The organism is Micromonospora sp. NPDC051300 (assembly GCF_044455315.1).
In the GTDB taxonomy this organism is placed as follows: Bacteria; Actinomycetota; Actinomycetes; order Mycobacteriales; family Micromonosporaceae; genus Micromonospora; species Micromonospora robiginosa.
In genome coordinates this window covers 76,331-131,962 of record NZ_JBITEP010000017.1, presented here as the reverse complement: position 1 = coordinate 131,962, position 55,632 = coordinate 76,331, and the positions used below count along the sequence as shown (strand labels likewise).

Below are 55,632 nucleotides of genomic sequence, written 5' to 3'. Positions count from 1 at the left end.
GGTCGGGCACGAGGTGCTCAGCCCGCGCGAGGGCGCGTTGCACATGAGCGCGGAGATGCGCGAGCACTTCGGACTGGAGTTCGACCCGGACGTGTTGCCCGACGGCGAGTTCCTCTCCCTGGACCGGCTCACGCTGACCAGTCACACCGGCACCCACGTGGACGCGCCGTCCCACTACGGCAGCCGGGCCGGCTATGGCGACGGGGTGCCCCGGCACGTCGACCAGTTGCCGCTGGAGTGGTTCCACCGGCCGGGGCTGGTGCTGGACGTGGCGCGCGACGAGGCCGGCGTGGTCGGGGCGGCGGACCTGGAGAAGGAGTTCGCCCGCATCGGCCGCCGCCCGGAACCGCAGGACATCGTGCTGCTGCGGACCGGGGCGAGCGCCTGGGCCGGCACCGCCCGCTACTTCACCGACTTCGTCGGCCTCGACGGGCCGGCGGTGCACCTGCTGCTCGACGCCGGCGTCCGGGTGATCGGCACGGACGCGTTCAGCCTCGACGCCCCGTTCCCGACGATCCTGCGGCGCTGGCAGGCCACCGGTGACCCGGCGGTGCTCTGGCCCGCGCACGTCGCCGGTCGGGACCGCGAGTACTGCCAGGTGGAGCGCCTGGCGAACCTGGAGGCGCTGCCCCCGTACGGATTCCGGGTGGTCTGTTTCCCGGTGCGGCTGGTGGGGGCGGGGGCCGGCTGGACCCGGGCCGTCGCGCTGCTGGACGAGTGAGCGCCGTGCCGACCCGGAGAGGACCCGTCATGACCGCGCACTCCGCCCTGGTGGACAGCGTCGTCCGCACCGCCCGTACCCATCCCTGGCTGACCGCGCTGGTCTGGCGGGACCGGACGGTCAGCTACGGCGACCTGGTCGACCTGGCCGCGGCGGCCGCCGACCGGCTGGCGGCGCTCGACCTGGCCGACGACGAGCCGGTCGGCGTGCTGGCCGAGAAGTCGCCGGAGGCCGTCGCCACCATCCTCGGCGTGCTGCGCGCCGGCCGGCCGTTCCTGCTGCCCGCCGCCAGCCTGCCGTCGGCGACCCTGCGCGAGCTGTTCGGCCAGGCCGGCTGCCGGCACGTGCTGTCGCCCCGGGACACCCTGCGGCTGCCCGACGTGCCGGCCGGGCGGGTGCCGCGCGGCACCTCGTTCATGCTGACCACGTCCGGCTCCACCGGCCTGCCGAAGGTCGTCCCGCTCGACGCGGCGGCCGTGGACCGGTTCGTCGCCTGGGCCGGGGAGCGGTTCGGCATCGGCCCCGGGGTCCGGGTGCTCAACTACGCGCCGCTCAACTTCGACCTCTGCCTGCTCGACGTCTGGACCACGCTGAGCCGCGGCGGCACGGTGGTGCTCGTCGACCCCGACCAGGCGTTGCAGCCGGCGGCTCTGGCCGACCTGGTGGCCCGGGAACGGGTGTCGGTGGTGCAGGCGGTGCCGATGCTGTTCGGCCTGCTCGCCGGCCCCGACGTCGATCCCGGCGACGCGCGGGTGTTCCCGCACGTCGAGCACGCCGTCTTCACCGGCGACACGATGCCGGCGCGGCTGCTGCGCCGGCTGCCGACCGCGTTCCCGTCGGCGCGCCTCTACAACCTGTACGGCTGCACCGAGACCAACGACAGCTTCCTGCACGAGGTGGACCGCGCCGGTCCGCTCGACGGGCCGGTGCCACTGGGCGAGCCCCTGCCCGGAGTCGACGCCGCGGTGGTCGGCCCGGACGGCGCGGTCGTCGACGGGCCAGGCGCGGGGGAGCTGTGGGTGCGTACCCCGTTCCAGAGCGGCGGCTACCTGGGCGCCGCGGCGGGCGGCGACCGGTTCGGCGCGGACCCGTCCGGCCGGCCGGGCCCGGCCTGGTACCGCAGCGGCGACCTGGTCCGCCGGGACGCCGACGGGCGGTTGTTCCTCGTCGGCCGCGACGACCACCGGGTGAAGGTACGCGGCGTCGGGGTCGACCTGGCCGAGGTGGAGCAGACCCTGCTCGACCATCCCGACGCGGCCGACGCCGTGGTGCTCGCGGTGCCCGACGCGCTCGTCGGGTCGCGGCTGCACGCGGTGGTGCACCGGCGGCCCGGCACCGGCCTGAACAGTCTCGGCCTGCGCCGGCACTGCGCCGGGGTGCTTCCGCGCGGCGCCATCCCGGAGACGGTACGGGTGGTCGACGCCCCGTTTCCGCGTACCTCCACCGGCAAGGTCGACCGCCTCGCGGTACGGCAGGCACACCTCACCAGCGGCCTCCCGGAAGGAGCCTGAGTTGCAGCACGCACCGGTCATCGCCCAGTTCATCGTCGAGGAGTTCCTGCCCGACGTCCCGCCCGGCGAGCTGGACGTCGACCTCGACCTGATCGACAACGGGGTCATCGACAGCCTCGGCCTGCTCAAGGTGATCGCCTGGTTGGAGGAACGCTTCGGCGTGGCCGCCGACCAGGTCGAGCTCGCGCCGGAGCACTTCCGCTCGATCCGTGCGATCGACGCGTTCCTGGCCCGCGCCGGGACCGAGCCGGCCGAGGCGAAGTAGACGTGCACCCGGCGATCACCGCACTGCTCGCGCCGCGCCAGCCGGTCGACCTGCCGGCCTGGCGCTCCCTCTGGGACGCGCTGCACGCCGGCACGCTGCGGCGCGGCGAGGCGGTGGCGCTGTTGGCGTCGCTCGCCACCAGTCCACCGGACGCGGAGACGGCGGAGGCGCTGCTGGACTCCCTGAACGAGCGGCGTGAGCCGGCGCGGCCGGTGCCCGGCGGGTGCGTCAACGTCGTCGGCACCGGCGGTGGTCCCCGGACGTTCAACGTGTCCACGGCGGCGGCGTTCGTGGCGGCCGCGACCGGCCTGCCGGTGGTGAAGACGGGCGCCCGCGCCTACAGCGGCGGGCGGGGGGCGTTCGACCTGCTGGAGCTGCTGGGTGTCCCGCTCGCCTCCGACTACGACGAGTTGGCGGAGGCGGTGGACCGCCACGGCCTGGCCTTCGCCGGCTACTTCGTCTACCCGGCGGAGGTGGCGTTGCTGGCCCGCGCCGTGGTGCCGCTGCAACTGCGGGAGGTCGGCCGCTTCGTCAACGTGCTGGGCCCGGTCCTCGCGGCGGCGCCGGCGACCGCGCAGCTCACCGGCGTCTCCGACCCCGGCGTGCTGGACCTGCTGCGCCGGCTGGCCGTCCGCCGGGGCGGCGCCCGGGTCTGGTTCTGCACCAACGACGCCGGCGTGGACGAGCTGACCGGTTTCGCCGACGACGTGCTGCATCCTGCCGGCGGCCCGTCCGTGCGGCTGGCCGACCTCGGGCTGCCGGGTCCGCCGGCCAGCCTGGCAGATCTGGGCCCGACGCCGCCCGGCACCGACCCGGTCGCGGACTTCCGCGACGTGCTGGCCGGCCGGCGCGGTCCGGGCGCCACCCACGTGATCTGCCTGAACGCGGCCGCGATGCGGGTGGTGGCGGATCCGGGCACCCGCTGGACGGACGCCCTGGCCACGGCCGGGGAGGCGGTGGCCTCGGGGGCCGCGCTGGACCTGCTCGACCGGATGCGGGCGGGACGGCCCGAACGGCACCGGGCGGTGGCCGCCGGTGGCTGAGTTCTTTTCCGGCCGTCGGGGCGCGGCGCCCGGTCTGGCGGTGTTCCTCACCGCCGGCGATCCGCCCGCCGACCGCCTGACCGGCCTGGTCGAGCTGCTCGACGAGCGGGGCGTCGACTGCCTGGAGCTGGCGGTGCCGTTCCCCGACTCGGTCACCGACGGGCCGGTGCTGCGCCGGGCCGCCCGGCGGGCCCTGGACCGGGGCACCGACGTCGACGAGGTGCTCGCGTTCGTGGCCCGGGTCCGCCCGCGGCTGCGCCGGACGCGGATCGCGTTGCTGGCCGACTGGCGGCACACGGTGCGCCCGGTCGGGGAGCGGACCTTCGTCCGCCAGGTCGCCGACGCCGGCGCGGACGGGCTGCTGGTGCACGCCCTGCCGCCCCGGTTGCGCGCCGCCCACCTGGCGCACGCCGCCGACGTGGGCCTGCCGGTGGTCACCACCTGCTACGCGACCTCGTCGGCGGCGGTGCGCGCCGCCGCCGCCCGCGACGCCGGCGCCTACGTCTACCTCGTCGCCACGCACGGCCGCAGCGGGACCGCGCCGGAGCGCGGGTACGGCGCGCTGCGCGCCGCCGTCGACGGGCTGCGGGCCGCCGGCTCCGCCCCGATCGCGGTCGGCTTCGGCGTACGCGACGCCGCGGACGTGCGGCAGATCGGCGCGGCCGGCGCGGACGCCGCCGTCGTCGGAACCGCCGCGGCGCTTGCCGTCGAGCGGACCGAACGGACCGGTCAGGACCTGCTGGCCGGGTTCGACACCTTCCTGCGATCAATGGCGATCGTCAGCCGACCCGCACAGAAGGGTACAGACCGATGATCATCCGGGAACTGGACGAGGTGACCACGGTGGACTGGGGCAACGGTCTCAGTCGGCGGTTCCTGCTCGAATCGGACGGCATGGGCTACACGATCACGGACACCACCGTGCGGGCCGGCACGATGGCCCGGCTGCAGTACCGCAGGCACCTCGAGGCCTGCTACTGCATCGAGGGCGAGGGCAGCGTCATCGACCTGGCCGGCAACACCCATCCGATCCGACCGGGCGTGATGTACGCGCTGGACAAGCACGACGCGCACTGCCTGGTCGCCGGTCCGGACGCCGACCTGCGCCTGGTGTGCGTGTTCACCCCGGCGTTGCACGGGGGCGAGCAGCACAGCATCGACCCGGAGGGCTTCTCGCAGTACTGACCGGCGTGCGCCGGGCGGCGTACGCGTAGCGACCACCACCACGACGGAGTCGACAAGTGATCTCTTGGACCGCTGACCAGGACGCCCTGCGAAACGGTCTGGGGCCCTGGCTCCACGTGCTCAACGACGAGCACGTGGAGCTGGACGCCCGGGCCGAGTTTCCCCGCGCCAAGTGGGAGGCGGTCCGTCGGGCCGGGCTGCTCGGCCTTCCGATCGGGGAGCGCTGGGGTGGCCTCGGGCAGGACCTGCCCACCACCATGTACGTCCTGGAGGGGCTCGGCGAGGGCTGCCGGGACGCCGGGCTCAACTTCTCCGTCACCACCCACCTGGTCAGCACCGGGATCGCGGTGCAGCGCTTCGGCTCGCCCGCGCTGCGCGACCGCTACCTGCCCGACGTCGCCTCCGGCGCGGTGATCGGCGCACACGCGATCACCGAGCCGGAGAGCGGCTCCGACGCGCTGGCCATGCGGACCCGGGCGGTGCGCGACGGCGACCACTTCGTGCTCACCGGCCAGAAGGCGTTCGTCAGCAACGGCCCGGTCGCCGACGTCGTGGTCGTCTACGCCCGCACCTCCGAGGAGGGTGGGCCGCTCGGTGTCACCGCCTTCCTGGTGGAGCGGGACACGCCGGGACTGGTCGTCGGCCCGCCCACGGCCAAGATGGGGCTGCGGACCTCGCCGTTCGGCGAGCTGTACCTCGACGGCGCGCGGGTGCCGGCGGCCAACGTGGTCGGCGCCGTCGGCGGCGGCTTCCTCGTGCTCGACCACGTGATGAAGTGGGAGATCCTCTGCGGCTTCGCGGTGAACGCCGGCGAGATGCGGGCCCGGGTGGACCGTTGCCGGGAGTACGCCCGCGGTCGGACCCAGTTCGGCCGGCCGATCGGCACGTTCCAGGCGGTCGCGCACCGGATCGTCGACATGGAGATCGGGGTGCGCACCGCGCGGGCGCTGCTCTACGGAGCCGCCGAGCGGATGGCGGCCGGCGCCACCGTCACCACCGACATCGCCGTGGCGAAGGTGGTGGCCAGCGAGGCGAACCTCGCGTCCGCCCTGGCCGCCGTGCAGATCTTCGGCGGCATCGGCTACACCACGGAGTACGGCGTCGAGAAGGAGCTGCGCAACGCGGTCGCCGGCACCATCTACTCCGGCACCTCGGAGACGCAGCGCAACCGCATCGCCGCCATGCTGGGGCTCTGACCGGTGCCGCTGGTGAAGGTCTGCGGGGCGGGCACGGCGGCGGAGGTGGCGCTGCTGCGCTCACTCGGCGTCGACCTGGTCGGTGTCTGGTGCGGGGTGGCCGGTGGCGCGCACGACCTGCCGGCCGGGCGTGCCGCCCGGGTGGTCCGCCGCGGCGTCGCCGGGGGTGGCCCGCGCCCGGTCCTGGTCACCACGCTCGCCGACGGTGGCCGGGTCGGCGAGCTGCTGCGGCGGACCGGCGCGGGCTGGGTGCAACTGCACGGCTGGCAGCCTCCGGCGCTGGTGCGCCGGCTCAAGGCCGAGGCCGAGGCCGAGGCGACGGTGGTCAAGGTGCTGCACGTGCGGGACGGGCGCTGTCCAGAGGCGCCGCTGGTGCCGGCGTACGAGCGGGCGGGTACCGACCTGTTCCTGCTCGACGCGCTCGGCGCGGACGGTCGCGTCGGGAGCACCGGCACCACGATCGGGGCCGCGGACGTGCTGTCGGTGGTCGCGCGGTGCAGCCGCCCGTTCCTGCTGGCCGGTGGCATCACCGCCGCGCACCGCGGGCCGTACGAGGCGGTGGTCGCGCACCCGCTCTTCCGCGGGGTCGACGTGGACAGCGCGGCCCGTGGCGCCCACGGCCGGTTCGACGGCCGGCGGATCGCGGCGCTTGTGGACGCGTGGGGCAGGTGAGCACCGGCCCCGGCCGGACGAGGGGAGCGACGATGGACACCGACTTCCGTACCGTCCTGCGGGACGCGCGACGGCCGATCGTGATGGAGGTGAAGCGGCGCGACGCCGCCGGGGCGGACCTGTTCGGCGGTCGGTCGGTGGCCCAGATCGTCGCCACCTACGAGCGGTCGCAGGCGCCCTGCCTGTCGGTCGTCACCGGCCGCTGGTTCGGCGGCACCCCCGACCTGCTGCGGGAGGTGCGGTCGCTGACCGACCGGCCGCTGCTGCAGAAGGACTTCGTCACCGGCCGGCGGGACCTGGACCGGGCGGTGGCGCTGGGCGCCCAGGCGGTGCTGCTGACCGCCCGCCTGCTGGCCCGCTCCACCCTGGACGCGCTGGTGGACGCCGCCGTCCGGCGGGGACTGACACCGTTCGTGGAGGTGGCCACGCGGGCGGAGGTCCACGCGGTGTCCCGGCCGGACGAGTGTGTGCTCGCGGTCAACAACGCCGACATCGGCGACCGTGAGCGCGGCGGCGGTGACCTGCGGCGCAGCCTCGACCTGGCCGACGAGGTGCGGGCGACCGGCACCCGCTGCCCGGTCAGCGCCAGTGGGATCGACGGTCCGGCCGGCGCGGCCCGGTTGCTGCGCGCCGGCTACCGGGGACTGCTGATCGGCACCGAGCTGCTGCGGGCCGGCGACGACCTGCCGGGGTGGCTGGCGGCGTTCGATCACCACCGCGCGCTGCCCTGACCGGGCGCCCCGTCGGTCGGAGACGGTGGCGGGCGGGTTGCCGGGGCCACCCCGGCCGGCCCGGGCGCGCGGGCCGGCCGGGCGGGGTCAGGCGGAGCGGGCCTGCGCCCAGCGCGCCTCGCGAGCCGGCAGCGGAACGGTGGCGTGGCGTCGGGCGCCGGTGAGCGTGTCGGCGCCGGGCGGGTTGAGGGCGGGGTCGCCGGCGAGGATCGCGCGGTGCAGCTGTTGCAGCTCCCCGCACGGGTCCACGCCGAGTTCGTCGACGAGCGTCTCGCGGGTGCGTTGGTAGACGTCGAGCGCCTCGGACCGTCGGCCAGCCCGGTGCAACGCGAGCATCAGCTTGCTCTGGAACCCCTCGTGGGTGGGCTGCCGGGCGGTCAGCCCGGTCAGTTCGCCGAGCAGCTCGTGGTGCCGGCCCAGGCGCAGGTCCGCCTCGATGCGCAGCTCCAGCGCGCTCTTGCCGATCTCGTCCAGGCGCAACGCCTCCACCTGGAGCAGCGGGCCCGGGTTGACGTCGACGAGCGCCGGGCCGTGCCAGAGCCCGAGCGCCTCGCGCATGGTCCGGGCCGCGGTCTCCACGTCGCCGCGTTCCAGCTCGGCCCGGCCCCGCTGGGCCAGTTGCTCGAAGCGCAGCGAGTCGAGCGTCTCGGGACGCAGGCAGAGCATGTAGCCGCCGGCGTACGTGCGCAGGACCTCCTTCGGCGCGCACCCGCTGGGCGCGGGGCCGGCCGACGACGCGAAGCCGCCCTGGAGGTGCTTGCGCAACTGGTAGACGTATGTCTGAAGGGTGGTGGTCACGCTGGGCGGTGGCTGGTCCTCCCACAGTTCCTCGATGAGCAACTGATTGGGTACCACGCGGTTCGCGTGCACGGCCAACAATGCCAGCACTCTTCTGGTCTTTGGCGCGGTGGGAGTCGCATCGTTCCCCTCTATAGAAACCGAAAGTGGTCCCAACAAATTGATCTGCATGTGCGTGTCCTTATCCTGCGAATTCGGCGTAAGCGGCATTTCGCCTTGTCATTCGTCGGGATCGCTTCGGGTCGTCCAGAGGCATCCTCAAAACCGTGTCGGATCCGATCGGGAATTCCGGACGGCAGCGACCGCCGAGTCGGCATCCGGTGTAACGGAAAAGCCGGCTCGACGGCCGCCGCACCCATGTTTACGGCTGGTCGGCAGATCGGTTTTCGGCGGGTACGAACGAGTGCCGGACGGCTGGCCGGGGTCCCCGCGCCTCATCGGCGCGCCTGGCCTTATCACCCATTTGAGCTGCACCTGTCGCGGCCTGGCCGCGTTGTCGTTCCGTCGCCGGCGTGGCTCGCCGGTCGTGATGGGCCGGCCCTAGGGCGCTATTGCACGGGGTTGAAATGGCATTATGGGAAAGTTGTCGATGGCAATCAAAATAGACCCCCCATTGTCAAGGCCCCGTGGCCCGGAACTGTGCACATCGTATGCACATGTTGACGCGATGCGCAAGCGGTACCTAACCTTGAGTTACCTTCCATTGGCACTCGAGTCGATCTCATGGCGAACTGTAGGGGTTGCTTACCTGGGGTCGTGACGGAAAGTGACGGCGCTGCCGATCAGCGCTGCTGGTCAGGCCGCGCGGAAATGGTCAAGCATTGGCGTGCGCAAATTTTTGAAACTTTCTCGCAAGGTTAAGGCCGCCGTGCCGCGCTCCCTCACACCGGCCCGGGCAGCCCGTCGAGCAGGCGCAACAGGTACTGGCCATACCCGCTGCGCAACAGGGGCTCGGCCAGCCGGCGCAGCCCGTCGTCGTCGATCAGGCCGGCCCGCCAGACGGTCTCCTCCAGGCAGCCGATCTTGAGACCCTGGCGGGCCTCCATCACCCGGACGAACTCGGCCGCCTGCATCATCGACTCGACGTTCCCGGTGTCCAGCCAGGCCGTGCCGCGTGCGAGCACGGTGACCGACAACTCTCCCGACCGCCGGTACGCCTCGTTCACCGCCGTGATCTCCAGTTCCCCGCGATCACTCGGCTTGAGTTCCTGGGCGATGTCCACCACCCGGGAGTCGTAGAAGTACAGACCCGGCACGACATATCGCGAACGGGGCCGGGCCGGCTTCTCCTCGATCGACAGCACCCGCCCGGTCTCGTCGAACTCGACCACCCCGTATTCGTGCGGATCGGCCACCGGATAGGCGAATATCCGGGCCCCGGTCGGACGGTGCCGCATGGCCAGCTGGCGACCCAGGCCGGGGCCGTAGAAGATGTTGTCCCCGAGAACGAGCGCCACCGGCCCGCCGTCGATGAACCGCTCGCCGATGAGGAACGACTGGGCGACCCCGCCCGGATGCTCCTGCACCGCGTACTCCAGGCGCAAACCGAACTGGCTGCCGTCGCCGAGCAGCCGCACGAACTGCTCCCGGTCCTCCGGGGCGGTGATCACGAGGATCTCCCGGATCCCGGCCATCACCAGCGTGCACAGCGGGTAGTAGACCATCGGCTTGTCGAAGATCGGCACCAGTTGCTTCGACACCCCGCGGGTGATCGGCCACAGGCGGCTGCCGGTGCCGCCGGCCAGCAGGATGCCGCGAAGCGGTTTCCCGTTCGGCATGGTCGGGCCTCCTCATCGGTCGGGCCCCGCGCACCGTCGCGGGACCCGGCCACTGTCGACCGCCGGCCTGGTAGCCGGATCGACGGCCGGTCGGGGCCGAACCCAACGACGATCCGCCCTCCAGCGGCGCTCGAGCCCGCCCACCTAACCTCGCCGCCATGGATCACCTGCTGGTCACCGGCGGCGCGGGCTTCATCGGCGCGAACTTCGTGCGGCGGGTGCTCGCCACCCGCCCCGGTAAGCGGATCACCGTCCTCGACGCGCTCACCTACGCCGGCAACCGGGCCAGCCTGGGCGACGTGGCGCACCGGATCCGGTTCGTGGTCGGCGACGTCGTCGACCGGGAACTCGTCGACCGGCTGGTCGGGGAGGCCGACGCGGTCGTGCACTTCGCCGCCGAGTCGCACGTCGACAACTCGCTGCACGACCCGGGCGCGTTCCTGCGGACCAACGTCGAGGGCACCTTCAGCGTGCTGGAGGCGGTGCGGCGACACGACCGGCGGCTGCACCACGTGTCCACCGACGAGGTCTTCGGCAGTCTCCCCGGCGAGGGTGGGCAGCGGTTCACCGAGCTGAGCCGCTTCGACCCGTCCAGTCCCTACTCGGCCACCAAGGCGGCGTCCGACCTGCTGGTGGGCGCCTGGGTCCGGTCGTACGGGGTGCGGGCGACGATCTCGCACTGCGCCAACAACTATGGTCCCTACCAGAACGTGGAGAAGTTCCTGCCGCGGCAGATCACCAACGTGCTGCGCGGCCGCCGCCCGCGCCTCTACGGGACCGGCGCCAACGTGCGGGAGTGGACGCACGTCGACGACCACAACGACGCCGTGCTGCTGATCCTGGCCGGCGGCGTCGTCGGCGAGACGTACCTGGTCGGCTCCGGCGCCGAGTGGAGCAACCGGGACCTGCTGGCGCTGACCCTGCGCATCCTCGGCCGGCCGGCGGACGACTTCGACACCGTGCCGGACCGTCCCGGCCACGACCTGCGCTACGCCTGCGACAGCCGGAAGATCCGACGCGAGCTGGGCTGGCGACCCCGGCATCCGGACCTGCCCGCGGGCCTGGCCGCCACGGTCGACTGGTACCGCCGCAACGAGTGGTGGTGGGGCCCGCAGAAGGCCGCCACCGAGCGGCGTTACGCGGCGGCCGGTCGCTGATCCGGCCCGAGCCGGCCTCGAGCGGTGCTCTCTAGCGTGTCCGCATGACTGACTCCAGCGCATCGACCGACCGTCCGGACCCGCCCCGCGGCGTGGTGGTCACCGGCGGCGGCACCGGCATCGGCCGGGCCACCGCGCACGCCTTCGCCGACCGCGGGGACCGGGTGCTCGTGGTGGGCCGCTCCGAACACACCCTGGCGGAGACCGCCAAGGGGCGCGACGGCATCCACGTCCTCCCCGTCGACCTCGCCGACCTGGCCGCACCGGACGCCGTCGTGGAGACCGCGGTGCGCGAGTTCGGGCGGCTCGACGTGCTGGTGAACAACGCCGCCACCGCCGGCTTCGACTCCCTCGGCGGCCTCGACCCCGCCGTGGTCCGGGCCGAGGTGACCACCAACCTGCTCGCGCCGATCCTGCTCACCCAGCGGGCGGTGGAGCCGCTGGCGGCGGTCGGCGGCACGGTGGTCAACATCAGCTCCGCCGGTTCGCTCGGCCTGCGCGCCATGCCCGGCAGCGGGGTGTACGCGGCGACCAAGGTGGGCCTGGACGCCCTCACCCGCACCTGGGCCGTCGAGTTGGCGCCCCGGGGCATCCGGGTGGTCGCGGTCGCCCCCGGGCTGGTCGACACCGAGGTCGCGGTCCGCGCCGGCATGCCCCGCGAGGCGTACGACGAGTTCCTCGCCTCGATGCTGCCGCGCATCCCGTCCGGCCGTGTCGGCGAGCCCGAGGACATCGCCTGGTGGGTGGTCACCCTCACCGAGGCCGGCGGCCGGTACGCCAACGGCGTGGTGGTCGCCGTCGACGGCGCGCTGTCCGTCACCTGAGCCGGGCGGCGACACCACAACGCCGGAGGGCGTGACCCGTGCCGGTCACGCCCTCCGCGGGTGCCACGCTCTCACGGCCGGACGGCCATCCGCCTGCCCTCGGCGTACTCCTTCGCGGCGTACATGGTCGCGGTGCTGTTGCGCCCCAACGCCTGCCGGACGTAGGTGGCGGCGTCGTCCAGCGTGGCCTGCGCGCCCAGCACTCCGGGCACCGCCTCGGGGATCAGCACCACCCGGTGGGTGGAGGTGACCACCGCGCCGTCCTCGTACGCCTCGACCAGCCACTGCCCGGTGTGCACGGACATCAACGCCGGCGTGCGCAACTGCTTGTAGACGATCCGGTGGTGCGGGAAGCAGACCCGCACCGAGCGAGTCGTGTGGGTGGCGCCGTCGGCGGTGCGGGTGTCCATCTCGAGCAGTTGCACCCCCGGCGTCTCCTCGGTCAGCGCGACGCGCGCCACGTGCGGCAGCCGGCGATCCCACTGACCGGCCTCGTCGAGGAAGTCGTAGACGTCGCGGGGGTCCCCGTTGACGTGCACCACGTCGTCGAAGTCCAGGAACCGGCCGTCACCGTCCGCCGGCGACTCGGCGGCGGTGCGCAGCGCCGCCAGCTCGGACCGGCTGTTGCGGTCCACCGCCTGGTGGATCCAGGCGGTGGCCGCCGCGTCGTCGCCGACGGCCCGGAAGTCGTGGGTGAGGCGGACCAGGCACCGGTCGGCGCCGGCCGGCTCGATGATCCACTCTCCGCCCATCTCGGCCACCGGCGGCGCGGAGACCTCCTGGCGGAAGCGCACCCGGCGGGCCGTCGGGTCGAGGTCACGGCGGGAGGTCCAGCCCTTCACCGCCTCGTTGGCGGTGGCCCAGATCCGGATGACCTCCGTGCCGGGGCCCTGCTCGACGTGTTCCACGTGCACGGTGGGCGGGAAGACGAGTGGCCAGCGGGCCACGTCGGCGACGAGGTCGTAGACGGTCCGGGCGGGGGCGTCGACCAGCTCGCGGTGTTCGGTGTGTTCCGGGGGCGGCTTGCTCACGCGGTCTCCTTCGGTCGGCGGGGCGGGATCAGTAGTTGCCGAGACCGCCGCAGACGTTGATCGCCTGCGCGGTGATCGGAGCGGCGGTCTCGGTGACCAGGTAGCCGACCAGGCCGGCCACCTCCTCCGGGGTGGAGTAGCGGCCGAGCGGTATCTTCGCCTCGAACCGCTGGAGCACGTCGTCGGTGGTGGTGTCCCAGAAGGCGGCGTAGCCGTCGCGTACCCGCTGCGCCATCGGGGTCTCCACGTAGCCGGGGCAGACCGCGTTGACGGTGACGCCCGACTTGGCCAGTTCCAGGCCGAGGGCCTTGGTGAAGCCGACCACGCCGTGCTTCGACGCCGAGTAGGGGGCGCCGTAGACGACTCCCTGCTTGCCGCCGGTCGAGGCGATGTTCACCACCCGACCCCAGCCGGCCGCGAGCATCCCGCCGCTTGTCAACACCTCCCGGGTGAGCCGGAAGACGCTGTTCAGGTTCGTCTCGACCACGTCGTCCCACAGCTCGTCGGCGATCGAGGCGGTGGCCCCGCCGCCGCTGCGCCCGGCGTTGTTCACCAGGATCCCGACCGGCCCCCAGGCGTCGACCACGGCGTGCACCATCGCCGGCACCGCCGCGCGGTCGCGGACGTCGCAGCCGGCGCCGCGTACCTCCAGGCCCTTGTCCCGCAGCTCGCCCGCGGTGCGCTCGACCGCCGCCGCGTCCCGGGCGCAGATCCAGACCCGGTGTCCCTGCTCGGCGAGCGCCCTGGTCACCGCGAGTCCGATCCCGCTCGTCGCGCCGGTGACGAGCGCGACCGCACCGTTCTGCCCTGGCATTCCGTGTCTCCTCACGTCGACGTGCACGGTGCGGCCGAGCGTGTCAGCGACCGCTCGAGGGTCTCTCGACGTCGGCGCCGGCACGCCTACTTCCAGCCAGGTTCAAGGCAGATGCGATCCCGGCCGGGGACGGTCGACACCACGAGCACGGCAGCCGCGGATCGCGGTACGAGGACGTGGGGAGTGAGTGGGACATGCGGGCAGGCGGATCGGACCCGGCGGACCGGGACGGGGTTGTCTTCGTCAACCGGTTCTTGGTGCACGCGCCAGCGGAGGACTTCGAACGGACCTTCTCCGAGACGTCGGAGTTCATGGCGGGCTGGCCCGGCTTCGTCGCGCACACCCTGGTCCGGCACGTCGGGCAGCCCGGCGCGTACGTGAACGTCGCGCACTGGCGGGACGAGGAGTCGTTCCGGCGGGCGCTGGCCGACCCGGGCTTCGCGCCGCACGCGGCGGCGCTGCGGGCGCTGGCCACCAGCGAGCCGAACCTGTACCGGCCGGTGCTGCGCCGGGAGGCGGCGGGGGCGGTCGTGGGGGACACCCGATGACCCGACGCGCGGTCATCACCGGCATCGGCGTGCTGGCCCCCGGCGCCACCGGGACGAAGTCGTTCTGGGACCTGCTGGCCAACGGCCGCACCGCCACCCGGCGGATCTCCTTCTTCGATCCGACGCCGTTCCGCTCGCAGGTGGCGGCCGAGTGCGACTTCGACCCGGTCCGGGACGGGCTGTCCCACCAGCAGGCGCGGCGGATGGACCGGGCCGCGCAGTTCGCGGTGGTCGGCACCCGCAAGGCGCTCGCGGACAGCGAGCTGGACCTGGCCGTCGCCGACCCGTCGCGGCTGGGCGTCGTGATCGGCAGCGCGGTCGGCGCCACGATGAGCCTGGAGCGGGAGTACGTCGTGGTCAGCGACGGCGGCGCCAAGTGGCTGGTGGACGAGGACCACGCCGTGCCGCACCTGTTCGACTACCTGGTGCCCAGCTCCATCGCCCGGGAGGTGGCCTGGGAGGTCGGCGCCGAGGGCCCGGTGTCGCTGGTCTCCACCGGTTGCACCTCCGGCCTGGACGCGGTCGGGCGGGCCGCCGAGCTGGTCACCGAGGGCGCCGCCGACGTGATGATCTGCGGGGCGACCGACGCGCCCATCTCACCCATCACGATGGCCTGCTTCGACGCCATCAAGGCCACCACCCCGCGCAACAGCGACCCGGCGACCGCGTCCCGCCCGTTCGACCGCACCCGCAACGGGTTCGTGCTGGGGGAGGGGTGCGCGGTCTTCGTCCTGGAGGAGGTGGGGCACGCGCGCCGGCGGGGCGTCACCGGGTACGCCGAGGTCGCCGGCTTCGCCTCCCGGGCCAACGCCTACCACATGACCGGCCTGCGCCCGGACGGCGTGGAGATGGCCGAGGCGATCCGGGCCGCGCTGGCGCAGGCGCGTACCCGGCCGACCGAGGTGGACTACGTCAACGCCCACGGCTCCGGGACCAAGCAGAACGACAGGCACGAGACCGCGGCGGTCAAGCGCAGCCTGGGCGAGCACGCGTACGCGACGCCGGTCAGCTCGATCAAGTCGATGATCGGCCACTCGCTCGGCGCGATCGGCTCGTTGGAGATCGCGGCGTGCGCGCTGGCCATGGAGCACAGCCTGGTGCCGCCGACGGCCAACCTGCACGAGCCGGATCCGGAGTGCGACCTGGACTACACCCCGTTGCGGGCCCGCGAGCGGCGGGTCGACACGGTGCTCAGCGTCGGCAGCGGCTTCGGCGGTTTCCAGAGCGCGATGGTGCTGCGCCGGCCCGATCGGGTCGGCACGTGACCGCCGCGGTGATCACCGGCCTGGGCGTGGTGAGCCCGGCCGGGCTGGACGCCGAGGCGCACTGGGCGGGCCTGCTCGCCGGGCGGTGCGCGATCGGGCCGCTGACCCGCTTCGACGCCACCGGCTACCGCAGCCGTCTCGCCGGTCAGGTGCCGGCGTTCGACCCCGCCGACCACCTGCCGGGGCGGCTCCTGCCGCAGACCGACCACATGACCCGACTGGCGCTGCTGGCCGCCGACGCCGCGCTGCTGGACAGCGGGGTCGAGGTGGCCGCGTCGGGCGGGTTCGGCGTGGGCGTGGTGACCGCCAGCAGCGCCGGTGGGTTCGAGTTCGGCCACCGGGAGCTGGAGAAGCTGTGGAGCCGGGGGCCGGAGCACGTCAGCGCATACCAGTCGTTCGCCTGGTTCTACGCGGTGAACACAGGTCAGGTCTCGATCCGGCACGGCCTGCGCGGGCCGAGCGGGGTGCTGGTCACCGAGCAGGCGGGCGGGCTCGACGCGCTCGGGCAGGCCCGCCGGCACGTGCGGGCCGACCTGCCGGCCGTGGTCAGCGGCGGGGTGGACGGCTGGCTGTGCCCCTGGGGCTGGGTGGCGCACCAGGCCAGCGGTCTGCTCAGCCGGCACACCGACCCGGCCCGCGCGTACCTGCCGTTCTCCCCGGACGCCGCGGGCTACGTGCCGGGCGAGGGTGGCGCGCTGTTCGTCGTGGAGTCCGCGGCGCACGCCTCGGCGCGGGGCGTCCGCCACCGGTACGGCGTCGTCGCCGGCTACGCGGCGACCTTCGACCCGCCGCCGCGCTCCGGCCGGGAGCCGACGTTGCGGCGGGCGATCGAGGCCGCGTTGGACGACGCCGGCGTGGCCCCGGCCGACGTGGACGTGGTGTTCGCCGACGCGGTGGGCCTGCCGGAACCGGACGCGGTGGAGGCGGCGGCGCTGGCCGGCGTGTTCGGTCCGGCAGCGGTGCCGGTCACCGCGCCGAAGACGGCCACCGGTCGGCTCGGCGCGGGCGGCGCCGCGCTGGACGTGGCCACCGCGCTGCTGTGCATCCGGGACGGGGTGATCCCGCCGACCGTGAACGTGGCGGCGCCGGCGCCCGCGTACCGGCTGGACCTGGTGCGGACGCCGCGCGTCGCGCGGGTGCGCACCGCCCTGGTGGTCGCCCGTGGGCAGGGCGGCTTCAACTCCGCGCTCGTGCTCACCGCCTGACCGGACCCCGGAACGACCCTGCGAGGAGGACAGATGACCATCCTGGACCTGCCGACCCTCACCGACATCCTGCGCGAGTGCGCCGGTGAGGACGAGGACGTCGAGCTGAGCGGCGACATCCTCGACGTGCCCTTCGCCGACCTCGGCTACGACTCGCTGGCCCTGCTGGAGACCGCCGGGGCGATCCAGCGCCGGTTCGGCGCCCCGCTGCAGGACGACGCGGTCACCCAGGCGCAGACGCCGCGGGAACTGCTCGAACTCGCCAACCGGGCGCTGGCGACCCCGGCCTGACCACCCGTTCACGACAAGCCGAGGAGGCAGCGGATGAGCAGCAACATCGACGCGGTACGCCGGATGGTGTCGGCGTACAACACCGGACAGACCGACGACGTGGCCGAGTACATCCACCCCGACTACCTGAACCCGGCGTCGCTGGAGCACATGGACCTGCGCGGGCCGGAGGCGTTCGCGATGGCGGTCAAGTGGCTCCGGATGACCTTCTCCGAGGAGGTCCGCCTGGAGGAGGTCCGGTACGAGGAGCGGGGCGACTGGGTGCGCGCGTACCTGGTCCTCTACGGCCGGCACGTGGGGAACCTGGTCGGCATGGAACCGACCGGACGCCGCTTCTCCGGCGAGCAGATCCACCTCATCAAGCTCGTCGACGGCAAGATCCGCGACCACCGCGACTGGCCCGACTACCTGGGCACCTACCGCCAGCTCGACGAGCCCTGGCCGACCGCCGAGGGCTGGCGGCACTGACCCGAACGTCGTCGCCGCCGGGGGCCGGCAGGTCCCCGGCGGCTTCCGTCCCGAGCGAAGGAGGAACCGATGATCCTTGTCACCGGCGCGACCGGCAAGGTGGGTGGGCACGTGCTGACCCGCCTGCGGGAGGCGGGCCACCCGGTCCGCGCCCTCAGCCGCGATCCCGCGCGGGCCGGCCTGCCGGCCGACGTCGAGACCGTGCCCGGCAGCCCGGCCGACGTCGAGGCCGCCACCGCGGCGCTGACCGGCGTGGACGCGGCGTTCGTCTGCCTGGTGGGCGACGTGGAGCCGCAGGCCCGGGCGTTCGCCGAGGCGATCCGCCGGGTCGGCGGCGTTCGCCGTCTGGTGCTGCTCTCCTCGTCGGCGGTGCTGCACCCGCTGCGGCACCGGATCGGCGACGAGCACCGGGCCGCCGAGGAGGCGATCGGCGGCGCCGCGCCGGACGCGACGCTGCTGCGGCCGGGCCCGTTCCACACCAACGCGTTGTGGTGGGCGAAGACGATCCGCGAGCAGGGGATGGTGCGCTGCCTGGTGGGCAACACCCCCGGCGCCCCGGTGGACCCGGACGACCTGGCCGCGCTGGCGGTCGCCGCGCTGACCGGGGACGGGCACGCCCGTCGCCGGTACGAGGTGACCGGCCCGGAGGTGCTCACCTCCGCGGAGCAGGCGCGGGTGCTGTCCGACGAGTTGGGCCGCGAGCTGGCCTTCGAGGTGGCGAGCCCGGAAGACGTCGTCGCCATGTTCGCCGGCATCACCGGCGACCGGCCCGCCGCCGAGTCCAATGTGGCCGCGCTGCACAGTCCGGCCGTTCCGTGGGGACGCACCACCGACACCCTCGAGCGGGTGCTCGGCCGTAAGCCCCGCACGTTCCGCGAGTGGGCCGCCGCGAACGCCCACCTGTTCCGATGACCACCTCCGGAAGGGAACCGTCGATGCCAGACGACCGCACCATCCTCGTCACCGGTGCCACCGGCACCCAGGGCGGCGCCACCGTCCGGGCCCTGCTCGCCCGGGGTCGGCCGGTGCGCGCGTTGGTCCGCGACCCGGACGGCGAGGCCGCCCGTGCCCTCGCCGCCGACGGGAACGTCTCGCTGGTGCGCGGCGACCTGTCGGATCCGGCGTCGCTGCGCGCCGCCATGGCCGGCGTGCACGGGGTGTTCAGCGTGCAGACCTTCATGGCCCCCGGTGGGGTGGGGGCCGAGGTCCGCCAGGGGCGTGCCGTCGCGGAGGCGGCGGCCGCCACCGGGGTACGCCATGTGGTCTACAGCTCGGTCGGCGGCGCGGACCGGGCCAGCGGGGTGCCGCACTTCGAGAGCAAGTGGGCGATCGAGCGGCACCTGCGCCGGCTGGGGGTGCCCACCACCGTGGTGCGCCCGACCTTCTTCATGGACAACTTCCTCGGCTTCGGCCCGGAGGTGGTCGACGGCGCGCTCGTGGTCCGGCTGGCGCTCACGCCGTCGACGCGGGTGCAGCTCGTCGCCGCGGAGGACATCGGCCGGTTGGCGGCGACCGCGTTCGACGAGCCGGAGGAGTTCGTGGGGCGCGCGATCGAGCTGGCCGGCGACGAGCTGACCGGCCCGGAGATGGCGCGGTGCTTCGGCGCCGTGGCCGGGATGCCGGCCCGGTTCGAGCCGCTGGACCTGGCCGAGGTGGCGGCGAACCCGTGGATCCCGTACAGCCACGAGATCGCGGTGATGTTCGAGTGGTTCCAGACCGACGGCTATGCCGCCGACATCGCCGCGCTGCGGGCCCGGCACCCGGCCCTGTACACGTTCGCCGACTGGCTCCGCGCCGTCCAGTGGCGACCGCCGGTGCCGTCGGTGGCGTGACCGGAGGGGCGGACGCGCCCGCGCGTATCTTGTATCGTACGCCATACGGGATCGACGGACGGAGGGGTGGATGCGGCCGGACGAGCGGGGTCGGGGCACGGCCGACCCGGCCCGGAGTCTCGCGCTGCTGTGGAGCCGGCGCGGCCCGGACGCGCGCAGCAGATCCAACCTCGGGTTGGAGCGGATCGCCCGGGTGGCGATCGAGACGTGCGACGCCGAGGGGTTGGGTGAGCTGTCCATGCGTCGGCTCGCCCAGGCGCTCGGGGTGGGCGTGATGTCGCTCTACACCTACGTGCCCGGCAAGGCCGAGTTGATCGACCTGATGGTCGACACGGTCTACGGCGAGGTGGTCGGGCCGGCGGCACCGTCGGACGGGTGGCGGGCGGGTCTGGAGCGGGTGGCGCGGGACAACTGGTCCCTGCGGCGCCGGCACCCCTGGCTGTTGCGCATCCCGGTGGGCCGGCCCCCGCTCGGCCCGCACGCGATGGCCAAGTACGAGTACGAGCTGCGGGCGGTCGAGGGGACCGGGCTGACCGAGGTGGAGATGGACTCGGTGGTGCACCTGGTCACCGACTACGCCGAGGGGGTGGCGCGGCGGGCCGTCGACGCGTCGGTCCTGGAGCGGGAGAGCGGCATGACCGACGAGCAGTGGTGGCGGGTCTGTGGTCCGCTGCTCGGCGCGTTCGTGGACGGCTCGGTCTTTCCGACCGCCACCCGGGTCGGGTCCGCGGCGGGCGCGGCGCACGGCGGCTCCTACTCGCCGGAGCACGCGTTCGAGTTCGGGCTCGGGCGGCTGCTCGACGGCATCGAGGTCTTCATCGCGGCCCGGACCGCGGCCGGCGGTCGGTCCCCCCGCTGACCCGCCGCCCGTCCGGGTGGATCGCGCCCGGGTCGTCGTCAGGACGGCCCGGGCGCGACGGCTGTCCGGGGGCGGGCGACACGGCGTCCGCAGCTCCACCGTATTGCTTACCGTATGATGTACGCTATGGCCGACGACAGGGCCGGAACTGCCAAGGGAGGACGCGACGTGACAGCGGGCAATCACGCGATCATCGCGGAGGGGCTGCGCAAGCGGTACGGGGACAAGTACGCCCTGGACGGGTTCGACCTGCGGGTCCCGCAGGGCACGGTGTGTGGACTGCTCGGCCCGAACGGCGCCGGCAAGACCACCTCGGTGCGGATCCTGTCCACCCTCCTGCGGTTCGACGAGGGGCGGGCCGAGGTGGCCGGCTTCGACATCGCGCGCCAGGCCGACCAGGTGCGCTACCGCATCGGCCTGGTCGGGCAGAACGCCGCGGTGGACGAGGTGCTCAGCGGCTACGAGAACCTGGTCATCTTCGGTCGGCTCTTCCACCTCGGCACGAAGCGGGCCCAGCAGCGCGCCACCGAGCTGCTGGAGCGGTTCGGCCTGGCCGACACCGGCGGCAAGCCGGTGAAGACCTACTCGGGCGGCATGCGCCGCCGGCTCGACCTCGCCGCCGGCATGATCCTCACCCCGTCGGTGCTCTTCCTCGACGAGCCGACCACCGGCCTGGACCCGCGCAGCCGCAACGAGGTCTGGGAGTCGGTCCGCGAGCTGGTGCGCTCCGGCACCACGGTGCTGCTCACCACGCAATACCTGGACGAGGCCGACCAGCTCGCCGACCAGATCTCGGTGATCGACACCGGTCGGGTCATCGCCGAGGGCACCCCCGACGAGCTGAAGTCGCGCCTCGGCGGCGACCGGATCGACCTCGTGGTGCACGACGCGGGCGACCTGGCCGCGGCCGCCGCGCAGCTTCGCCTGGTCGCCGGTGCGGAGCCGGAGGTGGACAGCGACCGTCGCTTCGTCAGCGCCCAGGTCGGCAACCGGGCCACCGCGCTCACCGAGGTGCTGCGGGCGCTCGACGCCGGCGGCGTCGCGGTGGAGGACGTGGCGCTGCGTCGTCCGACGCTCGACGAGGTGTTCCTGCACCTGACCGGCCGCCGCCCGCAGACCGCCGAGGAGACCGCGGCCGAGGAGAAGGCGAAGAAGTCCAAGAAGGGCAAGGGGCGCAAGGGACGCGGCGACGAGCCGCCGTCGGGCGCGCCGCGCTCGGAGAACGTCGAGGAGGTGCCCGCGTGACAAGCGCGACCCTGCCCACCGCGGTCAGCCCGGACGTCGTTCCCGGGCGACCGTCCCTGCTCGCCGACAGCGTCACCCTGACCCGGCGCAGCCTGGCGCACTGGCGCCGCAACCCGGGGCCGCTGATCGCGTCGCTGGGCTTCAACATCGTCATGGTGCTGATGTTCGCCTACCTGTTCGGCGGCGCCCTCCAGGTGCCGGGCGGCGGCAGCTACCGCGAGTTCCTGATGCCCGGCATGTTCGCCATGACCATGGTGTTCGGCATCAGCCTCACCACGCTTGCCGTCTCCGCCGACATGGACCGCGGCGTCACCGACCGGTTCCGGTCGATGCCGGTGTCGCCGCTGGCCCCGCTGATCGGCCGCGCCGTGGCCGACATGCTGTTCGCGGTCGTCACCCTGGCGGTGATGGTGCTCGCCGGGCTCGCCGTCGGGTGGCGGGCACACGGCGGCGTCGGTGACACGCTCGCCGCGTTCGGGCTGATCCTGCTGCTGCGTTTCGCCCTGGTCTGGGTCGGCATCTTCCTGGGCCTGGTGATGAAGGGGCAGGAGGCGGTCGCCGGCGTGCAGACGCTGGAGTTCCCGCTCGGCTTCCTGTCCAACGCGTTCGTGGCGCCGTCCACCATGCCCGCGTGGCTCGGGGCGGTGGCCGAGTGGAACCCGTTGTCGGCCACCGTCGGCGCCATCCGGGAACTCTTCGACAACCCCGGCTGGGGTGGCGACTCCTGGGTGGTCTCCCACTATCCGGTGATGGCGGTCGTGTGGCCGCTGGTGCTGGTCGCCATCTTCCTGCCGCTGTCGCTCAGCAAGTACCGCTCCTTGAGCAACTGACGAGTGGTCCGCCAGTGGCACGCCGCACCATGGGCGCAGCTGCCCCCGACCGACGGGAGTCGGCGGGGGCAGCTCGTTGTTCGGACGGGGGAGCCCCGAGGAGGAAGACCTTGCGCACCAGAGCCCTGCCCGCCGTCACCGCCGCCGTGGTGGCGGCGACGGCCCTGAGCCCGCTCGCCACGCCCGCACGGGCGGCCGGTCCGACCCACACCGCCGTCCCGGCGTCGGCCGCGACCGATCCGGGGCCGGCGACCGTCCGCCCGGCCGGCCTGCTGCCGTTCCGGTGCCGGCTGCTCACCTTCCCGGTGGCGCTCACCGCGGGCGGCCCGGTCGACCAGCGGATCAGCGCCACGCTCTGCCTGCCGCCGCGCGGCCGGGCCCGGACGCTTCAGCTGCTCATCCCCGGCGGCACGTACGGCCAGGCCTACTGGTTCCTGCGCGGCGACCCGCGCCGCCCGTCGTACGTCGAGACGATGACCGCCGCCGGGCACGCCGTCCTGGTGGTCGACCGGCTCGGCGCCGGCGCCAGCTCGGCGCCACCCTTCGACAGGTACGCCCCGGACACCCAGAGCGCGGTGATGACGCAGCTCGTCCGGGCCGTCCGGCGGGGCGACGTGATCGGTCGCCGGTTCGACAAACTGGTGCTCGTCGGCCACTCCTTCGGGTCCACGCTCGCGCGCACCATGGCCATCCGGCACCCGGAGTGGGTCGACGGGCTGGTGCTGACCGCGGAGGCCAGCGCGCGGGTGGAGATCCCCTGGGACGAGGTGATCCACCCGGCCGCGGAGGACCCGGGTCTCGCCGGTCGCGGCCTCGACCCGGCCTACTACACCACCCGGCCGGGCGCCCGCGGCACCTGGTTCTACGAGCGGGCCGGCGCGGACCCGTGGGTGGTGCGGCTGGACGAGCTGACCAAGCAGGCCGACGTCTACACCGAGGAGCACCCGACGCCGGAGCAGAACGCGGCGATCCGGGTGCCGGTGCTCATCGTGGTCGGCCAGCGCGACAAGCTGGTCTGCGGTGCGGCGGGCAGTGACTGCGCCACCTCGGCGGCGCTGTACCGCCAGGAGCGCCGGTGGTACCCGAACGCGCGGCTGCGGGTCGAGGTGGTCGGCCGGACCGGACACGCGCTGAACCTGCACCGCACCGCGCCGGGCTGGATCGCCCGCGCCCGCACCTGGCTCGACCACAGCATCGGCGCCGGGCGGCGCTGAGCCGCGTGCGACGGGGGCCGGTGGGACGTCCCACCGGCCCCGCGCCGTCTCCGGCGTACCGCTCACCGGCGACCGGCCGGCCGACGCCTGATGAAGAGCGCGACGAGCAGCGTGGCGCCGGCGAACACCGCGCCGGCGACGAAGGCGGCGGACATGCCGTGCAGGAACGCGTACCCGGGGACCGCCTCGGCCGGCAGGCCGGCCGGCGGGGCGCCGGCCGCCCGGGTGCTCGCCGCCGTCATCACGGTGACCAGGACCGCCAGCGCGAGCGACGCGCCAAGCGTGGTCGTCGCGGCGATCACGCTCGACGCCGAGCCGGTCTCGTCGTCGTTCACCCCGGAGGTGCCCAGCACGGTCGCCGGGATGGTGCCCAGCGCGATGCCCGCGCCCAGCAGCAGCAGCGCCGGCAGCACGTCGGTCGCGTAGCGGGCCTCCAGGTCCAGCCGGGACAGCAGCAGGTTCGAGCCGATGAGCATCACCGCGCCGAGGACCACGAGCGGTCGGGCGCCGATCCTCGGTTGCAGCTTGACCACCGCGCCGGAGAGGGCCAGCAGCGTCGCCGTCACCGGCAGGAACGCCAGCGCGGCCCGCATCGGCGAGTAGCCGAGGCCCTGCTGGAGGAACTGGGTGAGGAAGAAGAGCTGGCCGATCTGGCTGCCCTGCACCAGCAGCACCGCCAGATAGGCGCACACCCGGTCCCGGTCGGCGAACAACCGCGGCACCACGATCGGCTGCCGGGCGCGCCGTTCGACGAACACGAAGACGGCGATCAGGGCGAGCCCGGCCGCGACCAGGAGCTGCACGGTCGCGTCGCGCCAGCCCTCGCTGCCCACCGCGGACAGCGCCCAGACCAGCGCCGCGACGCCGAGCGCCGAGCTGAGCGCGCCGGCCACGTCGAAGCGGCCCGGGTGCGGCGGCGTCTCCCGGACCACGAACGGCGCGGCCAGCAGCACCAGCAGGCCGACCGGCACGTTGAGCATGAGCACCCACCGCCAGGAGCTGGCCGAGGTGACGGTGCCGGCGAGCAGCAGCCCCAGCGCCGCGCCGAGCCCGCCCACCGCCGTGTAGACGGCGATCGCGCGGCGGCGCAGCGGCCCCTCGGCGAACATGCTCACGATCAGCGCCAGCACGCAGGGCGCGGTGAGCGCCGCGCCCACCCCCTGCACCGCCCGCGCGGTGATCAGCATCCATGGTTCGGTGGCCAGCCCGCGTGCCAGGCAGGCCAGCGAGAACAGGGCCACGCCGGTGAGGAACACCTTGCGCCGGCCGAGGATGTCCCCGGCCCGGCCGCCGAGCAGCAGCAGGCCGCCGTAGGTGAGCAGGTAGGCGTTGATCACCCAGGACAGCGCCACCGGGCCGAGGGACAGGTCGGCGCTCATCCCGGGCAGCGCGATGTTCACGATCATCTCGTCGACCAGGATCATCGTCTGGCCGGCCACGACGACCGCCAGCGCCAGGCCGTACCGGTGCGGGGTGCGAACCGCCGACGGCGCGGCGGTCAGGGACGTGGACATCTCGGTGCTCCTGACTCGTGGTGGGCCATCAGATCGCCCGCCGGTGCGCGGCGCGGGAGACGGAACCGGAGGGCCGGCTGCCGGCCGGCGTGACCGGCCGGGCCGGCGCGTCCGGGTCGGCGGGTTCGGCATCCACGCCGGCCGGTCCGGCCGGCCCGGCGGCGGGGCGGGCCACCAGCACGCCGACCGCCGCGACGACCATGCCGACCACCTGGAGCGCGGTGAGCGGGGCGTCCTCCAGCCAGACGCTGCCCAGCAGCAGCACCACCGGGACCAGGTAGAGCACCGTCGACGACAGGACCGGGCCGTCGTCGCGGACCATCCGGACGAAGAACGTGAAGACCACCGCGGTGTTGAGGATGCCGAGCACGGCCAGCGCGATCAGCACCTCCGACGACCAGGTGGGCGCCGGTCCCCAGTCCTGCCAGGTCAGCGTCAGCGCCGCCCAGGCCACGCCGAACAGCGCCTGGGTGGCCGAGAGCACCACCGGGCGCATGTTCTCCTCGCGCATGACGCGCACCATGTAGAACAGCGCGTACCCGTACGCCACCGCGGCCACGAAGTTGATCAGCGAGCTCCAGGTGAACCAGCGGGAGACCTGCTCCCACGGCGGGAACATCAGCAGCACGCCGGCGAACCCGATCAGCACGCCGGCCACCGTCCGCCCGCCGACGGCGCGCTCGCGCAGCAGCGGCGCGAGCAGCAGCGCCCACAGCGGCACGCTGGCGTTGAACACCGACACCACGCCGACGTCCTCGCCGGTGGCGTCCGGCACGATCTGCACCAGCAGCACCGGCAACGCGTTGACCAGGAAGGCGACCAGCAGCAGGCGGAGCCAGACGCCGGGGCGCCGGGGCAGCGCCGCGCCGGTCAGCACGACGATCGCCAGCATGGCCACCGCGCCGATCGCGACCCGGACGAGGCTGAACTGGGTGGGATTCATCCCGCCGAGCGCCATCTTGATCCAGAAGTACGTCGAGCCCCACATCAGGGCCACCGCGCCGAAGCGCATCAATCCACCACGACTCATCGTCGATCCCTCTCGCGAAGCGTCGGCCGGTCCGGCCGGCTGGGCTGCGTCACAGGCTTCTGGCCACGGATCGAGCGCCGCCGGAGAACCACTGGACGCGGCGCGGGGCCGTGTCCCGTCCACGCCGCCAGCGGTCCTCCAGCGGAACCGGGAAGCATCGCGGTCACCGACACCGCCGAGCAGACGCGGAGAGAGGGCGGCACCGATGACCGTGCAGACCGAGAACGTCCCGGACCGGGCGGCCTTCGCCCGGGTGTACGCCGAGGTCCAGCAGTTCTACGCATGGCACATGCACCTGCTGGACAGCGGCGCGGCCCGGGAGTGGGCCGACACGTTCACCCCGGACGGCGTGTTCGCGCCACCGTCGGCCCCCCGGCCGATCGTCGGGCGGGAGGCGCTGGCGGCCGGGGCGGAACAGGCCCACGCCGAGCTGCGCCGCAAGGGCGAGCAGCACCGGCACCTGCTGCTGTCGGTGAACGTCCGGCCGCAGGACGACGGGTCGTTGACGGTCCGCAGCTACGCGCAGATCATCGCCACGCCCCGCGACGGCGAGCCGCGCCTGCACCTCATGTGCGTCACGCACGACGTGCTGGTGCGGGGCGCCGACGGGCAGCTCCTGGTCCGGCACCGCCGGGTCACCCGGGACGACCGGACCTGACCCACCGGCTCCGTGACCCGGCGGTGCGTAGGGAAGCCGCGCCGCCGGGTCACGGTCGTGCTCAGACCGTCGGCAGCAGGCCAGCCCGCCGCGCCTCGCGCAGCGTCGGCGCGGCGAGATCGCGCTCGGAGACGATCGGCTCTGATCCGGCCGGCCACGGCAGGCCCAGGTCGGCGTCGAAGGGGTGCACGGTCAGCTCCCGGTCCGGCACGTACTCGACGTCGCACAGGTAGAGCATCACCGCGCCCTCGGTGAGGGACACGAAGGAGTGCCCGAAACCGCGCGGCACGTGTACGGCGTGCGGCGCGTCCTGGTCGAGCCGGGTGGCCGTCCACCGGCCGAACGTCGGCGAGTCGACCCGCAGGTCGACCACGCAGTCGAGCACCGCGCCGTGCACGCAGGACACCACCTTGGTCTGTCCCGGGCCGTCCGGGAAGTAGTGCACGCCCCGGATCACCCCCCGGCGCGACACCGAGAGGCTGGCCTGCGCCACCCGGAGGTCCACGCCGGCCGCCGCGGCGAGGGTGCTGGCCCGGAACACCTCGACGAAGTGGCCGCGGACGTCGGGCCGGGGGGTCAGCGGCGCGCTCCAGATCTCCGGCAGGCGGGTGCCGGAGGTGACGGGTGGACGGGTCATGACGGCTCCGATCAGTCGAGGGGCCCGCCAACGGTTGCCGCCCCGGCTCGAGGGACGGTCCAGATCGGACCACCGGCAGGCGGCGTCCAGCCGGGCTGGCGCGGTTCTCGAGCGACCACCGGCAGGGTGGGGCACCGACCGCCCGCGACGTCGCGCGGCGGGACCGGACACGAGGAGGGTGCGGGGTGCGGCAGGCACGACGGCGACGCGAACCCGAGGCGGACCGGCGGCTCCTGCGCCGGCTCCAGCTCACCGAAGGACTGCTCTGGCTGCACGCCGCCCGGGGCGACCCGTACGCCCGGTTGCTGTGCGGGCTGCCCGGCGGCGAGCCGGAGCGGCTGCGGGAACGGGGACCGCTGTGGCGGGCCGCGACCGGAGACTGGCTGGTCACCGACCACGCGGGCGCGGCCCGCGCGACGGCCGGTCCGCACGTCGTGGCCACCACGCCGTTCGACCTGCCCGCCGACCCGCCCGGGGTACCGACCCCGCCCGCGCCCGCGCTCGGGGCGCTGCCCGAGCGCGGTGACCTGGCCGACGTCGTCCGGCGCGACGTGGTCCGGGTGCTGGCCGGCGGGGACGCCGGCACGGCGGCGCTGCTGGCCGACGCGGAGCCGGCGGTGGACGCGACGGTACGCGCGCCGGCCCCGGCGCCGGCCGTCCGGCTGGCGGAGGCCGGCGCGGCGCTGCCCGAGCACACCGACCGGCCGCTGCTCGCGGCCACCGGCGTACGGCTGGCCACCACCCTGGTGCTCAACGCCGTCGCGGCGCTGCTCGACGCCGGCGGCTGGTCCCGGCTGGCGGCCGAGCCGGGCTTCGCGGCCCGGGTGGTGACAGAGACGTGGCGGTACGCGCCTCCGCTGCGGCTGTGGCCGGCCCGGGTCGAGGCCGCCCCGGGTTGGGGTCGCGGGCTGCTGACCCCCGGCGACCGGCTGGTGGTGGTGCTGGCCGCCGCCAACCGGGACGGCACGGTGTTCGCCGACCCGGACCGGTTCGACCCGGACCGTTCGGCCGGCCCGGTGCTGGTCCCGGGCGGCCCGTGGGCCGGCCCGGTCGGCTTCGCCAGGTGGTACGCCGAGGCGCTGCTGCCCCGGCTGGCCGCCGACGCGCCCCGGCTGCGACCCGACGGGCCGCCGGTGCGGCCCGGCCGCGCGCCGGTGACCGGCGCGGCGGCGCGGTTCCCGGTGCGGGTGATCTGAGACCGAGGAGAGGAGAACCGGATGCGGGTCCTGTTCGTCTGCATGCCGCACCCCACCCACTGGTTTCCGCTGGTGCCGCTGGCCTGGGCGCTGCGGACCGCCGGGCACGAGGTCCGGGTGGCCGGCCAGCCCGATCTGACCGACGCGGTCACCGGCAGCGGGCTGACCGCCGTCCCGGTAGGCGACGCCGAGTGGTACGCCAGCGACCCGTGGGCGCCGGAGCTGCTCGGCGAGCTGCTGGCCGCGGGCGGCTCCGAGCACGTGCAGCACTTCGACTTCGCGCGGTCCGACCCGGCCGGCTGGGACTGGGCCGGCCTGCTCGGCCTGGAGAAGGTGATGATCGGCGCGTTGTTCGCCTCGTTCAACACCGACTCGATGATCGACGAGCTGGTGGCGTTCGCCCGCTCGTGGGGGCCCGACCTGGTGATCTGGGAGCCGTTCACGCTTGCCGGCGCGGTCGTCGCGACGGTGCTCGGGGTGCCGCACGCCCGGCTCGTCTACGGCCCCGACATCACGCTGCGGGCGCGGCGGGAGTTCCTGCGGCTGGCCGCCGAGCGGGACCCCGCCGACCGGGAGGACCCGACCGCGGAGTGGCTGTCGGCGGTGCTGGCCCGCCACGGCGCCCGCTACGACGAGACGGTGCGCACCGGCCACTTCACCATCGACACCACGCCGCCGGGCACCCGGCTGCCGCTGGACCGGGCGACGGTCGGGATGCGGCACGTGCCGTACAACGGGCCGGCCGTGGTGCCGGACTGGCTGCGGGTCCCGCCGTCGAGGCCGCGGGTCTGCCTCACGCTCGGCGTCTCCGGCGAGATGGACCGGTCCGCCGCGTCCGTCGGTGAGCTGCTCGCCGGCATGGCGGACCTCGACGTGGAGATCGTCGCCACGCTCGACGCGGCGCACCGGGAGCAGGTGGGCCGGGTGCCGGCCAACACCCGGGTGGTGGACTTCGTGCCGCTGCACGACCTGCTGCCGACGTGCGCCGCGATCGTGCACCACGGCGGCGTCGGCACCCGGGCCGCCGCCGAGACGCACGGCGTGCCGCAGCTCATGATCGCGTACGGCTGGGACACGCTGACCAAGGCGCGCCGCACCGAGGAGTTGGGCGCCGGCCTGTGCCTGCCGGCGGCGGAGGCCACCGTGGACGCGGTCCGGGCCGCCGTGCTGCGGCTGCTCACCGACCCGACGCTGCGGGCCGGGGCGCGCGCGCTGCGGGACGAGGCGACGGCCCAGCCCACCCCGGCCGACGTGGTGCCGGTGCTGGAGAAGATGGTCCTGGAGCACCGGGTCGCGGCCGGCGGGGAGCGGCGCTGATGGCGGCGTCGCGGCGTCGCCTGCGGCTGGTCGCCCGTCCGGCGCCGGGCGGGCAGGCGACGGACCGGGCCGCCTCGGCCGACCGGATCGCCCGCTCGGCCGCCCACCCCGGTGACGGGGTGGCCGCCGTCCTCGGCTGGCTCGCCGACCTCGCCGAGCGGAGCTGGACCACCGCCGAGCGGGTGCCGTTGGAGGACCTGGTGGGCTGGTCGGCCGTCCCCGGCCGGGGGGACCTGGTGCACCGCACCGGCCGGTTCTACCGGATCCACGGCCTCGACGTGACCGCGCCGGACGGCCCGGTGCCGCACTGGCGGCAGCCGGTCATCGACCAGCCCGAGGTGGGCGTGCTCGGCCTGCTGGCTCGGGAGTTCGACGGCGTGCTGCACTTCCTGGTGCAGGCGAAGGCGGAACCCGGCAACGTGAACGGGCTCCAGATCTCGCCCACCGTGCAGGCGACCCGGAGCAACTACACCGGCGCGCACGGCGGCCGGCCGGTGCCCTACCTGGAGTACTTCCGCGACCGGGAACGGCACCGGGTGATCGCCGACGTGCGCCAGTCCGAGCAGGGGGCCTGGTTCCACCGCAAGCGCAACCGCAACATGGTCGTCGAGGTGCGCGAGGACCTGCCGGTACGGCCGGGCTTCCGCTGGCTGACGCTCGGTCAGTTGCACCGGTTGCTGGCCGTGGACGACGTGGTCAACATGGACACCCGGACGGTGCTGGCCTGCCTGCCGCTGACCGGGGTGACACCCGACGAGCCGCCCGACCCGCTGCCCACCGACGACAGGTTCCGGGCGGCGCTGCGCCGCTCGGCCCGCGCGGCCTCGGCCGCGCTCTCGGCGGAGCTGCTGAGCTGGGTCACCGACCGGCGCAGCCTGACCGCCATGCAGGCCCGGCGGGTGCCGCTGGCGGAGACCCACGGATGGCGGTGGCGCGACGGGCGGATCGCCCACCACCGGGGGCGCTTCTTCGAGGTGGTGGGCGTGGCGGTACGCGCCCGGGGCCGGGAGGTCGACGGCTGGACCCAGCCGATGATCGAGGCGGTCGGCACCGGTGTCGTCGCGTTCCTGGTCCGCCGCGTCGGCGGGGTGCTGCACGTGCTCGTGCACGCGCGGGCCGAGCCCGGTTCCGTCGACGTGGTGGAGCTGGCCCCGACCGTGCAGTGCCAGCCGGACAACTACCTCGACCTGCCGGCCGGGGCCCGGCCGCCGTACCTCGACGAGGTGTTGGGCGCGCCGCCGGCGCGGGTGCGGTTCGCGGCCACGCTCTCCGAGGAGGGCGGGCGGTTCTTCCACACCCGCAACCGCTACCTGGTGGTGGAGGTCGGCCCGCGCGGGGTGCCGACGCACCCGGACTACCGCTGGGTGACGGTCCGCCAGCTCGACGCGTTGCTGCGCCACAGCCACTACCTCAACGTCCAGGCCCGCAGCCTGGTCGCCTGCCTGCACAGCCTCCGGCACCCGAACAGAGGAGAGTCATGACCGCTGCCCCCGCCGACACCGTGCCGGCGCCCGTCCCGGCCGAGGGCGACGTGCCCACCGGCTGCGAACCGGCCGGTCCGGAGGCCGCGCTGATCCGGGACATGGTGCGCATCCGTTGCGTCGAGGAGGAACTCTGCGACAGGTACCGCGACGACCAGGAGATGCGGACCCCCACCCACTTCTCGATCGGCCAGGAGGCGACGGCGGTGGGCGTCGCCGCCGCGACCGGGCCTGACGACCTGGTCTACACCGGTCACCGGTCGCACGCCCCGTACCTGGCCATGGGTGGTGACCTGCGGGCCATGGTGGCCGAGCTGTACGGGCGGGAGTCCGGCTGCGCGCGCGGTCGCGGCGGTTCGATCCACCTGGTCGACCGGGCGGCCGGGTTCGCCGGCTCGGCGGCCATCCTCGGCGAGATGATCTCGGTAGCGGTGGGCGCGGGGTGGTCCGCGGCGCTGCGGGGGAAGCCCCAGGTCGCGTTGACCTTCTTCGGCGACGGCGCCACCGAGGAGGGGGTGTTCCACGAGGCGGTCAGCTTCGCCCAGGTGCACCGGGTGCCTGTGGTGTTCCTCTGCGAGAACAACCTCTACTCGATCTCGTCGCCGCTGGGCCAGCGGCAGCCGGCCGGGTCGACGATCACCGACCGGGTCGCCGCGTACGGGCTGTGGGCCCGCTCGGTCGACGGCAACGACGTGTACGCGGTGCGGGCCGCCGCCCGCGCCGCCGTGCAGCGGTGCCGGACCGGCGCCGGTCCGGCCTTCCTGGAGCTGCACACCTACCGGTGGCGCGAGCACGTCGGCCCGGGGTGGGACCACGACCACGGGTACCGCTCCCGGGAGGAGATCGACGCGTGGATGGCGCGGTGCCCGATCCGCCGGGCGGTCGAGGTGGCCCGGCCGACGCAGCCGGGCCTGGACGACTGGGTGCGGGAGTGGGAGCGGCGGTACCGCGCCGAGGTGCGCGACGCGGTCCGGACGGCGCGGGCCGCCGCCTGGCCGTCGGTGTCCACGCTCCTCGACGGCGCGTACGGCGCCGGTCGTTGAGCCGGGGAAGGGGAGCGTGATGCGGGAACTGACGTACTGGCAGGCGATCAGCGAGGCCACCGTGCAGTGCATGGCGGAGGACCCGACGGTGCTGGTGCTGGGGGAGGGGGTGGACGACCACAAGGGCACGTTCGGCACCACCAAGACCGCCTTCGAGCGGTACGGCGCGGCGCGGGTGGTCGACGTGCCGAACTCGGAGAACGCCTGCGCCGGCATCGCGATCGGCGCGGCGGCGAACGGGATGCGCCCGCTTGTGGTGCACACCCGGGCGGACTTCATGTTCCTGGCCATGGACGCGCTGGTGAACCTGGCCGCGAAGTGGCGCTACATGTACGGCGACCAGGGCGGCGCGCCGGTGGTGACCCGGGGCGTGGTGGGCCGGGGCTGGGGGCAGGGCGCCACCCACTCGCAGAGCCCGCACGCGACGTTCGGCCACTACGCCGGCCTGTACGTGGCCACGCCGGCGTCGCCGGCGGACGCCAAGGGCCTGCTGGTGCAGGCGCTACGTGGGGACACCCCGGTGGTGTTGATCGAGAACCGCAACCTCTATCCGCTCACCGGCCCGGTGCCGGAGGAGCCGGTGCCGGTGCCGTTCGGGGTGGGCCGGATCGCCCGGGCCGGCGACGACGTGACGGTGGTCGCCGCCTCGCTGATGGTGGCCGAGGCGGAGCGGGCCGCCGAGCAGTTGGCGACCCGGGGGATCGGGGTGGAGGTGGTGGACGTGCGCAGCATCCGTCCGCTTGACGAGCGGATCATCTGCGAGTCGGTCGCGCGGACCGGCCGGCTGGTGGTGGCCGACACCAGTTGGGCCCGCTACGGCTTCGCCGCCGAGGTGGCCGCCGTGGTGGCGGAGGCGGTGCCGGAGGCGCTGCGCGCGCCGGTGCGCCGGGTGACGCTGCCGGACTGTCCGGCGCCGGTGTCGTGGCCGTTGGAGGAGGCGTTCCATCCCGGTGCCGACGAGATCGTGGAGGCGTGCCTGGCCCTGGTCGGTGACCGGCGCGGCGAGCTGCCGCGGCTGACCAGCGCGGCGGCCGGTTTCCACGGCCCGTACTGACCCTTGGCGCGAGCGCGTCCGTCCCGGCCGGACGGCTCCGTCGGGTAGTCTACGGTACGTTGTACGCTAGACGGGCGGGTGGCTGCCGCCCGCGTCGCCGATCGGGAGGTATCAGGGTGCTACTCGGGCGGTTCGCGGTCGTCTTCGAGCCGGGCGATCCGCCCCGGGCCGGCGTGGTCAGCTTCTACGACCCGACCGGCGACGCGGTGCCTGACGAGTTCGACGAGCTCGGCGAGGTCCGCGAGCTGGAGCTGGCCCTGCCCCTCGACGGGCCGGTCGCCGCGTGGCAGGTGCAGGTCTGCGCCATGCCGGTCGCCGACGCGGTGCGGCATCTCGTCGCGCTGCGCGACGAGACGGACGTGACGCCCGCCGCGGCGTTCTGGTCGGCCGTCGCGGTCACCGGCCTGCACCTGGTCGCGCGCGGCCGGCTGCTGCCCGGCGTCACCCCGGACGGGCACGACGCCTGGCGGGTCGGCCCGTTCGACGTCGCCGACGTGCAGCGCATCCGCGCGCTCGCCGCGGCGATGCCGGCCGAGGCCCGCGCCGTGCCCGTCGACCCGTTCGCCGAGACCCTCGTGCTGCCGGACGCCGAGGGCCTGGTCCGGGCGTTCCTGGACGCGGTGGCCGACACGCTGCCGCGCATCCCGGCGGCGCCGTGGCTGACCGGCGACGACAGGTTCACCGGCCTGGACCCGGAGCCGGTGGAGGACCTGCGCGAGTGGGCGCAGGAGGTCTCCGCCGGCGTGGACACCGGGTTGCGGGTGGCGTTGCGGCTGGAGGGGCGGGGCGACTTCGAGACCACCGGTCTCACCGCCGTGGTCCGGATGCGCAGCCTCGCCGACCCGACCCTGGTCAGCGACGCGGCCGCGCTGTGGGAGGGCGACGAGCACGGGCTCGGCGAGCAGGCCACGTTCGAGGCGATGCTCGCGGTGCGTCGGGCCGCGACCGTGTGGCAGCCGCTGGGGCGGCTGCTCGACGAGGCCGCCCCGATCGAGCTGGAGTTGCTCGACGAGGACCTGATCGACCTGCTGGGCGGCGCCGAGCGGCGGCTCGCCGCGGCCGGCATCGACATCGAGTGGCCACCGCAGTTGTCCCGCGAGCTCAACGCCCGCGTCCTGATCAGCTCGCCGCCGGAACAGCCGGCCGATCCGGCCGCCTTCTTCCGCTCGGCGGCCATGATGGCGCAGAGCTGGCAGCTCACCTTCGCCGGCGAGGCGCTCACCGACGCGGAGATGGACCTGGTCGCCAAGTCCCGGCCGATCGTCGCGCTGCGCGAGCAGTGGGTGGCGGTCGAGCCGGAGCTGGCGCGCAAGGCCCGGGAGCGGCAGCTCCGCCCGCTCAAGGCGTACGACGCGCTGGCCGCGACGCTGATCGCCAGCACCGAGGTGGACGACGAGCGCGTCGAGGTGGTGGCCGACGGCTGGCTCGGCGCGCTGCGCGAGCGGATCGCCGAGCCGGACGGCGGCCCCGAGCCGCTGGCCCCGCCGACCGGGCTGGACGGCACGCTCCGCGAGTACCAGTTGCGCGGGCTGCGCTGGCTGGACCGGATGACCTCGCTCGGCTTCGGCGGCTGCCTCGCCGACGACATGGGTCTGGGCAAGACGATCACGGTCATCTCGCTGCACCTGCGCCGCCGTGCCGACCCGGCACTCGCCGGGCCGACGCTCGTGGTCTGCCCCGCCTCGGTGCTGGGCAACTGGGAACGCGAGATCCGGCGGTTCGCCCCGGACGTGCCGGTCCGCCGGTTCCACGGCGCCGCCCGCTCGCTCGACGACCTCACCGACGGATTCGTGCTGACCAGCTACGGCACCATGCGGCTGGACGCCGCGGTGTTGGGCGGGCAGCGGTGGGGGATGGTGGTGGCGGACGAGGCGCAGTACGTCAAGAACCGGCTCAGCGGCACCGCGAAGGCGTTGCGCGAGATCCCCGCCGGCGCCCGACTGGCGCTCACCGGCACGCCCGTGGAGAACAACCTCTCCGAGCTGTGGACCATCCTCGACTGGACCACGCCCGGCCTGCTCGACAAGGTCGGCACGTTCCGGGCCCGGTGGGCCCGGCCGATCGAGGTGGACCGGGACGCGTCCGGCGTGGACCGGCTCGCCCGCCTGGTCCGCCCGTTCCTGCTGCGGCGTCGCAAGTCCGACCCCGGCATCGCGCCGGAGCTGCCGCCGAAGACGGTCACCGACCACCTGATCTCGCTCACCGACGAGCAGGCGACGCTCTACCGGCGGGTCGTCGACGAGGTGATGGGCGAGATCCGCACCAGCCCGACCACCATCGCCCGGCGCGGTCTGGTGCTGAAGCTGCTGGTCGGCCTGAAGCAGGTGTGCAACCACCCGGCGCACTACCTCAAGGAGCCGCACGGCAGGCTCTCCGGCCGGTCGGAGAAGTTGCAGCTCCTCGACGACCTGCTGGAGACCATCCTGGCCGAGGACGGCGGCGCGCTTGTCTTCACCCAGTACGTGCAGATGGCCCGGCTGCTGGAGCGGCACCTGGCCGAGCGGGGCGTGCCGGCGCAACTGCTGCACGGCGGCACGCCGGTGCCGCAGCGCGAGGAGATGGTGCGCCGGTTCCAGGCCGGCGCGGTGCCGGTGTTCCTGCTGTCGCTCAAGGCGGCCGGCACCGGCCTCAACCTGACCCGCGCCGACCACGTCATTCACTACGACAGGTGGTGGAACCCGGCGGTCGAGGAGCAGGCCACCGACCGGGCGTACCGGATCGGCCAGACCAAGCCGGTGCAGGTGCACCGGCTGATCGCCCAGGGCACCCTGGAGGACCGGATCGCCGCGCTGCTGGAGTCCAAGCGGGAGCTGGCCGACGCCGTGCTCACCGGCGGCGAGACCGCCCTGACCGAACTGTCCGACGCCGAGCTGCTCCGGCTCGTGCAGCTGCGCCAGGAGGGATGAGCGACGTGGACTTCGACTTCGAGTTCGACGACGAGCCGGACGACGAGGCGACCGAGCCGACCGAGGACGACGGGCGGGCTCGCAGCTTCCCGGCGTTCGGGCCGGGCCGGCGGATCGGCAAGAAGTTCGCCGACACCTGGTGGGGCAACGCCTGGATCGAGTCGATGGAGCACACCGCGCTCGACCCGGAGCAGCTCAAGAAGGGCCGGCGGTACGCGTTCGCCGGCCAGGTCGGCTCGATCACGGTGAGCCCCGGGCGGATCTCCGCGCCGGTGCACGACGGCGACCAGTACACCCCGCACGACACAGTGGTCCGGATCGGGACGCTCTCCGACGCGGAGTGGGACCGCCTGCTGGACAAGGTGGCCGCCAAGGCCGGGCACATCGCCGCGCTGCTCGACCGGGACATGCCGCACGACCTGGTGCACACCGCCGACGACGCCGGGGTGCGGCTGCTGCCCGGATACGGCGACCTGGAGCCGGCCTGCGACTGCCCCTCCTGGGACCATCCCTGCCGGCACGCCGCCGCCCTGTCCTACCAGGCGTCCTGGCTGCTCGATCGGGACCCGTTCGTGCTGCTGCTGATGCGCGGCCGGGCCGAGCCGGAGCTGATCGAGGAGCTGCGCGCGCGCAACACCGGCCGGGCGGCCGCCGCCGAGGAGGAGGATGTCGTCGGCGACCGGGCCGAGGAGGCGTACGCGGGCGACCCGGCCGAGCTGCCCGGCCCGCCGCCGCCGGTGCGCGGCGAGCCGATGGCGCTCACCCCGGTGCTGGCCGCGCACGACGCGCCCGGCCTCGACGCCGAGGCGTTGGGGGTGCTCGCCGCGGACGCCGCGTCCCGGGCCCGGCACCTGCTCACCGCCACCGCCGACGAGGTGCTCGCCCCCGAGCACGACGCCTGGCAGGACGCGGTGCGGCTGGCGTCGCGGATGCCGCGCTCGCGGGCCGCGCGCCGGCTCGGCGAGGCCAGCGGCCGGGCCGACGACCTGCCCCGGGCGATCAAGGCGTGGGAGTACGGCGGCGCCGCCGGCCTGGACGTGGTCGACGCGGTGTTCGGGCCGCCGAAGGAGTTGGTGTCCCGGGCCACCGACGCGTTGCGCGAGGCCGGCGGCATCGGCGGCGCCACGCCTGAGGTGAAGAACTGGCGTAACCGCTGGACCGTGGGCCGGGACGTGCAGGTGCGCTACGGCCGCGACGGTCGCTGGTATCCGTTCCGCAGGCGCTCGGGCGAGTGGTGGCCGGCCGGCCCGCCCGGCCCGGACCCGGCGGACGCCCTGCTGGACCTGGCGAAGGACTGATCCGGGGACCGGTGCCCGGCCCGGGGTCCCGCCCCGGGCGGGCCACCGCCGGCGGGTCGGCGCTCAGCGGTCCGGTCCGCCCCGGTGGCCGGCGGCGCGGATCGCGTCCAGCAGGGCGAGCCCGGCGAGGGTACGCGCGCCGTGCGCGGCCGGTTCCGCGTCGCCGCGTACGGCGGCCAGGAAGGCGTCCAGGGCGCCCCGGAAGTGGTCCTCCGCGGGCAGCGTGCGCAGCTCCACCCGGTCCTGCCGGTGCAGCCGGAGCACCGGCTGCCAGCCGGCCGCCGGGGTGAACGCCCGTTCCAGCACCAGCCGGCCCCGTTCGCCCCACAACTCGTACCGGGCGCGGTAGGCGTGCGTGAAACCGTAGGTGAGGTGCGCGTCGACGCCGGCGGCGTCCCGCAGCAGCGCCGCGCCGCCCACCTCCACGTCGTGGCGCGGATCGGTGCGCCGGGTGGCGCCGACCACCTCCAGCGGCGCGGTCAGGTGCAGCAGCGCGGCGTGCGCCGGGTAGTAGCCCACGTCGAGCAGCGCGCCGCCGCCGAGGTCGGACCGGTGCCGGATGTCGCCGGCGGGCAGCGGCGGCACCGCCATCGCGGCGCCGAGGACCCGCAGGTCGCCGATCGCGCCGTCGGCGAGCAGCTCGGCCGCGACCCGGTGCTGTCCGTGGTGGACGAACATCCGGTTCTCCATCACCACCCGGCCCGCGCGCCGGGCCGCCGCCAGCACCGCCGCGCCCTCGGCCGCATCCACGGCGAGCGGCTTCTCCACCAGGACGTGCCGGCCGGCGGCCAGCGCGGCGGTCGTCTCGGCCGCGTGCCGCCCGGTCGGCACCGAGACGTAGACCGCGTCCACGTCGTCGCGGGCCACCAGCTCGCGGTAGCCGGTGGTCGCCGCCGCGCCGAACCGGGCGGCGAACGCCGCCGCGCGGGCCGGATCGCGCGCGGCGACCGCGGTGAGCCGGGCCGTCGAGCCGGCCAGCGCCGGCACGAACCGGCGGGCCGCGATGGACGAGCAGCCGATCAGTCCGATGCGGATCGTGTCCGCCACGGCGTCCCCTCTCCTCGACGCGACGGCGGCCCGCCCGCCGCCGTCGCCCCGCCGCCCGGCCGGCCGGCGGGGAGCGCGCGGGCTCCGCGCGCTCCCACCGTGGCCGTCACGGCAGCAGGACCAGCTTGCCGACCACGCCGCCGTCGATGAGTTCCCGCACCGCGCGGCCGGCCTCCTCCAGCGGGTACCGGCGGGCCACCGTGGGCCGCAGCACGCCGTCGCGGACCAGCGTGAACAGGCTGGCCAGGTCGTCGCGGAAGCGTGGTCCGGGCTTGACGTAGTAGGTGCGCGCCCGCCGGCCACGGGTCGCGCCGGCCAGCCCGGCCAGGTTCCAGCCGATCACCCGGCGCAGCGCCGGCAGGTGCGGCCGGAACCACTGCCCCGGCGGGTAGCCGGCCACCGACGAGTCGTACGAGACGAGCGTCCCGCCGCGCGCGAGCAGTGACCAGCCGACGTCGAGGCCGGCGCCGCCGATGTGGTCGAAGACGGCGTCCACGCCCCGGGGGGCCAGCCGCCGCACCTCGGCGGCCACGTCCCCGCGGTAGTCGAGCGGTTCCGCGCCGAGCGCCCGCACCGCGTCGTGCTTGGCGGGCGAGGCGGTGCCGATCACGCGGACACCGTGCCGCCCGGCGAGCTGGGTGAGCAGCGTGCCCACCCCGCCGCCGGCGCCGTGCACCAGCACCGTCGCGCCGGGGCGGACCCGGGCGGAGCGGTGCAGCATCTGCCAGGCGGTGACGCCGTTGCAGACCAGGGCCACCGCCTCGCCGGCGTCCAGTGCCGCCGGTACGCGCGCCATCGAGGCGGCGCCCACCTCCGCGTACTCCTGCCAGGCCCCGGTGCGGGGCATCGACACCACCCGGTCGCCGACGTGCCAGCCGGTGACGCCGGTCCCGACCTCGACGATGTGCCCGACCAGGTCGTAGCCGGGCACGCACGGCGGTTTCGGGGGGAACGGGTGCAGCCCGCGCAGCGTCTGCACCTCGGCGAAGGAGATGCCGGCGGCCTCCACCCGGACGACCACCCGGCCGCGTCGGGCGGCCGGCCGCCCGGTGGTCTCCAGCCGGAGCTGCTCCGGCTCGCCCACCGCGGTCATCACGATGCGGCGGTTCGCCGTTGCCGGCGGGGCCTGGCGGCCCGTGTCCACGTCCATGCTCAGACGTCCGCCGGGACCTTGCCGAGCTCCTTGAGCATCGGCAGGTAGTTCATCACGTCCCAGTGCTCCACCACCTTGCCGTCGACGAACCGCAGCTCCTCCACGATGTGCCAGGTGACGTGCTTGTTGGTCGGCGGCAGGTCGCCGAACTGGCCCTTCTGCGTGGCGGTGATGGTGATCCGCAGCGCGACCCGGTCACCCTCGGCGAGGATGCTCTTCACGTCCAGGTGCAGGTCGGGGAACGCCTGGAGGCCGCCCTCCATGCGGCGGATCATCTCGTCGGTGTCGACCACCGCGTCCTCGGAGTAGTGGACGACGTCCGGCGCCCAGTGCTCGATGATGCCGTCGAGCTCCCACCGGTTCCAGGCCGCCACCATCTGGAGGCAGCGTTCCTTGTTCTCGGCCAGCGTCCGCTCGCCGGTGACGGTCGGGGCGGCGTTCTCGGTCAGGGACATGTGGCACTCCTCGGGGCCGGGCGGCTTGACGTGTCCACCCTCGCGACCTGCCCTCAAGGACCCCTCAAGGGCAGGTCGTGATGCTCCGTGGCATCGCGGGCGCGGCCCGCCGACGGAAGGGACGGGTGGTGGCGATGACGATCCTGGTGACCGGGGCGACCGGCCATGTGGGCCGGCACGTGCTCACGGAGCTGCTGGCGCAGGGGCACGCGGTGCGGGCGATGACCCGCGAGCCGGAGCGCGCGGTGTTCCCGGACGGGGTGGAGGTGGTCCGCGGCGACCTGGCCGAGCCGGCCGGGCTCACCGACGTGTTGCGCGGGGTCCGGCGGATGTACCTGTTCCCGGTGCCCGACACCGCGGCGGAGGTGGCCCGCCGGGCGGCCGAGGCCGGCGTACGGCACGTGGTGGTGCTCTCGTCGACGTCCGCGGCCGACGCCGGCAACTTCAGCGGCGTCTACCACCGCACGGTGGAGCGGGCGGTGGAGGAGAGCGGGATGGACTGGACGTTCGTGCGGCCGGACGAGTTCGCCACCAACCTGCTGTGGAAGTGGGGGCACTCGGTCCGGACCGAGGGCGTGGTCCGTGGTCCGTACCCGCAGGCCCGGCGCGCGTTGATCCACGAGGTGGACATCGCGGCGGTGGTGGCGCTCGCGCTGGCCACCGACGGCCACGCCGGGCAGGTGTACGACCTGACCGGGCCGGAGGCGTTGGACCAGCGCACCCAGGTCGCGCAGCTCGCGGAGGCGACCGGGCGGCCGATCCGGTTCGAGGAGGTGAGCCCGGCGGCGGCGCGCGCGGAGCTGACCGCGTTCATGCCGGAGGTGGTGGTCGACATGGTGCTGGGCTACCTCGCCGACTCGGTGGACGGGCCGCCCGTGGTGTCGCCCACGGTGGAGAAGCTGACCGGGCGGCCGGGGACGCCGTTCGCCCGCTGGGCGAGCGACCACGCCGACGCGTTCCGGCCGGCGTGACCGGCGCGTACGGGCCGGCCGGGGCTCGTCGCCCGCCGGCCCGTACGCGATACGGTATGCGCCCGCTAGGATGGGGTCACTATGACGAAGGAGCGCAGGGGCAAGGCCGACCCCGCACGCAGCCTGGCCATCCTCTGGCGCACCCGGGAGCCCACCAGCCGGGGGACGGGCCCGGGGCTCAGCGTCGAGCGGATCGTGCGGGCGGCCGTCGAGATCGCCGACGCGGAGGGCATCGACGCGCTCACCATGCGCCGGGTCAGCGAGGCCCTGGGTGCCGGCACCATGTCGGTCTACACCTACGTGCCCGGCAAGTCGGAGCTGCTCGACGTCATGGTCGACACGGTCTACGGCGACATGCCCCGACCGGCCGACGTGCCGGGCGGCTGGCGCGGCCGGCTGGACCGGATCGCCCGGGACAACCTGGCGCTCTACCGCGCCCACCCGTGGCTGCTGCGCGCCGAGACCAGCCGGCCGGTGCTCGGCCCCCACATGCTCGCCAAGTACGACTACGAGCTGAGCGCGGTGGCCGGCGTCGGGCTCGACGACGTGGAGATGGACGCCGTGCTCACCCTGGTCCTGGGGCACGTCAAGAGCATCGCCCGCGCGGGTTACGACGGCGCGGAGCTGGAGCGCGAGACCGGGATGACCGACGGGCAGTGGTGGCAGACCCACGGCCCGTGGCTGGAGAAGTTCATGAACTCCGGCAGCTACCCGACCGCGGCCCGGGTCGGCTCGGCGGCCGGGGCGGCGCACGGCGCGGCCTACGGCCCGGAGTACGCGTTCGAGTTCGGGCTGCGGCGGGTGCTGGACGGCATCGCGGTGGTGGTCGCCGAGCGGACGGGTGGGCCGGGCCCGGTCGGCTCGGGCCCGACCGCCGAGGGATAGCCCGCGGCACGTTCAGCGCGTCGCCTCGGCCGGCGGGGCGACCCGCGCCAGCACCACCGCGTCACCGCGCAGCGCGGCGGAGTAGGGGCAGGTCTCGTGCGCCCGGCGGACCAGCGCCTCGGCCTGCTCCGGCGGCAGTCCGGGCAGCTCCGCGCGCAGCTCCACGGCCAGGCGCAGCGTGTCGCCGATGCTGCCGAGGGCGACCCGGGCGGTGACCGCCGACCCGGTCACGTCGACGCCGTCCTGCCGGGCGATCCACCGCAGCGCGCTGTGGAAGCAGGCCGCGTATCCGGCGGCGAAGAGCTGCTCCGGGTTGGTGCCGGTCCCGCCGGTCCCGCCCAGCGCCGGCGGCGCCGAGAGCGTCGCGGTCAGCACCCCGTCGTCGGTGCGGACGCTGCCCTCCCGTCCGTCGCCGGTGGCGGTCGCCTCGGTCACGTACAGCAGATCCATGCCTCGCTCCTCTGCGTGCTGGTCCGGCCGTCGGCGCGCCGGCCCCGGACGCGGCCGGCGTCGTCCGGGGGCCGGTGACGTGCCGGCGGCGGGCGGCCCGGTCCGGGCGCCGCCCGCCGCCGGCGGGGGTGCGGTCAGAGACAGTCGGCGGCGGCGTTGATGGCGTCCACCACCGCGTCCTCGAAGACGCCGGAGAAGTCGTCGGGGTCGATGTCCAGCGTGATCGACGTCTCCAGCCGCTGCCGGCCGTCGAGCGTGGCGCCGATGAACGTGGCGTAGCCGGGGATGCCGCCGCCGTGGCCCCAGAGGCTGAGGCCGCGCTCGGTGACCAGCGGCATGAAGCCGAGTCCGTAGCCGTTGGACATGGGCAGCGTCACCCACTCCGGCGGCACGGTGGTCTTCATCTGCTCGAGCTGCTCCGGCTTGAGCAGCTTGCCGGTGACCAGCGCGACAAGGAACGTGTCCAGGTCCTTGGTGGTCGAGATCATCTCGCCGGCCGAGCACGCCTCGGACGGGTTCATCTCGGTGACGTCGACCGACCTGCCCTTGATCTTCATGTAGCCCCGGGCGTGGCTGCCCGGGATGTGCGGGTCGTCGCCGGGCAGCACGGTGTCGCGCAGCCCGAGCGGCTCGACGATCCGGGTCCGGATCTCCTCGGCGTAGCTGCGGCCGGTGACCGCCTTGATCAGCAGGCCGAGGATGATGTAGTTGGTGTTCGAGTACTCGAACGTGCTGCCGGGGGTGAAGTTCAGCGGCTTGTCCGCGGCGATCTTCACCAGGTCCTCGGGGTCGAAGTGCTTGTAGCGGTCCCGCTCGAAGCGGTCACCGGGACGCTGGAACGCGTCGGCGTGGTTGTACAGCCCGCTGGTGTGCTGGAGCAGGTTGCGGACCGCCACCTCACGCCCCTGCGGCAGCAGCCCCGGCAGATACTCCTCGATCGGCTTGTCGAGGTCGATCCGGCCCTCGCCGACGAGCTGGAGCAGCACCGTGGCGACGAAGACCTTGGTGATGCAGGCGATCCGGAACTTGCCGTCCGTGGGTACCGGGTCGTCGTTGCCGAACTCGCGGACGCCGGCGCGCACGGTGAACGTCTCGTCGCCGCTGGTGACCCGGAACTGGGCGCCGGCGGCGCCGACGGTGACCAGCTTGTCGACCGCCTCCTGGAGTCGGATGCGCTTCGGGTCCTTCGTCTCGGGCTTGACCATGGTGTCGGTCATCGTGGACACAGTCCTTTCCTCGGCACGTTCACTGAACGGACAGGGCGTGGCTGAAGACGGTGAGCGGATCCCACCGCTTCTTGATCTGTTGCAGGCGCGGGTGGTTCTCCTTGAAGTAGAGGTACTGCCAGGGCGCCCCGGAGGCGTTCCACCGCGGGTCGGCCATGTCGACGTCGGGGAAGTTGATGTAGCAGCCGTCGTTGCGGTCGTCGGGCAGCGGGACGCCGCCGGTGGTCGCGTACACGTCCCGGTACAGCCGGCGGGTCCAGTCGAGGTTCGCCTCGTCCGTCGACGGGTCCGCCCAGGACGTCAGGTAGAGCGCGCGCAGGACCGAGTCGCGCTGGGCGGTCGCGGTGGCGTCCGGCGCGATCGCGTTCGCCGCGCAGCCGTACGACTGGAGCGAGATCGTCGCGCTGGAGAAGGCGTGACCGTCGCCCCACAGGTGGTCGTGGATGGTGTCGATCTGGGCGTCGGTGTAGCCGCGCCGCAGGTACGCCGACTTGATCTTGTGCCGGCCGGACTCGCCGTCCTGCGCCCGCGCCAGCTTCACCATCGTGGACAGCCACGGCGCCCGCTCCACAGGCATGTCGTAGCGGGGCGCGTCGACGCCCCCGGTCATCTCCCGCACCGCGCGGGCCAGCAGCTCCTCGGCGTCCGCGCCGGTGCCGTCGAGGTGGTTGAACAGGATCGCCCCGATGCCCGGGTCGTCCTGCGGCGCCACCGCGAACAGCACCAGCCCGCTGAACAGCCCGGCGTACGGCGAGTCGGGAGCGCTGTTGCGCTCGTGCCAGCGGCCGTGGCCGCCGACCAGCGCCCGCAGCGCCTCCCGGGTCAACCCCTCGCGCGGGAACACGGTGCTCGACGCCAGCACCGACGCCGGCGGCCGGGGCAGCAGGTCGCCCGGCCCGCCCTCGGCGCCCGGACTGCGCAGCCAGTAACGGGTCACCACGCCGAAGTTGCCGCCGCCCGCGCCGGTGTGCGCCCACCACAGGTCGTGGTTCGGGTCCGCCGGGTCGCGGGTGGCCACCACCGCCCGGGCCCGGCCGTCCGCGTCGACCACCACGACCTCGACCGCGTACAGGTGGTCGGAGCAGGCGCCGAAGCGTCGGGACAGCGGGCCGTACCCGCCGCCGAGCAGGTGCCCGCCGATCCCGACCAGCTCGCTCGCCCCGCCGGGCACGGTGACGCCCCAGCCGAGGTAGAGCGCCCGGTAGAGGTCCATCAGCCGGACGCCCGGCTCGACCGCGAATGCCTGCCGCTCCGCGTCGAACCCGACCCGGTCCATGGCGGCGAGGTCGAGCACCACCCGGACCGTCGGGTCGGACACGAAGTCCTCGTAGCAGTGACCGCCGCTGCGGACCGCGATGCGCTGCCCGGCCCGGACCGCGTCCTGCACCGTGCGGGCCACGTCCTCGGTCGAGCGGGCCAGGACGAACGCGTCCGGTCGAGGGGGGAAGCGGGCGTTGTCACCCCGGACCACGAAGTCCTCGTACCGTGGGTCGCCCGCCGCGATGCGTGCCGGTCCCGACATGCTGCACCCCTTCTCTCGCCGTCGTCAGCGGATCGATCGTGGGCGGTCCCGCTCGAGGCCGCGCACAGCTCCGCTGGAGCCGCCGGGCGACTCCCGCCGCTCCGGTGGGCCTCCAACCCGGCTCCACCGGGCCGGGGCACGGTCGGTCCTCGGGCGGACGCCAGCCGCCCGGCCACCCACGACCCGGGAGTTGACGTGGATACCGCGACGTACAAGACGGCCGTGACGCAGGCGTTCAACCAGGCCGCCGCCAGCTACGACCGGATGGGCGTGGAGTTCTTCACGCCGATGGGCCGCCGGCTGGTGGAACGGGTGGCGCCACGGCCCGGGGAACGCGTCCTCGACGTCGGGTGCGGACGGGGCGCCTGCCTCTTCCCGGCCGCCGAACGGGTCGGGCCGAGCGGCCGGGTGCTGGGCGTCGACATCGCCGAGGCGATGGTCGCCGAGGCCCGCGAGGCGGCGCGCGGGGCGGGCCTGACCACTGTCGAGGCCCGGGTGATGGACGGCGAGCACCCGGACCTGCCGGCCCGCTCGTACGACGTGGTCACCGGCAGCTACAGCGTCATCTTCTTCCCCGACGCGCCCGCCGCGCTGGCCCGCTACGCCGGGCTGCTCGCCGACGGCGGCCGGCTCGGGTTCACCAGCCCGGTCTTCACCGCCGACACGTTCCCGTTCCTGCCCCCGGTCTTCACCGAGCTGATCCCGCGGGACCTGCTGCGCAACCTGCCGCCGGAGTGGCAGCCGGCGGAGCTGTCCCGCCGGTTCAACAGTTGGCTGGCCGACCCCGCCGACCTGGTGCGGACGCTGCGCGGGGCCGGCTTCACCGACGTCGACGTGGCGGACGAGGAGGTGGCCATGACCGCCGCCTCCGGCACCGCCTGGGTGGACTGGTCACACACGCAGGGCATGCGGCTGCTCTGGCAGCACCTGCCGGCCCGGGAGAGCGCGGAGCTGCGCGACCGCCTGGTCACGGCGCTTGACGCGATGCGCCCGGGGGACGGGCCGCTGACCATCCCGGTCCCGGTCCGCTACGTCACCGCCACGGTGGCCCGGTGAGCCCCGACCGGCCGGACCCGGCCGCGTCCGTGCCCGAGGTGCCGGCCGGCGCCGTCGCGCCGACCGAGGCGGACCTCGCCGCCACCTGGTTCCTGGACCACGACTCGGCCGAGGTGGCCGACTTCGTGACCCGGCACGCCCCGCCCGGCCCGGACGTCACCGCGCGGGCCGTCTCGCTCTACTACGCCATCCGCGACTCGGTCCGCTACGAGGTCTACGCCGCCGACATGACCCGGGACGGGTTGCGGGCCAGCGCCGTCGCCCGCGCCGGCACCGGCCTGTGCATCCACAAGTCCGTGCTGTACGCCGCCGCGCTGCGCGCCATCGGCGTGCCGAGCCGGCTGGTCCTCGCGGACGTGCGCAACCACCTCACCTCCGACCGCCTGCGCGCGTTGATGGGCGGCGACGTCTTCCGCCACCACTGCTACACGCTCGTGCACCTGGACGGGCGCTGGATCAAGGCCACCCCGGTGTTCAGCCGCCGGCTGTGCCGGTTGTACCGGATCGGGGAACTCGACTTCGACGGGCGCACCGACAGCCTGTACCACCCGTACGACATGGACGGCCGCCGGCACATGGAGTTCCTGCGGGTGCACGGCGAGTTCAGCGACCTGCCGTACGACCGGATCGTCACCGACCTGCGCCAGGCGCACCCGAACCTGTTCGCGCGGACCATGCGCTTCGTCAACGGGTCCCTGGAGCGGGACGCGCTCGGCGCGGGGAACCGGTGACCACGCCCGCGCTCTGCCTGCGCGCGGCAGTGGCCGAGGTGCGGCGCGCCGAGCCGGGCCGCTACCACGAGCGCCGTCCGCTGCCGCTCGACGCGGTGGCCGCCGACTACGCCCGCCGGTACGCCGGGGTGCCGGCCACGCCCCGCGCCGTCGAGGAGGACGTGGTCCGCTACCGGTCAGCAGGCCCGGACGCGCTGCCGGTGCTGCTCGGCCTCTACGGCGACGCGGACCGGGTCCGCCGCTGGCTGCCCGGCTACCCGGCCCGGGTGACCCGCCGGGCGGTACGCCGGCTGCTCGGCGCCACCCGGGCGCCGGTGACCGGGATCCGGTCGGCGGACCACCGGCCGGTCGACCTCACCTCGCTGCCGGCGCTGCGGGCGACGCCCCGGGACGCCGGCGCCTACCTGACCACCGGCGCGGTGCTGGCCCGCCACGGCGGCGAGACCGCGTTCTCCGTACACCGGATGTTGGTGCTCGACCGCGAGCGGCTGACGCTGTGGACGGTGCCCGGCCGCACCCTCGGCCGCCTCTACGAGCGGGCGCGCCGCGACGGCCGCCGGCTGCCGGTGTCGATCAACATCGGCATCGCTCCGGCGGCGATGGTCGCCTCGGCGGTCAACGCCCGGTTCCTGCCGCCCGGCGTCGACAAGCTCGCGCTGGCCGGCGCGCTGGCCGGCGCGCCGGTGGGCCTCGCGGACGCGGTGACCCAGCCGGTGCCGGTGCTCGCCGGCGCGGAGATCGTGCTGGAGGGTCACCTCGACGGCGCCACCGCCGACGAGACGCTCGACGACCGGGTGGCCGGTTCGCTGCCGGAGTTCCTCGGCTACCACGGCCGCGCGCAGTCCGGCCTGCCGGTGGTCACGGTGACCGGGATGAGCGTGCGGCCCGGCGCGGTGTTCCAGGCGGTCGTCGGGCCGGGCCGGGAACAGTCGGTGATCCTCGGCCTGGCCGGCGCGCTGTCGGCGCAGCTCGCCGGCCGGGGACGCGACTGGGACCTGGTCCGGGACCTGCACTTCGGCCCGGCCGGGGGCGGCATGCTCACGCTCGTGGCCGGCCTGCGCAAGCGCTCGGCCGGGGACGACGCCGCGCCCGGCCGGCTGGCCCGGGAGGTGTTCGACGCCCACCCGTTCGCCAAGCTCGTCGTGTTCACCGACGACGACGTGGACGTGCGCTGCGCCGAGGACGTGTTGTGGGCGCTGTCCACCCGGTCCAACCTGGGCACCGACTGCGGCACGTTCGCCGACTTCCCGCCGCTGCCGATGGACCCGTCGCAGAGCGACGCCTGGCGGGCGGAGCGGGGACCCGCCGGTCGGTCCTGGGTGGACGCGACGGTGCCGTACCGCCTGCGACCGGAGGCCGAGCGGGCCTTCGTGCCGGGTCCGGTCCCGGTCGCCCGGCGGCGCGGGCGGTGACCGCCGCGCCGCCGGTCAGGTGGTCAGCGGGGTGAGGAAGACCGTGGCGGTGCAGCCGATCGCGCCGACGTTCGTCACGGTCAGGACGAGCTGGCGTTGGGCGGTGCCGTCGGGGTTGATCCGTTGGACGTACCAGCTACGGGTGATCTCCATCTGGCACGGGTCGGTGAGCTGCGCGCCCCAGGGGGACAGGCCGAGCAGGTGCGTGGCGGTGAGCGGGTTGGCGTTGTTCCACGTCCAGGTGGAGGAGGCGGCCGGGGCGAGGGTGCCGACGTACCAGGTGGTCGGCACGGACAACTGCGCCAGGCGGACCTGCGCGCCGCAGGTGACCGAGCCGATGTTGCGGATCACGAAGGCGAACTTGCGGACCGCGCCGGCCTCCTGGAGGTACCAGGTGCGGGTGATCTCGAGCTGGCACGCGGCCGATCCGCTCGCGCCGGTCGGGCTCAACCCGAGCAGGTAGGAGACGGTCGGCGACACCTGCTCGACCCAACGGTAGTTGCCGCTGGCGCCGGGCGCGAGCGGGGCGACCGTCCAGTCGTACGTGGCGGGCTGCGCGGAGAGCAGGACCGTGGCCGCGCAGGTGACCGCGCCGTTGTTGCGGATCTGGAAGTGGAAGCGTCGTTCCCCGCCCGGCTGTTGCGAGTACCAGCGGCGGGTCACCTCGAACTGGCAGGGCTGGGCGGCGTTCGCCCCGGTGGGGGAGAAGCCCACCTGGTAGGCGACGGTGAGCGGGTTGGCGTTGTTCCACACCCAGCCCTGGGTGTCGCCCGGCGCGACCTGCCCGGTCGACCAGGAGGCCGCCAGGGCGGCGACGCCCGGCCCGCCGGTGGATCGTGCGGTCGCCGAGGCCGGCACGACCCGCTCGGAGCGGGTCGCGGAGCCGCGCGGGCCGTCGGGCGGCGCCGCGGCGGCGGGGGCGCCCCAGCCGGCGAGCAGGAGGAGTGCCACCGTCGCGCCGAGGCGCTTCCGACCTGTTGATCCTCGCACCTGGCGCCCCCCGGTGATCCTCGTCGTCGTCGACGCCCACGATCGCACGCGGGACGGATCACCGGATCGACCGCGACGGATAGGTGACACCGTCGCGTCAGGGGGCGTACGGCGCGTCGGCGTGGCTCACCTCGGTGACCGTGTTGCCGGTCAGCTTGTAGACGGTGGTCCGCCGGACGTTCAGCTCGGCCATGCTCGCGTCGGCGGAGCGGGTCAGCCAGACCACCGTCGCCTTCTGCCCGGCGATGGCGACCGAGGTGACCGGGGTGCGGTCGCCCAGGTCCACCACGGCGCGGTACGTCGGCTTGCCGCCCGTGTCGCGCCAGAAGACGACGCTCCAGAACTGGCCGGTGCCGCCGGTGCGGACCAGCACCGCGCGGGCGGCGTCGGCGGCCTTGTCGCCGTCGAGGTCGCCGACGGCGCACGGCTTGCGCAGCTCGACGCCGGTGCCGTCCTCGCCGTTCCAGACGCCGTCGGTGAGCGGGATGTGGTCGGTGTGGTCATAGAACGGGGCCGTCGGGCTGCCCAGGTCGGCGCCGGAGAGCTGGGCGCAGGTCAGGGCGGGGACCTTCGGGGCCCTGGGCGCCGGCGGGGCCGCCGGTCGCGCCGCCGCGGTGGTCGACGGCGCCGCCGGGTCCGCCGGTGACTCGTCGCCGGTCGCGGGCGACGCCGGAGCGTCCGGGATCTGGGTGCCGGCGGACGCGTCGACGCCCGCCGCCCCGGTCGACGGGGCGTCGGCGCTCGTGGCGGTCGGCCCGTTTCCGCATCCGGCGGAGAGGCAGAGGAGGGTGAGGGCGGTGGCGATCGGCAGGGTCCGGCGCATCGGGTGGCGGGTGTCCTTTCAGGAGGGTGCCCGCACCGTACTGGAGCGCCACAACTCCGCGAGGACTCAGAGCACTCCGGTGAGTCGGCCCTTCCAGCCGGCCAGGACCGCGCCCGGGTCGGTGTCCAGGACGTCGGTGAGCAGCGTCGCGTAGACGTCGCGGAAGTCGGTGTGGAACTTCAGGTCGCCGTCGTCGAGGTCGGTGAGGCTGGGCGGCTCGCCGTACAGGCCGCCGCGCACCGGCGCGCCGAGCAGCAGCATGTTCGAGGCGGTGCCGTGGTCGGTGCCGTCCGAGCCGTTGGCGGCGACCCGCCGGCCGAACTCCGAGTAGACCGCGGTGACCACCTTGCGGCCGGCCTCGGAGCCCGCCATCCGGGTGTGGAACCGGCTCAGTGCCGCGTCCAGCATCCCGAGCAGCACCTGCTGGAGCTGCTTCTCGTCGGCGTGCGTGTCGAACCCGCCGAGGGAGACGGAGAAGACCCGGGTCGACACCCCGGCCTCCACGCACTGCGCGACCAGGTCGAGCTGCGCGTCGAGCGAGGCTCGGGCGCCGCCGGTGGCGGTGGCCGGGGCGGCCTCGCCGTCGTCGTCCGAGCCGTCGCCGTCCGGCGCCTCGCGGACCGCGCGGATCATCTCGTCGACGGAGCGCAGGTCCGTGAAGCAGGCCGCCGCGCGGGCCCGGGCCGGGGATTCCCCCGGCGCGGCGGCGCCGAGCGCGGCGAGCGTGGACGCGGGCAGCCCGGCGGCCGTCCGCTGCTCGCCCACCGGCACCGACGCGCCCGCGCCGCGCTCGCCGGCGAGCAGCGGGGGCAACGCCGACTCGAACGAGACGGCCAGCCGGGGGTCGGCGCCGGCGCGGTCGAGCCAACGGCCCAGCCAGCCGGTGGTGCCGGGGCGGTCCGGCTGCGCGGTGTGCCAGATGTCCATCGACCGGAAGTGACTGCGGTCCGGCTTCGGGTAGCCCACGCCGCGGACCACCGCGAGCCGGCCGTCGCCGTACGCCCGGTGCAGGCCGGCCAGCGCCGGGTTGAGGCCGAACTGGTCGTCCAGCGTCAACACGTCCTGCGCCGCGTGGGCCAGCTCGGGCCGCGCGTCCCGGTAGGCCGGATCGGCGTACGGGATGACGGTGTTCAGGCCGTCGTTGCCGCCGTAGAGCGTGACCAGGACCAGGGTGCGGGCGTCCGGGTCCCGGTCGCCGGCGGTGGCGAACAGGTCGGTGAGGCTGAGGGCGGCGGCGCCGCCGGCCAGGGCGGTCGCGCCGACCACCCCGCTGGCCACCAGGAACCGTCGTCGGGTCAGGACGTCCACGGGATCGCTCCTCTCAACTGACCGCGTACTCGGGGCTGACCAGGGCGGCCGTCAGCAGCTTCCGCGGTTGTCCGGCGAGCGGGGTGAGGGCCGCCCGGGTGCGGTCGCTCCACGCGTCGACCACGAGCAGCCGGGCCAGCGCGTCGGCGCGACCGGCGACCGGCGCGGCGTCCAGCCGGGCCAGCACGGCCGGCGCGGCCGACTGGGCCAGCAGGTCCGCCACCCGCATCTTGGCCTGCAACGACGAGGTGGTGAGCCAGGCGGCGCCGGCCGGCCAGCCGCCGACGCTCGGCGGGCGCAGCGGCACCTGGTCCAGCGCGTTCAGCCCGGCCAGGATCCGCCGCCGGCCCTGCTCGGGCAGCGCGGACGGCCGTACGCCGAGCTGTCGGGCCGCGCCGACGAGCCACTCGACGGGCTGCTTGACAAGCGTGTCGCGGGTCTGCGCGAAGGCCGGGGCGGTGAAGATCCGCCGCAGCGTGCCGACCGTGTCCGGGGCGGCGAGGTCGGCCGGCGGCGGAGTGTGCGTCCCGGCGTAGCGGAACCAGAGCCGGCCCGCGACGAACCGCGCGGCTTCGGGGCGGCCGGCGAGCAGCGCCGCGTACGAGCCGGTGTCGAAGGCGGCCTGCCGGCCGAGGATGGTCTTGGGGCCGGGGTCGTGCCGGCGGGGCTCGAAGCGGGCGGCGCCGGTGGACCGGTCCACCGTCCAGCCGGTCAGCGCCCGGGCCCCCTCCTTGACGTCGGCCTCGGTGTAGCCGTTGCCGACGCCGAGGGTGAACAGCTCCATGGACTCCCGCGCCAGGTTCTCGTTCGGCGCCCGGCGGGTGTTCTTCTGGCCGTCGAGCCACAGGATCAGCGCCGGGTCCCGCAGCATCGCGTCGACCAGCGGGCCGAGCGGACCCGGGCCGTAGCGGCGCAGGGTGTCCAGGTGGCGCAGCATCAGCGGGGCGGAACGGACCTTCTGCGCGCTCGTCGCCCAGTGCCCGTGCCAGAAGAAGACCAGTTTCTCCGCGGCCTGGTGGTCGGCGGCGATCATCCGCTCCAGCCACCAGCCGGTGAGCGCGGTGACCTGCTCGCGGCGCTTCCGGTTGGCCTGTTGGCGCTGCTCCCGGCCGGCGCCCTTGCCGACCTGCCCGGCCGGATCGGCGCCCAGTGCGGGTGGGGGCGTCGCGGTCGCGCCCCGGTCCGCGCCCTCGGGCGCGAGCAACCGGTCGAGCGTCGCGGCGAACCCGGCCCGCTCGGCGGCGTCCACCTCCTGTGCGGTCGGCCCGAAGGTCGCCCGGCGCAGCAGGTGCGCCACCGCTTCCCGTTCCGTCATGTGGGTGACGCTAGCCGCCGACTGTACGGGGAAGGTAAGCGCCGGATGCGGACCGCGTCCGGGTGACGACTGTGGATTCCTTGCCCGACGGCGGACGCGGCCGTATCTTTCATTGATGATCCTCAGTGGGCAGCCGCGCGCGGGCGACGGTGACCCGCCGCCGGAGGACCTGGGCGGGATCGCCTGCCTGCGGGGCCTGTCGAGACGGGGTTTCCTCACCAGCGCCGCGCTGGCGGCCTCCGGGGTGTCGGCCGCCTTCGCGCTGCTGCCCGACACCGCCCGCGCCGCCGGCGGCTACCAGCGGCCGTGCGGGAACGTCCGGATCTCCAGCTCGTGGCAGGACCACCGGAACCGGACGCCGCCGTCGGGCGAGCCGGGAACCGACTACGCGGTGGGCACCGGAACGCCCGTCGTGGCCGCGGCGAACGGCACCATCCGCCTCGTGAAGACCGACACCTCCACCGCGACGGGGCGGGTGGTGGGGATGGCCCACGACGACGGCAACTACACCCGGCACCTGCACCTGTCGCGGATCGCCGTCTCCACCGGCCAACGCGTGTCGCGGGGCCAGACGATCGCGTACTCCGGCTCCTCGGCGAACGGCAGCGACTCCGGCGTGGGACCGCACGTGCACACCAGCCTCTGGCTGGGCACCGGCAGTCCGACCACCTTCGGCGCGACTGTCGACTTCGAGAACCACGTCGGGGACGTCACCGACCCGAACCCCCCGGACCAGGAGGTAGACGACGTGTTCATCGCGAACGTCAGAGGCAACTGGTATCTCGTCGTCCCCCAGGGCACCGCCAAGCCGAGGGCGGTGGTGCTCGGTGGCGACAGCAATGCCGCCGCCTCGGGCATCCCCGTGCTGAACTTCACCTGGGACCCGTCGATCAACGCGCTGCGCGCGGCGGTCGACGGCATCGGTTGACGCGGTGACGCCCGTGCGGGCCGTCCGCCGGTCGGGGCCCGTCACCGGGTGGTGACGGGCCCCGACCGATGGGGTCAGTTGAAGGTCGCGTCCAGCGCCGCGGCCAGCTTGTCGTGACCCGACTCGTTGGGGTGCGGGGATCCGCCGAAGGCGGTCTTCTGGAGGTCGGCGACCCCGAGCGCCGGCGCCGGGGCGAACCGCACCTTCGGGTTGTCCGCCGGCAGTCCGGTGCGGATCACCAGGTTGAGCTGGTTCGTCCACTGCGCGACTGTCGCCTTCCACCCCGGGTCGTCGATCAGGTCCCGTTCCTGGGAGGGGATCTGACCCGGCAGGTAGCCGTGCAGCTCCTGGGCGAGGTTCACCCGGTACTGCTCGGCGAGCCGGCCGACGTCGAAGCGCGCCGGGCTGATGTCGTAGTAGCCCATCCACACGACCTTGTCGGCGCCGGCGCCGAGCACCTCGTCGACGATCTCCTCGACGTCGGACTTGATCTGCGGGTAGAGGGCCGGGCCGTCCCAGGTGGGCACCTCGACCCGGTGGTGGATGTACTTGATGCCGGTGACGTCACCGACGACCTTGCCGTGGCACGCGCCGCCCTGGATGACCCGGGACTTGGCGGTGTAGTTGCCGGCCAGGTCGAACCAGTCCATCTGCGCCTGCAGCGGCAGCTTGTGCTCGGTGAAGTAGGTCTGCATCAGCTCGCGGTAGTGGTCCATCAGCCCGCAACTGGCGAGGGCCTTGAGCAGACCCGTCCACGTGGTGTTGTTCACCCCGCCGGTGCTGACGAAGTAGGCGGCCTTCCGGTCGGTCTTGGCCTGCTGGATGGCCCGGGTGGCCAGCTCGACCGGGGGCCAGTCGCGGGCCCAGGGGTTCCGGCAGGCGTCCTGGTAGCCGGCCGGAGCGCCGAGGATCTGCTGGGTGCCGTAGCCGGTGCGGGCGAAGTTGTAGTACTCCACCACCCGTCTGTCGCGGTTGACGGCGTACTTGCCGGCGTAGCTGAACAGCATGTCGTTGCCGGGCAGACCGCGCAGGTCGGCTCTCGTGTTGCCCACGCAGGCGCCCATCGGGAACGCGTTCTGGAACTGCAGGTGGGCGGAGGTGATCGAGTCTCCGGTCGCCACCAGCACCACCGGCTGCAACGGGGTGCGGTTCGGCGGGCAGTAGCGGTCCTTGCGCGCCTCGCCCAGCTTCTCCTCGCCGGCGTTGCCCGGGCACGGCGGGCCGGGCGTCGGGCTGGGCGGCGGGTCCACCGGGCCGGTGGGCGGGTCGGTGGGCGGGTCGGTGGGGGGTGGGGTGTCCGTCGGCGACTCGCTGGGGCTGGCCGACGGGGAGCCGCTGGGGCTTGTCGATCCGCTGGGGCTGGCCGACGGCGAGCCGCTGGGGCTTGTCGATCCGCTGGGGCTGGCCGACGGCGACCCGCTCGGGCTTGTCGATCCGCTGGGGCTGGCCGACGGCGAGCCGCTGGGGCTGGTCGACCCGCTCGGGCTGGCCGACGGGGAGCCGCTGGGGCTTGTCGACCCGCTGGGGCTGGCCGACGCCGATCCGCTCGGGCTGCCGCTCGGTCCGGGTGACGAGCTGGCGCACGGCGAAGGGCTGCCGCTCGGGCTCGCGCTGGTGCTCGCCGTCGCGCTCGGGCTGCCGGCGGGACCGCTCGGGCTGCCGGCGGGACCGCTCGGGCTGCCGGCGGGACCGCTCGGGCTGCCGGCGGGACCGCTCGGGCTGCCGGCGGGACCGCTCGGGCTG

55 protein-coding genes (1 of these 55 running past the window's edge) are annotated in these 55,632 nt (G+C 74.5%); 37 read left to right on the top strand and 18 right to left on the bottom strand.

The window, feature by feature from the left end; translation table 11 throughout:
- The 9 genes in view from ACIA5A_RS19950 to ACIA5A_RS19910 are tightly spaced (at most 56 nt apart) and all read left to right on the top strand, a layout consistent with a single transcriptional unit that may run on beyond the window.
- A protein-coding gene (locus ACIA5A_RS19950) for a cyclase family protein (RefSeq protein ID WP_396764186.1) crosses the window boundary here: on the top strand, positions 1-721 show its 3' portion. 56 nt of this gene lie to the left of the window's left edge; the window shows 721 of its 777 coding nt (coding positions 57-777); its start codon lies beyond the left edge, outside the window; the stop codon is at positions 719-721.
- Positions 722-750: 29 nt separating this feature from the next.
- A complete protein-coding gene (locus ACIA5A_RS19945) occupies positions 751-2,232 on the top strand; it encodes an AMP-binding protein (protein ID WP_396764183.1) in 1,482 nt (493 codons plus the stop codon).
- Between the two features lies 1 nt (position 2,233).
- The gene (locus ACIA5A_RS19940; RefSeq protein ID WP_396764180.1) at positions 2,234-2,497 is read left to right on the top strand and encodes an acyl carrier protein; all 264 of its coding nucleotides are present in this window, start codon (positions 2,234-2,236) and stop codon (positions 2,495-2,497) included.
- Between the two features lie 2 nt (positions 2,498-2,499).
- Complete coding sequence (locus tag ACIA5A_RS19935) at positions 2,500-3,540, top strand: anthranilate phosphoribosyltransferase (RefSeq protein ID WP_396764177.1); 1,041 nt, start codon at positions 2,500-2,502, stop codon at positions 3,538-3,540.
- Entirely contained in the window at positions 3,533-4,354 is an 822-nt protein-coding gene (trpA, locus tag ACIA5A_RS19930) for a tryptophan synthase subunit alpha (protein ID WP_396764174.1), read from the top strand. The genes ACIA5A_RS19935 and trpA overlap by 8 nt, the downstream gene beginning before the upstream one ends.
- Entirely contained in the window at positions 4,351-4,725 is a 375-nt protein-coding gene (locus ACIA5A_RS19925; protein WP_396764171.1) for an ectoine synthase, read from the top strand. Before trpA ends, ACIA5A_RS19925 begins: the two co-directional genes overlap by 4 nt.
- A 56-nt stretch (positions 4,726-4,781) precedes the next feature.
- The gene (locus tag ACIA5A_RS19920; RefSeq protein WP_396764168.1) at positions 4,782-5,921 is read left to right on the top strand and encodes an acyl-CoA dehydrogenase family protein; all 1,140 of its coding nucleotides are present in this window, start codon (positions 4,782-4,784) and stop codon (positions 5,919-5,921) included.
- 3 nt (positions 5,922-5,924) lie between these two features.
- Positions 5,925-6,593: a hypothetical protein gene (locus tag ACIA5A_RS19915; protein ID WP_396764165.1), complete on the top strand. Its 669-nt coding sequence runs from the start codon at positions 5,925-5,927 to the stop codon at positions 6,591-6,593.
- 32 nt (positions 6,594-6,625) lie between these two features.
- On the top strand, positions 6,626-7,324 hold the full coding sequence (locus ACIA5A_RS19910; RefSeq protein ID WP_396764162.1) for a hypothetical protein: 699 nt from the start codon (positions 6,626-6,628) through the stop codon (positions 7,322-7,324).
- 87 nt (positions 7,325-7,411) lie between these two features.
- On the opposite strand, the gene ACIA5A_RS19905 is transcribed toward ACIA5A_RS19910, so the two are convergent.
- Together ACIA5A_RS19905 and rfbA are read right to left on the bottom strand one after the other, a co-directional pair.
- Positions 7,412-8,293: a BTAD domain-containing putative transcriptional regulator gene (locus ACIA5A_RS19905; RefSeq protein WP_396764159.1), complete on the bottom strand. Its 882-nt coding sequence runs from the start codon at positions 8,291-8,293 to the stop codon at positions 7,412-7,414.
- Positions 8,294-9,003: 710 nt separating this feature from the next.
- Positions 9,004-9,900, bottom strand: a complete 897-nt coding sequence (gene rfbA / locus ACIA5A_RS19900) for a glucose-1-phosphate thymidylyltransferase RfbA (RefSeq protein WP_396764155.1) — start codon at positions 9,898-9,900, stop codon at positions 9,004-9,006.
- 158 nt (positions 9,901-10,058) lie between these two features.
- Between rfbA and rfbB the strand changes: the two genes are divergently transcribed.
- Together rfbB and ACIA5A_RS19890 are read left to right on the top strand one after the other, a co-directional pair.
- Positions 10,059-11,057, top strand: a complete 999-nt coding sequence (gene rfbB / locus ACIA5A_RS19895) for a dTDP-glucose 4,6-dehydratase (RefSeq protein ID WP_396764152.1) — start codon at positions 10,059-10,061, stop codon at positions 11,055-11,057.
- 44 nt (positions 11,058-11,101) lie between these two features.
- On the top strand, positions 11,102-11,881 hold the full coding sequence (locus ACIA5A_RS19890) for an SDR family NAD(P)-dependent oxidoreductase (RefSeq protein ID WP_396764149.1): 780 nt from the start codon (positions 11,102-11,104) through the stop codon (positions 11,879-11,881).
- 71 nt (positions 11,882-11,952) lie between these two features.
- On the opposite strand, the gene ACIA5A_RS19885 is transcribed toward ACIA5A_RS19890, so the two are convergent.
- Positions 11,953-12,912: an aromatase/cyclase gene (locus ACIA5A_RS19885; RefSeq protein WP_396764146.1), complete on the bottom strand. Its 960-nt coding sequence runs from the start codon at positions 12,910-12,912 to the stop codon at positions 11,953-11,955.
- A 28-nt stretch (positions 12,913-12,940) separates the two neighbouring features.
- Positions 12,941-13,726, bottom strand: a complete 786-nt coding sequence (fabG, locus tag ACIA5A_RS19880) for a 3-oxoacyl-ACP reductase FabG (RefSeq protein WP_396764143.1) — start codon at positions 13,724-13,726, stop codon at positions 12,941-12,943.
- Positions 13,727-13,920: 194 nt separating this feature from the next.
- On the opposite strand from fabG, the gene ACIA5A_RS19875 reads away from it, so the two are divergent.
- The 11 genes from ACIA5A_RS19875 (at position 13,921) to ACIA5A_RS19825 (ending at position 23,483) form a co-directional block, all read left to right on the top strand.
- The gene (locus ACIA5A_RS19875; RefSeq protein WP_396764140.1) at positions 13,921-14,274 is read left to right on the top strand and encodes an antibiotic biosynthesis monooxygenase family protein; all 354 of its coding nucleotides are present in this window, start codon (positions 13,921-13,923) and stop codon (positions 14,272-14,274) included.
- Complete coding sequence (locus ACIA5A_RS19870; protein ID WP_396764137.1) at positions 14,271-15,539, top strand: beta-ketoacyl-[acyl-carrier-protein] synthase family protein; 1,269 nt, start codon at positions 14,271-14,273, stop codon at positions 15,537-15,539. Before ACIA5A_RS19875 ends, ACIA5A_RS19870 begins: the two co-directional genes overlap by 4 nt.
- Positions 15,536-16,744 carry a ketosynthase chain-length factor gene (locus tag ACIA5A_RS19865; protein ID WP_396764134.1) on the top strand — a complete coding sequence of 403 codons (1,209 nt, stop codon included), beginning with the start codon at positions 15,536-15,538 and terminating at the stop codon, positions 16,742-16,744. The genes ACIA5A_RS19870 and ACIA5A_RS19865 overlap by 4 nt, the downstream gene beginning before the upstream one ends.
- 33 nt (positions 16,745-16,777) lie before the next feature.
- Positions 16,778-17,035 carry an acyl carrier protein gene (locus ACIA5A_RS19860; protein ID WP_396764131.1) on the top strand — a complete coding sequence of 86 codons (258 nt, stop codon included), beginning with the start codon at positions 16,778-16,780 and terminating at the stop codon, positions 17,033-17,035.
- 33 nt (positions 17,036-17,068) lie between these two features.
- Complete coding sequence (locus tag ACIA5A_RS19855) at positions 17,069-17,503, top strand: SnoaL/DnrD family polyketide biosynthesis methyl ester cyclase (RefSeq protein ID WP_396764127.1); 435 nt, start codon at positions 17,069-17,071, stop codon at positions 17,501-17,503.
- A gap of 69 nt (positions 17,504-17,572) precedes the next feature.
- Complete coding sequence (locus ACIA5A_RS19850) at positions 17,573-18,415, top strand: SDR family oxidoreductase (RefSeq protein WP_396764124.1); 843 nt, start codon at positions 17,573-17,575, stop codon at positions 18,413-18,415.
- Positions 18,416-18,438: 23 nt separating this feature from the next.
- Positions 18,439-19,335 carry an NmrA/HSCARG family protein gene (locus tag ACIA5A_RS19845; protein ID WP_396764121.1) on the top strand — a complete coding sequence of 299 codons (897 nt, stop codon included), beginning with the start codon at positions 18,439-18,441 and terminating at the stop codon, positions 19,333-19,335.
- 70 nt (positions 19,336-19,405) lie between these two features.
- On the top strand, positions 19,406-20,194 hold the full coding sequence (locus ACIA5A_RS19840; protein ID WP_396764117.1) for a TetR/AcrR family transcriptional regulator: 789 nt from the start codon (positions 19,406-19,408) through the stop codon (positions 20,192-20,194).
- Between the two features lie 168 nt (positions 20,195-20,362).
- Positions 20,363-21,439: an ATP-binding cassette domain-containing protein gene (locus tag ACIA5A_RS19835; protein WP_396764114.1), complete on the top strand. Its 1,077-nt coding sequence runs from the start codon at positions 20,363-20,365 to the stop codon at positions 21,437-21,439.
- Positions 21,436-22,269, top strand: coding sequence for an ABC transporter permease (locus tag ACIA5A_RS19830; protein ID WP_181569134.1), 834 nt, complete (start codon positions 21,436-21,438; stop codon positions 22,267-22,269). Before ACIA5A_RS19835 ends, ACIA5A_RS19830 begins: the two co-directional genes overlap by 4 nt.
- Positions 22,270-22,379: 110 nt before the next feature.
- Entirely contained in the window at positions 22,380-23,483 is a 1,104-nt protein-coding gene (locus ACIA5A_RS19825) for an alpha/beta fold hydrolase (RefSeq protein ID WP_396764110.1), read from the top strand.
- Positions 23,484-23,545: 62 nt separating this feature from the next.
- On the opposite strand, the gene ACIA5A_RS19820 is transcribed toward ACIA5A_RS19825, so the two are convergent.
- On the bottom strand, positions 23,546-24,997 hold the full coding sequence (locus ACIA5A_RS19820) for an MFS transporter (protein ID WP_396764107.1): 1,452 nt from the start codon (positions 24,995-24,997) through the stop codon (positions 23,546-23,548).
- Between the two features lie 28 nt (positions 24,998-25,025).
- Positions 25,026-26,027 carry a DMT family transporter gene (locus ACIA5A_RS19815; protein ID WP_396764104.1) on the bottom strand — a complete coding sequence of 334 codons (1,002 nt, stop codon included), beginning with the start codon at positions 26,025-26,027 and terminating at the stop codon, positions 25,026-25,028.
- 205 nt (positions 26,028-26,232) lie between these two features.
- Between ACIA5A_RS19815 and ACIA5A_RS19810 the strand changes: the two genes are divergently transcribed.
- Positions 26,233-26,685 (top strand): nuclear transport factor 2 family protein, encoded by a 453-nt coding sequence (locus ACIA5A_RS19810; protein WP_396764101.1) that lies wholly within the window; start codon positions 26,233-26,235, stop codon positions 26,683-26,685.
- 61 nt (positions 26,686-26,746) lie between these two features.
- Here the strand turns inward: ACIA5A_RS19810 and ACIA5A_RS19805 are convergent, their stop codons facing one another.
- A complete protein-coding gene (locus ACIA5A_RS19805) occupies positions 26,747-27,322 on the bottom strand; it encodes a dTDP-4-dehydrorhamnose 3,5-epimerase family protein (RefSeq protein ID WP_396764098.1) in 576 nt (191 codons plus the stop codon).
- 185 nt (positions 27,323-27,507) lie between these two features.
- Between ACIA5A_RS19805 and ACIA5A_RS19800 the strand changes: the two genes are divergently transcribed.
- The 7 genes from ACIA5A_RS19800 to ACIA5A_RS19770 all read left to right on the top strand — a co-directional run bounded on the left by ACIA5A_RS19800 (position 27,508) and on the right by ACIA5A_RS19770 (position 37,617).
- The gene (locus ACIA5A_RS19800) at positions 27,508-28,518 is read left to right on the top strand and encodes a hypothetical protein (protein WP_396764095.1); all 1,011 of its coding nucleotides are present in this window, start codon (positions 27,508-27,510) and stop codon (positions 28,516-28,518) included.
- Between the two features lie 21 nt (positions 28,519-28,539).
- A complete protein-coding gene (locus ACIA5A_RS19795; protein ID WP_396764088.1) occupies positions 28,540-29,835 on the top strand; it encodes an activator-dependent family glycosyltransferase in 1,296 nt (431 codons plus the stop codon).
- A complete protein-coding gene (locus ACIA5A_RS19790) occupies positions 29,835-31,316 on the top strand; it encodes an NDP-hexose 2,3-dehydratase family protein (protein ID WP_396764085.1) in 1,482 nt (493 codons plus the stop codon). Before ACIA5A_RS19795 ends, ACIA5A_RS19790 begins: the two co-directional genes overlap by 1 nt.
- Positions 31,313-32,359, top strand: coding sequence for a thiamine pyrophosphate-dependent dehydrogenase E1 component subunit alpha (locus ACIA5A_RS19785; RefSeq protein ID WP_396764082.1), 1,047 nt, complete (start codon positions 31,313-31,315; stop codon positions 32,357-32,359). The genes ACIA5A_RS19790 and ACIA5A_RS19785 overlap by 4 nt, the downstream gene beginning before the upstream one ends.
- Positions 32,360-32,378: 19 nt before the next feature.
- Entirely contained in the window at positions 32,379-33,413 is a 1,035-nt protein-coding gene (locus ACIA5A_RS19780; protein ID WP_396764079.1) for an alpha-ketoacid dehydrogenase subunit beta, read from the top strand.
- Positions 33,414-33,529: 116 nt separating this feature from the next.
- Complete coding sequence (locus ACIA5A_RS19775) at positions 33,530-36,319, top strand: DEAD/DEAH box helicase (RefSeq protein ID WP_396764076.1); 2,790 nt, start codon at positions 33,530-33,532, stop codon at positions 36,317-36,319.
- On the top strand, positions 36,316-37,617 hold the full coding sequence (locus ACIA5A_RS19770; RefSeq protein WP_396764073.1) for an SWIM zinc finger family protein: 1,302 nt from the start codon (positions 36,316-36,318) through the stop codon (positions 37,615-37,617). The genes ACIA5A_RS19775 and ACIA5A_RS19770 overlap by 4 nt, the downstream gene beginning before the upstream one ends.
- A gap of 63 nt (positions 37,618-37,680) precedes the next feature.
- On the opposite strand, the gene ACIA5A_RS19765 is transcribed toward ACIA5A_RS19770, so the two are convergent.
- The 3 genes from ACIA5A_RS19765 to ACIA5A_RS19755 form a co-directional block, all read right to left on the bottom strand.
- Positions 37,681-38,664 carry a Gfo/Idh/MocA family protein gene (locus ACIA5A_RS19765; RefSeq protein WP_396764070.1) on the bottom strand — a complete coding sequence of 328 codons (984 nt, stop codon included), beginning with the start codon at positions 38,662-38,664 and terminating at the stop codon, positions 37,681-37,683.
- A gap of 106 nt (positions 38,665-38,770) precedes the next feature.
- Positions 38,771-39,814, bottom strand: a complete 1,044-nt coding sequence (locus ACIA5A_RS19760) for a zinc-binding dehydrogenase (protein ID WP_396764067.1) — start codon at positions 39,812-39,814, stop codon at positions 38,771-38,773.
- A 2-nt stretch (positions 39,815-39,816) separates the two neighbouring features.
- Positions 39,817-40,272, bottom strand: coding sequence for an ester cyclase (locus ACIA5A_RS19755; RefSeq protein WP_396764064.1), 456 nt, complete (start codon positions 40,270-40,272; stop codon positions 39,817-39,819).
- 134 nt (positions 40,273-40,406) lie between these two features.
- On the opposite strand from ACIA5A_RS19755, the gene ACIA5A_RS19750 reads away from it, so the two are divergent.
- Positions 40,407-41,243: an NAD(P)H-binding protein gene (locus ACIA5A_RS19750; protein WP_396764061.1), complete on the top strand. Its 837-nt coding sequence runs from the start codon at positions 40,407-40,409 to the stop codon at positions 41,241-41,243.
- A gap of 81 nt (positions 41,244-41,324) precedes the next feature.
- The gene (locus ACIA5A_RS19745; protein ID WP_396764057.1) at positions 41,325-42,128 is read left to right on the top strand and encodes a TetR/AcrR family transcriptional regulator; all 804 of its coding nucleotides are present in this window, start codon (positions 41,325-41,327) and stop codon (positions 42,126-42,128) included.
- A 12-nt stretch (positions 42,129-42,140) separates the two neighbouring features.
- On the opposite strand, the gene ACIA5A_RS19740 is transcribed toward ACIA5A_RS19745, so the two are convergent.
- From ACIA5A_RS19740 to ACIA5A_RS19730, 3 genes are all read right to left on the bottom strand, one after another.
- Positions 42,141-42,578 carry an Ohr family peroxiredoxin gene (locus ACIA5A_RS19740; RefSeq protein WP_396764053.1) on the bottom strand — a complete coding sequence of 146 codons (438 nt, stop codon included), beginning with the start codon at positions 42,576-42,578 and terminating at the stop codon, positions 42,141-42,143.
- Positions 42,579-42,712: 134 nt separating this feature from the next.
- Positions 42,713-43,795, bottom strand: a complete 1,083-nt coding sequence (locus tag ACIA5A_RS19735) for a serine hydrolase domain-containing protein (RefSeq protein WP_396764050.1) — start codon at positions 43,793-43,795, stop codon at positions 42,713-42,715.
- 28 nt (positions 43,796-43,823) lie between these two features.
- The gene (locus ACIA5A_RS19730; RefSeq protein ID WP_396764047.1) at positions 43,824-45,326 is read right to left on the bottom strand and encodes an FAD-binding oxidoreductase; all 1,503 of its coding nucleotides are present in this window, start codon (positions 45,324-45,326) and stop codon (positions 43,824-43,826) included.
- Positions 45,327-45,521: 195 nt separating this feature from the next.
- Here ACIA5A_RS19730 and ACIA5A_RS19725 point away from each other — a divergent pair, with 195 nt between their 5' ends.
- The 3 genes from ACIA5A_RS19725 to ACIA5A_RS19715 are packed head-to-tail and all read left to right on the top strand — an operon-like array spanning position 45,522 to position 48,525.
- Complete coding sequence (locus tag ACIA5A_RS19725; protein ID WP_396764044.1) at positions 45,522-46,382, top strand: class I SAM-dependent methyltransferase; 861 nt, start codon at positions 45,522-45,524, stop codon at positions 46,380-46,382.
- Positions 46,379-47,113: a transglutaminase family protein gene (locus ACIA5A_RS19720; RefSeq protein WP_396764042.1), complete on the top strand. Its 735-nt coding sequence runs from the start codon at positions 46,379-46,381 to the stop codon at positions 47,111-47,113. The genes ACIA5A_RS19725 and ACIA5A_RS19720 overlap by 4 nt, the downstream gene beginning before the upstream one ends.
- Positions 47,110-48,525, top strand: coding sequence for a UbiD family decarboxylase (locus ACIA5A_RS19715; protein WP_396764039.1), 1,416 nt, complete (start codon positions 47,110-47,112; stop codon positions 48,523-48,525). Before ACIA5A_RS19720 ends, ACIA5A_RS19715 begins: the two co-directional genes overlap by 4 nt.
- 15 nt (positions 48,526-48,540) lie before the next feature.
- Here ACIA5A_RS19715 and ACIA5A_RS19710 read toward each other — a convergent pair whose 3' ends face one another.
- The 4 genes from ACIA5A_RS19710 to ACIA5A_RS19695 all read right to left on the bottom strand — a co-directional run bounded on the left by ACIA5A_RS19710 (position 48,541) and on the right by ACIA5A_RS19695 (position 52,961).
- Positions 48,541-49,476 (bottom strand): hypothetical protein, encoded by a 936-nt coding sequence (locus ACIA5A_RS19710; RefSeq protein ID WP_396764036.1) that lies wholly within the window; start codon positions 49,474-49,476, stop codon positions 48,541-48,543.
- 136 nt (positions 49,477-49,612) lie between these two features.
- Positions 49,613-50,338, bottom strand: a complete 726-nt coding sequence (locus tag ACIA5A_RS19705; RefSeq protein ID WP_396764034.1) for a hypothetical protein — start codon at positions 50,336-50,338, stop codon at positions 49,613-49,615.
- A gap of 66 nt (positions 50,339-50,404) precedes the next feature.
- On the bottom strand, positions 50,405-51,646 hold the full coding sequence (locus ACIA5A_RS19700) for a DUF1501 domain-containing protein (protein ID WP_396764032.1): 1,242 nt from the start codon (positions 51,644-51,646) through the stop codon (positions 50,405-50,407).
- 13 nt (positions 51,647-51,659) lie between these two features.
- The gene (locus ACIA5A_RS19695) at positions 51,660-52,961 is read right to left on the bottom strand and encodes a DUF1800 family protein (RefSeq protein ID WP_396764029.1); all 1,302 of its coding nucleotides are present in this window, start codon (positions 52,959-52,961) and stop codon (positions 51,660-51,662) included.
- Positions 52,962-53,076: 115 nt separating this feature from the next.
- Here ACIA5A_RS19695 and ACIA5A_RS19690 point away from each other — a divergent pair, with 115 nt between their 5' ends.
- Positions 53,077-53,889, top strand: a complete 813-nt coding sequence (locus tag ACIA5A_RS19690; RefSeq protein WP_396764026.1) for a M23 family metallopeptidase — start codon at positions 53,077-53,079, stop codon at positions 53,887-53,889.
- Positions 53,890-53,963: 74 nt separating this feature from the next.
- Here the strand turns inward: ACIA5A_RS19690 and ACIA5A_RS19685 are convergent, their stop codons facing one another.
- A complete protein-coding gene (locus ACIA5A_RS19685; RefSeq protein ID WP_396764023.1) occupies positions 53,964-55,139 on the bottom strand; it encodes a hypothetical protein in 1,176 nt (391 codons plus the stop codon).
- A gap of 43 nt (positions 55,140-55,182) precedes the next feature.
- On the opposite strand from ACIA5A_RS19685, the gene ACIA5A_RS19680 reads away from it, so the two are divergent.
- The coding region (locus ACIA5A_RS19680; RefSeq protein ID WP_396764020.1) for a hypothetical protein at positions 55,183-55,632 on the top strand (450 nt) is incomplete at its 3' end.

Excerpts from the sequence above, each read along its gene's own strand:
- ACIA5A_RS19945 (WP_396764183.1), top strand. The coding sequence starts at position 751 with ATGACCGCGCACTCCGCCCTGGTGGACAGCGTCGTCCGCACCGCCCGT.
- ACIA5A_RS19925 (WP_396764171.1), top strand. The coding sequence starts at position 4,351 with ATGATCATCCGGGAACTGGACGAGGTGACCACGGTGGACTGGGGCAAC.
- ACIA5A_RS19910 (WP_396764162.1), top strand. The coding sequence starts at position 6,626 with ATGGACACCGACTTCCGTACCGTCCTGCGGGACGCGCGACGGCCGATC.
- ACIA5A_RS19905 (WP_396764159.1), bottom strand. The coding sequence starts at position 8,293 with ATGCAGATCAATTTGTTGGGACCACTTTCGGTTTCTATAGAGGGGAAC.
- rfbA (WP_396764155.1), bottom strand. The coding sequence starts at position 9,900 with ATGCCGAACGGGAAACCGCTTCGCGGCATCCTGCTGGCCGGCGGCACC.
- rfbB (WP_396764152.1), top strand. The coding sequence starts at position 10,059 with ATGGATCACCTGCTGGTCACCGGCGGCGCGGGCTTCATCGGCGCGAAC.
- ACIA5A_RS19890 (WP_396764149.1), top strand. The coding sequence starts at position 11,102 with ATGACTGACTCCAGCGCATCGACCGACCGTCCGGACCCGCCCCGCGGC.
- fabG (WP_396764143.1), bottom strand. The coding sequence starts at position 13,726 with ATGCCAGGGCAGAACGGTGCGGTCGCGCTCGTCACCGGCGCGACGAGC.
- ACIA5A_RS19875 (WP_396764140.1), top strand. The coding sequence starts at position 13,921 with ATGCGGGCAGGCGGATCGGACCCGGCGGACCGGGACGGGGTTGTCTTC.
- ACIA5A_RS19870 (WP_396764137.1), top strand. The coding sequence starts at position 14,271 with ATGACCCGACGCGCGGTCATCACCGGCATCGGCGTGCTGGCCCCCGGC.
- ACIA5A_RS19860 (WP_396764131.1), top strand. The coding sequence starts at position 16,778 with ATGACCATCCTGGACCTGCCGACCCTCACCGACATCCTGCGCGAGTGC.
- ACIA5A_RS19855 (WP_396764127.1), top strand. The coding sequence starts at position 17,069 with ATGAGCAGCAACATCGACGCGGTACGCCGGATGGTGTCGGCGTACAAC.
- ACIA5A_RS19850 (WP_396764124.1), top strand. The coding sequence starts at position 17,573 with ATGATCCTTGTCACCGGCGCGACCGGCAAGGTGGGTGGGCACGTGCTG.
- ACIA5A_RS19845 (WP_396764121.1), top strand. The coding sequence starts at position 18,439 with ATGCCAGACGACCGCACCATCCTCGTCACCGGTGCCACCGGCACCCAG.
- ACIA5A_RS19840 (WP_396764117.1), top strand. The coding sequence starts at position 19,406 with ATGCGGCCGGACGAGCGGGGTCGGGGCACGGCCGACCCGGCCCGGAGT.
- ACIA5A_RS19820 (WP_396764107.1), bottom strand. The coding sequence starts at position 24,997 with ATGTCCACGTCCCTGACCGCCGCGCCGTCGGCGGTTCGCACCCCGCAC.
- ACIA5A_RS19815 (WP_396764104.1), bottom strand. The coding sequence starts at position 26,027 with ATGAGTCGTGGTGGATTGATGCGCTTCGGCGCGGTGGCCCTGATGTGG.
- ACIA5A_RS19810 (WP_396764101.1), top strand. The coding sequence starts at position 26,233 with ATGACCGTGCAGACCGAGAACGTCCCGGACCGGGCGGCCTTCGCCCGG.
- ACIA5A_RS19805 (WP_396764098.1), bottom strand. The coding sequence starts at position 27,322 with ATGACCCGTCCACCCGTCACCTCCGGCACCCGCCTGCCGGAGATCTGG.
- ACIA5A_RS19795 (WP_396764088.1), top strand. The coding sequence starts at position 28,540 with ATGCGGGTCCTGTTCGTCTGCATGCCGCACCCCACCCACTGGTTTCCG.
- ACIA5A_RS19790 (WP_396764085.1), top strand. The coding sequence starts at position 29,835 with ATGGCGGCGTCGCGGCGTCGCCTGCGGCTGGTCGCCCGTCCGGCGCCG.
- ACIA5A_RS19785 (WP_396764082.1), top strand. The coding sequence starts at position 31,313 with ATGACCGCTGCCCCCGCCGACACCGTGCCGGCGCCCGTCCCGGCCGAG.
- ACIA5A_RS19780 (WP_396764079.1), top strand. The coding sequence starts at position 32,379 with ATGCGGGAACTGACGTACTGGCAGGCGATCAGCGAGGCCACCGTGCAG.
- ACIA5A_RS19770 (WP_396764073.1), top strand. The coding sequence starts at position 36,316 with ATGAGCGACGTGGACTTCGACTTCGAGTTCGACGACGAGCCGGACGAC.
- ACIA5A_RS19760 (WP_396764067.1), bottom strand. The coding sequence starts at position 39,814 with ATGGACGTGGACACGGGCCGCCAGGCCCCGCCGGCAACGGCGAACCGC.
- ACIA5A_RS19755 (WP_396764064.1), bottom strand. The coding sequence starts at position 40,272 with ATGTCCCTGACCGAGAACGCCGCCCCGACCGTCACCGGCGAGCGGACG.
- ACIA5A_RS19750 (WP_396764061.1), top strand. The coding sequence starts at position 40,407 with ATGACGATCCTGGTGACCGGGGCGACCGGCCATGTGGGCCGGCACGTG.
- ACIA5A_RS19745 (WP_396764057.1), top strand. The coding sequence starts at position 41,325 with ATGACGAAGGAGCGCAGGGGCAAGGCCGACCCCGCACGCAGCCTGGCC.
- ACIA5A_RS19740 (WP_396764053.1), bottom strand. The coding sequence starts at position 42,578 with ATGGATCTGCTGTACGTGACCGAGGCGACCGCCACCGGCGACGGACGG.
- ACIA5A_RS19735 (WP_396764050.1), bottom strand. The coding sequence starts at position 43,795 with ATGACCGACACCATGGTCAAGCCCGAGACGAAGGACCCGAAGCGCATC.
- ACIA5A_RS19730 (WP_396764047.1), bottom strand. The coding sequence starts at position 45,326 with ATGTCGGGACCGGCACGCATCGCGGCGGGCGACCCACGGTACGAGGAC.
- ACIA5A_RS19705 (WP_396764034.1), bottom strand. The coding sequence starts at position 50,338 with ATGCGCCGGACCCTGCCGATCGCCACCGCCCTCACCCTCCTCTGCCTC.
- ACIA5A_RS19695 (WP_396764029.1), bottom strand. The coding sequence starts at position 52,961 with ATGACGGAACGGGAAGCGGTGGCGCACCTGCTGCGCCGGGCGACCTTC.
- ACIA5A_RS19690 (WP_396764026.1), top strand. The coding sequence starts at position 53,077 with ATGATCCTCAGTGGGCAGCCGCGCGCGGGCGACGGTGACCCGCCGCCG.